Origin of the sequence: Lacinutrix algicola (assembly GCF_001418085.1) — a bacterium.
GTDB classification, from domain to species: Bacteria; Bacteroidota; Bacteroidia; order Flavobacteriales; family Flavobacteriaceae; genus Lacinutrix; species Lacinutrix algicola.
Map to the genome: position 1 here is coordinate 1 of NZ_LIQH01000036.1, position 57,671 is coordinate 57,671.

At 29.7% G+C, this 57,671-nt stretch carries 58 protein-coding genes (1 of these 58 running past the window's edge); 52 read left to right on the top strand and 6 right to left on the bottom strand.

What is annotated here, in order from left to right; translation table 11 throughout:
* Positions 1 to 31 precede the first annotated feature (31 nt).
* A complete protein-coding gene (gene tatA / locus ASC41_RS08440; RefSeq protein ID WP_055436204.1) occupies positions 32 to 217 on the bottom strand; it encodes a twin-arginine translocase TatA/TatE family subunit in 186 nt (61 codons plus the stop codon).
* Positions 218 to 344: 127 nt separating this feature from the next.
* Between tatA and ASC41_RS08445 the strand changes: the two genes are divergently transcribed.
* From ASC41_RS08445 to ASC41_RS08530, 18 genes are all read left to right on the top strand, one after another.
* Positions 345 to 1,217, top strand: coding sequence for a M23 family metallopeptidase (locus tag ASC41_RS08445; RefSeq protein ID WP_055436205.1), 873 nt, complete (start codon positions 345 to 347; stop codon positions 1,215 to 1,217).
* Complete coding sequence (locus ASC41_RS08450) at positions 1,217 to 2,113, top strand: alpha/beta hydrolase family protein (protein WP_055436206.1); 897 nt, start codon at positions 1,217 to 1,219, stop codon at positions 2,111 to 2,113. Before ASC41_RS08445 ends, ASC41_RS08450 begins: the two co-directional genes overlap by 1 nt.
* Positions 2,113 to 3,615 (top strand): GH3 auxin-responsive promoter family protein, encoded by a 1,503-nt coding sequence (locus ASC41_RS08455; RefSeq protein WP_055436207.1) that lies wholly within the window; start codon positions 2,113 to 2,115, stop codon positions 3,613 to 3,615. The genes ASC41_RS08450 and ASC41_RS08455 overlap by 1 nt, the downstream gene beginning before the upstream one ends.
* 28 nt (positions 3,616 to 3,643) lie before the next feature.
* Entirely contained in the window at positions 3,644 to 5,332 is a 1,689-nt protein-coding gene (locus tag ASC41_RS08460) for a DUF6909 family protein (protein WP_055436208.1), read from the top strand.
* A gap of 18 nt (positions 5,333 to 5,350) precedes the next feature.
* Positions 5,351 to 6,406 carry a hypothetical protein gene (locus tag ASC41_RS08465; protein WP_055436209.1) on the top strand — a complete coding sequence of 352 codons (1,056 nt, stop codon included), beginning with the start codon at positions 5,351 to 5,353 and terminating at the stop codon, positions 6,404 to 6,406.
* Positions 6,407 to 6,430: 24 nt separating this feature from the next.
* Positions 6,431 to 7,495, top strand: a complete 1,065-nt coding sequence (locus tag ASC41_RS08470; protein WP_055436210.1) for a hypothetical protein — start codon at positions 6,431 to 6,433, stop codon at positions 7,493 to 7,495.
* Entirely contained in the window at positions 7,485 to 8,501 is a 1,017-nt protein-coding gene (gene rfbB / locus ASC41_RS08475) for a dTDP-glucose 4,6-dehydratase (protein WP_055436211.1), read from the top strand. The genes ASC41_RS08470 and rfbB overlap by 11 nt, the downstream gene beginning before the upstream one ends.
* The gene (gene rfbA / locus ASC41_RS08480; protein ID WP_055436212.1) at positions 8,498 to 9,361 is read left to right on the top strand and encodes a glucose-1-phosphate thymidylyltransferase RfbA; all 864 of its coding nucleotides are present in this window, start codon (positions 8,498 to 8,500) and stop codon (positions 9,359 to 9,361) included. Before rfbB ends, rfbA begins: the two co-directional genes overlap by 4 nt.
* A 12-nt stretch (positions 9,362 to 9,373) precedes the next feature.
* Entirely contained in the window at positions 9,374 to 9,922 is a 549-nt protein-coding gene (rfbC, locus tag ASC41_RS08485; RefSeq protein WP_055436213.1) for a dTDP-4-dehydrorhamnose 3,5-epimerase, read from the top strand.
* The gene (gene rfbD / locus ASC41_RS08490; protein WP_055436214.1) at positions 9,919 to 10,791 is read left to right on the top strand and encodes a dTDP-4-dehydrorhamnose reductase; all 873 of its coding nucleotides are present in this window, start codon (positions 9,919 to 9,921) and stop codon (positions 10,789 to 10,791) included. The genes rfbC and rfbD overlap by 4 nt, the downstream gene beginning before the upstream one ends.
* A 108-nt stretch (positions 10,792 to 10,899) precedes the next feature.
* Entirely contained in the window at positions 10,900 to 12,168 is a 1,269-nt protein-coding gene (locus ASC41_RS08495; RefSeq protein ID WP_055436215.1) for a nucleotide sugar dehydrogenase, read from the top strand.
* On the top strand, positions 12,168 to 13,172 hold the full coding sequence (locus ASC41_RS08500) for an SDR family oxidoreductase (protein WP_055436216.1): 1,005 nt from the start codon (positions 12,168 to 12,170) through the stop codon (positions 13,170 to 13,172). The genes ASC41_RS08495 and ASC41_RS08500 overlap by 1 nt, the downstream gene beginning before the upstream one ends.
* A gap of 6 nt (positions 13,173 to 13,178) precedes the next feature.
* On the top strand, positions 13,179 to 14,513 hold the full coding sequence (locus ASC41_RS08505; RefSeq protein WP_055436217.1) for an O-antigen ligase family protein: 1,335 nt from the start codon (positions 13,179 to 13,181) through the stop codon (positions 14,511 to 14,513).
* Between the two features lie 599 nt (positions 14,514 to 15,112).
* Positions 15,113 to 15,661, top strand: a complete 549-nt coding sequence (locus ASC41_RS16795; protein WP_152971444.1) for a hypothetical protein — start codon at positions 15,113 to 15,115, stop codon at positions 15,659 to 15,661.
* Complete coding sequence (locus tag ASC41_RS08515) at positions 15,651 to 17,111, top strand: lipopolysaccharide biosynthesis protein (protein WP_055436219.1); 1,461 nt, start codon at positions 15,651 to 15,653, stop codon at positions 17,109 to 17,111. Before ASC41_RS16795 ends, ASC41_RS08515 begins: the two co-directional genes overlap by 11 nt.
* Complete coding sequence (locus ASC41_RS08520; RefSeq protein ID WP_055436220.1) at positions 17,102 to 18,070, top strand: glycosyltransferase; 969 nt, start codon at positions 17,102 to 17,104, stop codon at positions 18,068 to 18,070. The genes ASC41_RS08515 and ASC41_RS08520 overlap by 10 nt, the downstream gene beginning before the upstream one ends.
* A gap of 2 nt (positions 18,071 to 18,072) precedes the next feature.
* Positions 18,073 to 19,449, top strand: coding sequence for a phenylacetate--CoA ligase family protein (locus tag ASC41_RS08525; protein ID WP_241489643.1), 1,377 nt, complete (start codon positions 18,073 to 18,075; stop codon positions 19,447 to 19,449).
* A 23-nt stretch (positions 19,450 to 19,472) separates the two neighbouring features.
* Positions 19,473 to 19,982, top strand: a complete 510-nt coding sequence (locus ASC41_RS08530; RefSeq protein WP_055436222.1) for a hypothetical protein — start codon at positions 19,473 to 19,475, stop codon at positions 19,980 to 19,982.
* Positions 19,983 to 20,233: 251 nt separating this feature from the next.
* Here ASC41_RS08530 and ASC41_RS16800 read toward each other — a convergent pair whose 3' ends face one another.
* Positions 20,234 to 20,515 (bottom strand): hypothetical protein, encoded by a 282-nt coding sequence (locus tag ASC41_RS16800; RefSeq protein WP_152971445.1) that lies wholly within the window; start codon positions 20,513 to 20,515, stop codon positions 20,234 to 20,236.
* Between the two features lie 547 nt (positions 20,516 to 21,062).
* Between ASC41_RS16800 and ASC41_RS08535 the strand changes: the two genes are divergently transcribed.
* The 13 genes from ASC41_RS08535 (at position 21,063) to ASC41_RS08595 (ending at position 34,973) form a co-directional block, all read left to right on the top strand.
* A complete protein-coding gene (locus tag ASC41_RS08535; protein ID WP_338034472.1) occupies positions 21,063 to 22,316 on the top strand; it encodes a glycosyltransferase family 4 protein in 1,254 nt (417 codons plus the stop codon).
* Positions 22,309 to 22,920 carry a sugar transferase gene (locus tag ASC41_RS08540; RefSeq protein WP_055436223.1) on the top strand — a complete coding sequence of 204 codons (612 nt, stop codon included), beginning with the start codon at positions 22,309 to 22,311 and terminating at the stop codon, positions 22,918 to 22,920. The genes ASC41_RS08535 and ASC41_RS08540 overlap by 8 nt, the downstream gene beginning before the upstream one ends.
* Before the next feature lies 1 nt (position 22,921).
* Positions 22,922 to 23,929: a 3-oxoacyl-ACP synthase III family protein gene (locus ASC41_RS08545; RefSeq protein ID WP_055436224.1), complete on the top strand. Its 1,008-nt coding sequence runs from the start codon at positions 22,922 to 22,924 to the stop codon at positions 23,927 to 23,929.
* 2 nt (positions 23,930 to 23,931) lie between these two features.
* Positions 23,932 to 24,162 (top strand): acyl carrier protein, encoded by a 231-nt coding sequence (locus tag ASC41_RS08550; RefSeq protein ID WP_055436225.1) that lies wholly within the window; start codon positions 23,932 to 23,934, stop codon positions 24,160 to 24,162.
* A gap of 10 nt (positions 24,163 to 24,172) precedes the next feature.
* Entirely contained in the window at positions 24,173 to 25,222 is a 1,050-nt protein-coding gene (locus ASC41_RS08555) for a 3-oxoacyl-ACP synthase III family protein (protein ID WP_055436226.1), read from the top strand.
* A 12-nt stretch (positions 25,223 to 25,234) separates the two neighbouring features.
* Positions 25,235 to 25,990: an SDR family NAD(P)-dependent oxidoreductase gene (locus tag ASC41_RS08560; RefSeq protein ID WP_055436227.1), complete on the top strand. Its 756-nt coding sequence runs from the start codon at positions 25,235 to 25,237 to the stop codon at positions 25,988 to 25,990.
* Positions 25,968 to 26,618 carry a NeuD/PglB/VioB family sugar acetyltransferase gene (locus ASC41_RS08565; protein ID WP_055436228.1) on the top strand — a complete coding sequence of 217 codons (651 nt, stop codon included), beginning with the start codon at positions 25,968 to 25,970 and terminating at the stop codon, positions 26,616 to 26,618. Before ASC41_RS08560 ends, ASC41_RS08565 begins: the two co-directional genes overlap by 23 nt.
* Position 26,619: 1 nt before the next feature.
* The gene (locus ASC41_RS08570; protein ID WP_083477174.1) at positions 26,620 to 27,750 is read left to right on the top strand and encodes a DegT/DnrJ/EryC1/StrS family aminotransferase; all 1,131 of its coding nucleotides are present in this window, start codon (positions 26,620 to 26,622) and stop codon (positions 27,748 to 27,750) included.
* 612 nt (positions 27,751 to 28,362) lie between these two features.
* The gene (locus ASC41_RS08575; protein WP_055436230.1) at positions 28,363 to 30,327 is read left to right on the top strand and encodes a polysaccharide biosynthesis protein; all 1,965 of its coding nucleotides are present in this window, start codon (positions 28,363 to 28,365) and stop codon (positions 30,325 to 30,327) included.
* Positions 30,328 to 30,400: 73 nt separating this feature from the next.
* The gene (locus ASC41_RS08580; protein WP_055436231.1) at positions 30,401 to 31,699 is read left to right on the top strand and encodes a UDP-glucose dehydrogenase family protein; all 1,299 of its coding nucleotides are present in this window, start codon (positions 30,401 to 30,403) and stop codon (positions 31,697 to 31,699) included.
* The gene (locus ASC41_RS08585) at positions 31,699 to 32,691 is read left to right on the top strand and encodes a UDP-glucuronic acid decarboxylase family protein (protein ID WP_055436232.1); all 993 of its coding nucleotides are present in this window, start codon (positions 31,699 to 31,701) and stop codon (positions 32,689 to 32,691) included. The genes ASC41_RS08580 and ASC41_RS08585 overlap by 1 nt, the downstream gene beginning before the upstream one ends.
* Before the next feature lie 3 nt (positions 32,692 to 32,694).
* Positions 32,695 to 34,104 (top strand): exopolysaccharide biosynthesis polyprenyl glycosylphosphotransferase, encoded by a 1,410-nt coding sequence (locus ASC41_RS08590; RefSeq protein ID WP_055436233.1) that lies wholly within the window; start codon positions 32,695 to 32,697, stop codon positions 34,102 to 34,104.
* Positions 34,105 to 34,193: 89 nt separating this feature from the next.
* Positions 34,194 to 34,973 (top strand): glycosyltransferase family 2 protein, encoded by a 780-nt coding sequence (locus ASC41_RS08595; protein ID WP_055436234.1) that lies wholly within the window; start codon positions 34,194 to 34,196, stop codon positions 34,971 to 34,973.
* Here the strand turns inward: ASC41_RS08595 and ASC41_RS08600 are convergent.
* Positions 34,954 to 36,264, bottom strand: a complete 1,311-nt coding sequence (locus tag ASC41_RS08600) for a phenylacetate--CoA ligase family protein (RefSeq protein WP_055436235.1) — start codon at positions 36,262 to 36,264, stop codon at positions 34,954 to 34,956. The two genes, ASC41_RS08595 and ASC41_RS08600, sit on opposite strands and share 20 nt — an antisense overlap.
* A gap of 151 nt (positions 36,265 to 36,415) precedes the next feature.
* On the opposite strand from ASC41_RS08600, the gene purD reads away from it, so the two are divergent.
* Positions 36,416 to 37,687, top strand: coding sequence for a phosphoribosylamine--glycine ligase (purD, locus tag ASC41_RS08605; protein WP_055436372.1), 1,272 nt, complete (start codon positions 36,416 to 36,418; stop codon positions 37,685 to 37,687).
* A gap of 17 nt (positions 37,688 to 37,704) precedes the next feature.
* Here the strand turns inward: purD and ASC41_RS08610 are convergent, their stop codons facing one another.
* Entirely contained in the window at positions 37,705 to 37,932 is a 228-nt protein-coding gene (locus ASC41_RS08610; RefSeq protein ID WP_055436236.1) for a DUF6341 family protein, read from the bottom strand.
* A 44-nt stretch (positions 37,933 to 37,976) separates the two neighbouring features.
* On the opposite strand from ASC41_RS08610, the gene ASC41_RS08615 reads away from it, so the two are divergent.
* Entirely contained in the window at positions 37,977 to 38,900 is a 924-nt protein-coding gene (locus ASC41_RS08615) for a DUF6427 family protein (RefSeq protein WP_055436237.1), read from the top strand.
* On the opposite strand, the gene upp is transcribed toward ASC41_RS08615, so the two are convergent.
* Positions 38,889 to 39,548 (bottom strand): uracil phosphoribosyltransferase, encoded by a 660-nt coding sequence (gene upp / locus ASC41_RS08620; protein WP_055436238.1) that lies wholly within the window; start codon positions 39,546 to 39,548, stop codon positions 38,889 to 38,891. The two genes, ASC41_RS08615 and upp, sit on opposite strands and share 12 nt — an antisense overlap.
* 74 nt (positions 39,549 to 39,622) lie before the next feature.
* On the opposite strand from upp, the gene ASC41_RS08625 reads away from it, so the two are divergent.
* Together ASC41_RS08625 and ASC41_RS08630 are read left to right on the top strand one after the other, a co-directional pair.
* Positions 39,623 to 40,228 (top strand): DUF4254 domain-containing protein, encoded by a 606-nt coding sequence (locus tag ASC41_RS08625; protein ID WP_055436239.1) that lies wholly within the window; start codon positions 39,623 to 39,625, stop codon positions 40,226 to 40,228.
* Positions 40,229 to 40,333: 105 nt separating this feature from the next.
* Positions 40,334 to 41,350: a glycosyltransferase family 9 protein gene (locus ASC41_RS08630; RefSeq protein ID WP_055436240.1), complete on the top strand. Its 1,017-nt coding sequence runs from the start codon at positions 40,334 to 40,336 to the stop codon at positions 41,348 to 41,350.
* 214 nt (positions 41,351 to 41,564) lie between these two features.
* Here the strand turns inward: ASC41_RS08630 and ASC41_RS08635 are convergent, their stop codons facing one another.
* A complete protein-coding gene (locus ASC41_RS08635) occupies positions 41,565 to 42,620 on the bottom strand; it encodes a ferredoxin--NADP reductase (protein ID WP_055436241.1) in 1,056 nt (351 codons plus the stop codon).
* 107 nt (positions 42,621 to 42,727) lie between these two features.
* On the opposite strand from ASC41_RS08635, the gene ASC41_RS08640 reads away from it, so the two are divergent.
* The 17 genes from ASC41_RS08640 to ASC41_RS08720 form a co-directional block, all read left to right on the top strand.
* Entirely contained in the window at positions 42,728 to 43,066 is a 339-nt protein-coding gene (locus tag ASC41_RS08640; protein WP_055436242.1) for a PadR family transcriptional regulator, read from the top strand.
* A complete protein-coding gene (locus tag ASC41_RS08645) occupies positions 43,066 to 43,701 on the top strand; it encodes a hypothetical protein (RefSeq protein ID WP_055436243.1) in 636 nt (211 codons plus the stop codon). The genes ASC41_RS08640 and ASC41_RS08645 overlap by 1 nt, the downstream gene beginning before the upstream one ends.
* Positions 43,702 to 43,706: 5 nt before the next feature.
* The gene (locus tag ASC41_RS08650; protein ID WP_055436244.1) at positions 43,707 to 44,396 is read left to right on the top strand and encodes a hypothetical protein; all 690 of its coding nucleotides are present in this window, start codon (positions 43,707 to 43,709) and stop codon (positions 44,394 to 44,396) included.
* Between the two features lie 47 nt (positions 44,397 to 44,443).
* A complete protein-coding gene (locus tag ASC41_RS08655; protein WP_055436245.1) occupies positions 44,444 to 45,916 on the top strand; it encodes a DUF5687 family protein in 1,473 nt (490 codons plus the stop codon).
* 24 nt (positions 45,917 to 45,940) lie between these two features.
* Positions 45,941 to 46,648, top strand: coding sequence for an ABC transporter ATP-binding protein (locus ASC41_RS08660; RefSeq protein WP_055436246.1), 708 nt, complete (start codon positions 45,941 to 45,943; stop codon positions 46,646 to 46,648).
* 127 nt (positions 46,649 to 46,775) lie between these two features.
* Positions 46,776 to 49,325, top strand: a complete 2,550-nt coding sequence (gene porW / locus ASC41_RS08665) for a type IX secretion system periplasmic lipoprotein PorW/SprE (RefSeq protein WP_055436247.1) — start codon at positions 46,776 to 46,778, stop codon at positions 49,323 to 49,325.
* A gap of 82 nt (positions 49,326 to 49,407) precedes the next feature.
* The gene (locus ASC41_RS08670; RefSeq protein WP_055436373.1) at positions 49,408 to 49,809 is read left to right on the top strand and encodes a bactofilin family protein; all 402 of its coding nucleotides are present in this window, start codon (positions 49,408 to 49,410) and stop codon (positions 49,807 to 49,809) included.
* Positions 49,781 to 50,023, top strand: coding sequence for an AtpZ/AtpI family protein (locus tag ASC41_RS08675; RefSeq protein ID WP_241489644.1), 243 nt, complete (start codon positions 49,781 to 49,783; stop codon positions 50,021 to 50,023). The genes ASC41_RS08670 and ASC41_RS08675 overlap by 29 nt, the downstream gene beginning before the upstream one ends.
* Positions 50,023 to 50,394, top strand: a complete 372-nt coding sequence (locus ASC41_RS08680) for a DUF6168 family protein (protein WP_055436249.1) — start codon at positions 50,023 to 50,025, stop codon at positions 50,392 to 50,394. Before ASC41_RS08675 ends, ASC41_RS08680 begins: the two co-directional genes overlap by 1 nt.
* A gap of 137 nt (positions 50,395 to 50,531) precedes the next feature.
* The gene (atpB, locus tag ASC41_RS08685; RefSeq protein ID WP_055436250.1) at positions 50,532 to 51,647 is read left to right on the top strand and encodes a F0F1 ATP synthase subunit A; all 1,116 of its coding nucleotides are present in this window, start codon (positions 50,532 to 50,534) and stop codon (positions 51,645 to 51,647) included.
* Between the two features lie 41 nt (positions 51,648 to 51,688).
* Positions 51,689 to 51,877 carry an ATP synthase F0 subunit C gene (gene atpE / locus ASC41_RS08690; protein WP_055436251.1) on the top strand — a complete coding sequence of 63 codons (189 nt, stop codon included), beginning with the start codon at positions 51,689 to 51,691 and terminating at the stop codon, positions 51,875 to 51,877.
* A 92-nt stretch (positions 51,878 to 51,969) separates the two neighbouring features.
* Positions 51,970 to 52,470, top strand: a complete 501-nt coding sequence (locus ASC41_RS08695) for a F0F1 ATP synthase subunit B (protein WP_055436252.1) — start codon at positions 51,970 to 51,972, stop codon at positions 52,468 to 52,470.
* Between the two features lie 5 nt (positions 52,471 to 52,475).
* On the top strand, positions 52,476 to 53,012 hold the full coding sequence (gene atpH, locus ASC41_RS08700; RefSeq protein ID WP_055436253.1) for an ATP synthase F1 subunit delta: 537 nt from the start codon (positions 52,476 to 52,478) through the stop codon (positions 53,010 to 53,012).
* Between the two features lie 29 nt (positions 53,013 to 53,041).
* Positions 53,042 to 54,622 (top strand): F0F1 ATP synthase subunit alpha, encoded by a 1,581-nt coding sequence (gene atpA, locus ASC41_RS08705; protein WP_055436254.1) that lies wholly within the window; start codon positions 53,042 to 53,044, stop codon positions 54,620 to 54,622.
* A 57-nt stretch (positions 54,623 to 54,679) separates the two neighbouring features.
* A complete protein-coding gene (gene atpG, locus ASC41_RS08710; protein WP_055436255.1) occupies positions 54,680 to 55,540 on the top strand; it encodes an ATP synthase F1 subunit gamma in 861 nt (286 codons plus the stop codon).
* A gap of 187 nt (positions 55,541 to 55,727) precedes the next feature.
* Positions 55,728 to 56,264: a hypothetical protein gene (locus ASC41_RS08715; RefSeq protein WP_152971446.1), complete on the top strand. Its 537-nt coding sequence runs from the start codon at positions 55,728 to 55,730 to the stop codon at positions 56,262 to 56,264.
* 63 nt (positions 56,265 to 56,327) lie between these two features.
* Positions 56,328 to 57,671, top strand: partial view of an oligosaccharide flippase family protein gene (locus ASC41_RS08720; protein ID WP_055436257.1) — the 5' portion only. The gene runs 117 nt beyond the window's last position; only the first 1,344 of its 1,461 coding nucleotides appear in the window; its start codon is at positions 56,328 to 56,330; its stop codon lies off the right edge, out of view.

Genomic DNA, 57,671 nt, shown 5'->3' on the forward strand with positions numbered 1-57,671 from the left:
ATGGTTTTTTTATGTTCTATATTATAGAAATTTATTTTTTTTCTTCAGCTTTTCCCTCTTCCTCTTTACTTGCGTCTTTAAACTCTTTAATGCCGCTTCCAAGACCTCTCATCATTTCAGGTATTTTTTTACCTCCAAATAACAACAAGATTAAAACTACTACTAAACCAATTTGCCAAGGGCCAATCGCTCCTAAAAATATGCTTAATGATATCATAATAACTGTATTTAAGGTGCAAAGTTAGTAATTAAAGTTTAATTATAGCGTTTAAAAGCTAATTTTAGCATATTGTTAAAGTGGTGAAGTTAAATTTTTATTTACTTTTGTTTTAAGATGAAATCAAATGCCTAAGAAGAAAAAGAAATCCAAAAAAATATCAAAGAAACTACTTCACAAGTATCGTTTAGTTATATTGAACGAAGAGACTTTTGAAGAAAGACTGGCTTTTAGACTCACACGTTTAAATGTATTTGTATTGCTAGGTGTTTCATCTATAGCATTAGTAGCTTTTACCATTTTGTTAATTGCTTTTACACCTTTAAGGGAATATATACCAGGTTATTCTTCAACAGCTTTAAAAAAGCAAGCAGTAGAGCTTAATTATAAAACCGATTCACTACAGCAAATTATTACGTACAACGATAAATACTACGCTTCTATAAGGAAAGTTTTAAAAGGAGAAGTAAGTGCTGTGCAGTTTAATAGAGATTCTATAATAGAAGCGGCCAAAATAGATGCAAGTGAAATAGATTTATCTGCAAGTAAAGCAGATTCTATTTTAAGAGAAAAAGTAGATAAGGAAGATAAATATAGCCTTTTCGAAACAGCAAAATCTAAAACCAATTTCGTGTTATTTCCACCTGTAAATGGAGAAATTAGCGAAGAATATAATGCAGAAGAGAAACATTTTGCTGTAGATATAGTGGTTGCTAAAAACACTCCTGTTAAAGCCACAGCAGATGGTACTGTCGTTTTTTCAGAATGGACTGCAGAAACAGGCTTTGTTATATTAATAGAGCACAGTTACGGATTATTATCAGTTTATAAGCATAATTCTACACTTACCAAAGAGCAAGGCGATTTAGTAAAAGCAGGCGAAGTAATTGCAACATCAGGAAATACTGGAGATTTTTCTACAGGGCCACATTTGCATTTCGAATTATGGAGTGATGGTTATTCTGTAAACCCAACCAATTTTATAGATTTTAAGAAATAGTGAAAAGAACAACTCAAGTATTAACAAGCGTTGTAATTATTTTAATATTTTTTTCGTGTAAAAGGGAAGAGGTAAATACTTTTAATAGTCAAATTACTTCACAAGAGCTTTTAAATAAAACTGAAGCGTTTAGCAGTGAAACAGTAGATTTATACAAGATTAATTATAAATCTAATGGTTTAAATATAGAAGGATTCATTGCAAAACCAGAACAACACAATACCAACACAAAATTACCTGCAATAATTTTTTGCAGAGGAGGGAATAAAGATTTTAGAGCAATAACCGAAAACAGTTATAAATACTTTAATTTTTTAGCATCGCAAGGTTATGTGGTGTTAGCTTCACAATTAAGAGGAAATAAACCCAGTGAAGGCATTGATGAGTTTGGAGGAAACGATGTAAACGATATTTTAAAACTAATTTCTATTGCAAAAGAATTAAACTTTGTAGAAGCAAAAAATATTCATATTTTAGGTTATTCCAGAGGAGGAATGAATGCTTATCAAGTTTCTAAATTAACAGATGACATTAATAGTATTGCTGTTGTTGGTGCACCAACAAATCTTTTTAAAGGCGCTAAATTTAGAAACGAAATGTATCATAAGGTTATGAAACCATTAATTGGAGATTCTATCCAGTTTCGGGAAGAATACATTAAAAGATCATCTGTATTTTGGCACGATAAAATAAACGAACCCATTTTAATTCTTCATGGAAGTAATGACTCTAAAGTTGTAGTCGATGAAGCACAACAAATTATAGATTCGTTAATAGTATCTAATAAACAAGATTTTAAATTTAAAATATTTGAAGGCGGAAACCACGGCCTATCAAACTATAACCAAGAAAGAAACGACTTGATTTTCAACTGGTTTAAAACACATAATAAATAATGTTATCATTAAAAGCAGCTTTAGCAAAACCGTTTGCAAAACGAGTATATAAAAAGGTTCAAAAATGGGCTAATAATCCGGTAGAAACTCAGGAGAAAGTCTTTAGAGATTTAATTAGTGGCGCCTCTCAAACTGCATTTGGAAAAGATCACGATTTTAATACAATAAAAACTCATAATGATTATGTAAAGCATGTTCCTATTCGGGATTACGAAGCATTAAAACCGTATGTTGAAAGAGTAGTTGCTGGAGAAGAAAATATTCTTTGGAAAGGGAAGCCGTTATATTTTGCAAAAACTTCGGGTACTACTTCTGGTGCAAAATATATTCCAATTACCGCCGAGAGTATGCCTAATCACGTAAACGCGGCAAGAAACGCAATCCTATTATACATTCATGAAACCGGAAACTCTAAGTTTGTAGATGGTAAAATGATTTTTTTACAAGGGAGCCCAATTCTAACAGAACAAAACGGAGTACAATTAGGAAGATTATCTGGTATTGTAGCGCATTATGTACCAAAATATCTTCAAAAAAACAGATTACCGTCATGGGAAACTAATTGTATTGAAGACTGGGAAACAAAAGTAGATGCTGTTGTAGATGAAACATTAAATCAAGACATGACTATTATTTCTGGTATTCCATCTTGGGTGCAAATGTATTTCGAAAAGCTTGAAAAGAGAACAGGTAAAAAAGTTGGTGATATTTTTAAAAACTTCAATTTATTTATTTTTGGAGGTGTTAATTACGAGCCTTATAGAGCAAAGTTCGAAAATTTAATAGGTCGAAAAGTAGATAGCATAGAGTTGTATCCTGCGAGCGAAGGATTCTTTGCTTTTCAAGATAAGCAAGACGAAAAAGGGATGTTGCTTCAGTTAAATTCTGGAATGTTTTACGAATTTATTTTAGCTGAAGAATTCTTTGAAGAAAATCCAAAACGAATTACTATAAAAGATGTTGAACTTGGAAAAAATTACGTTTTAATAATCTCTACAAATGCAGGATTATGGGCTTATAATGTTGGGGATACAGTTATGTTTACAAGTATAAAACCGTATCGCGTTATAGTTTCAGGTCGTATAAAACATTTTATTTCAGCCTTTGGAGAGCACGTTATTGGTAAAGAAGTAGAGCACGCATTAAAGGAAGCAACAGAAGACACATCGGTTAGAATAAACGAGTTTACGGTTGCACCTCAAATAAACCCAGAATCGGGCTTACCATATCACGAATGGTTTATAGAGTTTGAAAACGAACCAGAAAACATTTTTGCTTTAGCAGAAAAAATAGACCATGCTTTACAGAAACAAAACAGCTATTATTTTGATTTAATTGTTGGTAAGGTTCTACAACCTTTAAAAATTTCGGTAATTCAAAAAAATGGATTTCAAAATTACATGAAATCTATTGGTAAGTTAGGCGGACAAAATAAAATTCCACGTCTTGCAAACGATCGTAAAATTGCAGACGCTTTAAAAATAGAAATAATACTTAAATAATACTATCTTTGTAAGCTAAGGAAATTTAATGAGTAAGATAAAAAAACACGAAAGAACAAGAGCGCAGGAAAGCTCGAACGCAATTGAAAGAATGTACATTACGATGAGACATTTATTTAATCGTGGGTTTTATAAACCTATGGGAATTTCTGGTGAAACTTTACGAGAAGCTCTTTTGGTTTTAAGACCAGAAATTTATGGATCGATTGCTGATGAAAAAGCAGAATTAGAAGGTCTTCTATATGTTATAGATAGACTTCCAATAGGTATTGAAGAGTGTCGTTTTATTAACCTTACAAGTGATGAAGGTTATGGAGATTCTCATTTTGAAGCTATAATTCCACCTAAAAGAAGACGTAATTGCTACCGTATAGACGAGGAGCAAATGAATATAGAAATTACTAGAGGACGTAGTGAAATCTATGATATATTAACGCATTTAACATTTCTATTTGTTGAGTCTCATAAAATTCTTAAACGCGTAGTTATAGACGATAAAGGTGCTACAACCAGAGATTGGATTAAGTTAGAGGCTGCTGTTTTAAGTAAAAAGAAGCTTACTAAACAAGAGCGTGAAATAGCAATAACACATACAGCTAATATTTTAGGCCGCACTTTTAAAGAACTAAGTGATGTTTATAATGATTTTGCAACACCTAAGCACCCAGAACGTTTACTTGAAATTGTATACTGGTTAGGTAAATTAGCAATAGACGAGGTTATTAATAATAACAAACGTACCATTACATTTAGTCCGGTTTTACGAGAACGCTTAGGGCATCATATTCATGGAGAACGATGGGCTAATACAATAAAAGAAACACTTAAAGAAAACGGTTTATTATCAAGACCAATACATATTATTAGTGCGAATTTACATAGTGTTATGAACACGTTGTATGCTCCACAAGCTCTAAAAACATTAGCATCTAAAAAAGATATTTTTGATATTTATGAAGATTTAAGTAGCTCTGAAAACGAAAGCTTGCGTAATAAAGTAACACAAAAGGCGTTACAACAAGGCATGATATATATCAAGGATACCTCTGGAACAAATATAAATGTACAGATTTTTGATACAGCAAAACTAGACCTAAGTCTTACAGATTTGGGTATTAAAAAAGCTGATAAAAAAGGAGAGGAACCCGTACTTTTTGTAATGGATTATGCTTTTGGAGAACAAGCATACGAAACAATAGATGAGTTTTTAAAACCTTACGAAGAAGAAGAAGGTAAAACACACTTAAATATTGAATCTATTTCAATAATGGGAAAAGCCGGTATTTTAGAAGGCGGTAAGGGAGATATTATGATTCCTTCGGCACATATTTTTGAAGGTACTGCAGACAATTACCCATTTAAAAATGAGTTAAGTAAAGCCGATTTAGAAGGGCAAGGTGTTGATATTTATGAAGGTAGTATGATTTCTGTATTAGGAACATCGCTTCAAAATAAAGATATTTTAAAGTTCTTTTACAATTCTACATGGAATGTTATTGGCCTCGAAATGGAAGGAGCACATTATCAAAAAGCAATACAAGCAGCATCAAAAGTACGTGGTAGCATAAATCCCGACGTAAAAGTAAGATATGCTTATTATGCTAGTGATAATCCATTAGAAACAGGAGGTACATTAGCATCTGGAGGTTTAGGTACATCAGGTGTTAAGCCCACATACTTAATAACTAGAAAGATATTACAACAAATATTTAATTAATTACAGTAATATAAAAATATGAGTCAAGAATTACCATCGAATAAAAACACCAATGAAGAGGTAGATTTAATAGTGTTTTTTAATTTAATTGGAAACGGGATTAATAAGTTTTTCTTTTTTATAAAGTCTATATTTATTTTTATTTACGGATTATTCATTTCTACACTTAGAGAGATTTTTATAAACATTAAATTAGTAATAAGTATAGCAGTTTTAGCACTAATAGTAGGTTTTGGTTTAGATTCTCAAAAAGAAAAAGTGTTTTACTCTGAAATGTTTGTAGTCCCAAAATTCCAATCTAAATATGAATTAATTAATAATATAAGTTATTATAATTCTTTAATTAGTGTTAAGGATGTTGATGAATTATCCAATCAATTTAATATAAACGAAAAAGAAGCACAATCTCTTATTAATTTTGAAGTTGAAATAGGACCAGAATCTAAAAATGAGCAATTGGAAAGCTTTAATGGATTTTTAAAAACATTAGACAGTGTAACAAAAACAAAAATTACTTTTGAAGACTATTTAGAAAATAGAAACTTATACACGGCTAATATATTTTTATTAAGAGCTCGTTCTAAGAATTATAAGATTTTTAAAAAATTAGAACAAGGGCTTTCAAAGTCTATAAATAATGAGTTTTCTAATTCAGAAAAGAAAAAGAGAGATTCCGTTTTGGTCATAGAAAAAGAAAGTTTAGAGCACACTTTAACAGAAGTAAGAATCATGAAAAATACTTACTTAGATATTTTACAAAAAGAATCTGAGAAAAACACAGTATCTTCTAATTTAGCTAATACATTAGGTTTTCAAGTTGAGAAAACAGAAACAAAAGAAGATCAATTATTGGCTAAAGAGATTGCTATTTTAGATAAATTAAACACTATAAAAAAAGAATTAGTAGTTAACGATGAGATTTTTTCTAAAATATCCTCATTCAAAGAAAAAGGTCTACTAGAAGATATTTGGTATAGAAAATTTAAAATAATAGTACCGTTTTTAGCATTATTGATCTTAGCTTTGACAACTTCAATATTCAAATTCTATAAGCACGTAATTAACTATAAATAGTTATTAAAAACAAGTATTTTATAAATGAAAGAGATTAATAAACCAGAGTTAAAACCAGATAATGAAGAAATAGATTTAATTGTATTTTTTAATCTTATTGGAAACATATTAGATAAAATCTATATGTTTTTTGCTTCTACAGTTAAAATTATTTTTGCATTTATTATTAGTACTATTAAGATTGTAGTAAATGGCTGGAAAATAATTTTAGGAGTATTATTAGTCGCTTACTTAGCTGGTTATTTTTTAGAGAAATCTAAAAAAGACATATATACTTCAGATATGTTGGTAAGACCATATTCAGGTTCTAAATTTCAGTTGGTTACTAATATTGGGTATTATAATGCATTAATCGAAAGTAAAGATTATAAGTCTTTATCAAGGATTTTTAATAAAGGAAACGACAGTGTTGATGTTAGGTCTTTATTAAATTTTAAAATAGAACCAGGACCAGAAACTGAAAATGATAGAATTTTACAGTATCAAGGTTTTGCAAAACAACTAGATTCTTTTTCTCTTAAAAGAACGTCTTATGATGACTTTATTGAAAACAGAAGTATCTTCTCGGGAGATTTATTTTTAATTACAGTTAATTCAACAAAAAAAGATGTTTTTAAAGACTTAGAAGATGGTATTAGTGTTGCTTTTAATACAGATTACTCTAACACTAAGCGTAAAAGAGATTCTACATATTACGAGCTTGAAAAAGAGAATATTTATGCTGCTTTAAGAAGAGTAAACGAGTTGCAAACAATCTATATAGATGTTTTGCAAAAAGACGCAAAAAACACAACATCAAGTTTTAAAGTCGGAGAATTACCATTTACTCAAGAAAAAGCAGATACAAAAGAATATGAACTTTTAACAAAAGAGCTTAATTTAAGAAACGAACTTAGAAGATTAGAAGAAAAGCGAATAACTCAAGATGTTATAGCAGATATAATTTCTAGTTTTCAACAAGTTGGAAATAAAGTTAAGGTTTGGTACAAAAGTTATACAGTTGTTTTCCCTACTTTGGCATTATTGTTACTTGCTTTATTTTATTTAATAATGAGAATAGTAATATTTGTAAATAGATATGAAGAGTAAATATATATTAATTACTGGAGGTGCTGGTTTTATAGGCTCTAATTTTATTCCTTATTTGTTAGAAAATAACAAATTTTTAAAAATCGTTAATTTAGATAAGTTAACTTATGCTGGAGATATTTTAAATTTAGAAGAGGTATCAAATAATAGTAATTACACTTTTGTTCAAGGAGATATTTGCAATAGATCTTTAATAGAGTCACTATTTAAAAAATATAATTTTCAAGGTGTTATACATTTTGCAGCAGAATCTCATGTAGATAACTCAATTAAAAACCCAGGAGCTTTTGTAGATACTAACATTACAGGTACCTTTAATTTAGTTGACGTAGCAAAACAATACTGGATGGATGGACCTAACCAAGTAAAAATAGAATTTAAAGAAGCAAGATTTCATCACATTTCTACAGATGAGGTTTATGGAACACTTGGAGAAGCTGGTTTATTTACAGAGGAAACTCCATATGCACCAAACAGTCCGTATAGCGCATCAAAAGCAGCCTCAGATTTTATTATTCGCAGTTATTTTCATACTTATGGTATGAATGTGGTTACAACTAATTGCTCTAATAATTATGGACCTAAACAACATGATGAAAAATTAATACCTACTATTATTAGAAAAGCTATCTCCGGAGAAAATATACCAATTTATGGAGATGGGAAAAATATTAGAGACTGGTTGTATGTTTTAGACCATTGTAAAGGCATAGAATTAGTATATAAAAATGGTCGTATAGGAGAAACATATAATATTGGTGGTAGAAACGAAAGAGATAATTTACATATTGTAAATACTATTTGTGAAATTTTAGACAAAGTACAACCGTCTAAAAACTCATATAAAAAGCAAATTACTTTCGTGACAGATAGACCTGGACATGATTTTAGATATGCCATAGATGCCAATAAAATAGAAAGAGAACTAAGCTGGAGAGCCGATGAAAATTTTGAGTCTGGCATTAGAAAAACAATAGACTGGTATCTAAATAAATATAACACATGAAAGGAATAATATTGGCAGGAGGATCAGGAACACGTTTACATCCATTAACATTGGCGGTAAGCAAACAGTTGATGCCTATTTATGATAAGCCAATGATCTATTATCCTTTATCTACATTAATGTGGTCTGGAATAAAAGATATTTTAATAATTTCTACTCCACATGACTTACCATTGTTTCAAGCTTTACTAGGAGATGGTAAGAAATTTGGGTGTAATTTTGAATATGCTATACAGGAAGCCCCAAATGGACTAGCAGAAGCATTTATTATAGGATCAGATTTTATAGGAAATGATAAAGTTGCTCTTATTCTTGGAGACAATATATTCTATGGTACAGGTTTAGAAAAGCTACTACAGGAAAATAATAATCCAGAAGGAGGTATTATTTATGCTTACCATGTACACGATCCAGAACGTTATGGTGTGGCAGAGTTTGATAACAATGGGAAAGTAATTTCTATTGAAGAGAAACCAGAGAATCCAAAATCTAATTTTGCAGTTCCTGGCATTTACTTCTATGATAATGAAGTTGTAAGTATTGCTAAAAACATTAAACCTAGTCAAAGAGGAGAGTTAGAAATAACAGACATTAATAAAGAGTATTTAAAGCAAGGAAAATTAAAAGTAAGCGTATTAGATAAAGGAACGGCTTGGTTAGATACAGGTACGTTTAAATCGTTAATGCAAGCATCACAATTTGTCCAAGTAATTGAAGAAAGACAGGGTTTAAAAATAGGAGCTATTGAAGAGGTTGCTTATAGAATGGGTTATATTAATAGATATCAATTAGAAGAGCTTATTAAGCCATTAATTAAAAGTGGTTATGGCAAACATCTACTTAGTATTTTAGAACACTAAATCAAGAGTTAAATGAATGTTTTAGAAACTAAATTAAAAGGCTGTTTTGTAATAGAACCTAAAATTTTTGAAGATAAAAGAGGTTATTTTTTCGAAAGTTTTAATTTGAAGCAATTTCAAAAACTTACGAAATCTAATACTGTTTTTATTCAAGATAACGAATCTTATTCTACTAAAGGAGTTTTAAGAGGCTTACACTACCAAACAGGTAAATACGCACAAGCAAAATTAGTTCGTGTTGTAAAAGGTAAAGTTTTAGATGTTGCCGTAGATTTAAGAAGAAATTCTAAAACATATGGAGAGCACTTTTCGATAGAACTTTCTGAAGAAAATAAAAAGCAATTATTCGTGCCTAGAGGTTTTGCACATGGTTTTATTGTGTTAAGCGACACCGCTATCTTTTCTTATAAATGTGATAATTATTATAATAAAGATTCAGAAGAAGGTGTTATTTATAATGATGTAGATTTAAATATAGATTGGAAACTACCTGAAAATGAACTTATAGTTTCTGAAAAAGATATAATATTACCAACACTTAATAATGCTGTTTTACCATGAAAACTAAAATTCTTGTAACTGGAGCAGATGGACAGTTAGCCAAAACAATAAAAGAGCTTTACGTTAAAAACAGCGATAACCTTCAGTTTGATTTTGTTAATAAAAAGGAATTAGATATCACTAATTTTAAAGAAGTCTCTACTTTTTTTTCTAAAAATGAGTTTGATTATTGCATTAATTGCGCTGCATATACAAATGTAGAGCAAGCGGAAGAATCTACAGAACTGGCTTTCAAAATTAATGCAGAAGCGGTAAAGCACTTAGCAACAGTATGTAATGAAAAGAATATTATACTTTTTCATATTTCTACAGATTATGTCTTTGATGGTAAAAAAAATACACCTTATAGTGAAACCGACATAACTAACCCAATTAATCAATACGGTAAGTCCAAATTAAAAGGAGAACAGTATATAAAAGAGATTCTTAAAGAGCACTATATTATTAGAACTTCTTGGTTATATTCCAGTTTTGGGAAGAATTTTGTAAAAACTATTGCAAATAAAGTTAAGGAGAATGCAGATTTAAAAGTTACGACTTCAGAAACAGGAACACCAACCAGTTGTATTGATTTAGCTAAAGTAATTTATGAGTTAATAACAGTAAAAAAAGTGCCTTATGGAACCTATCATTTTAGTAACGAAGGAGAAGGGTCTTGGTTTGATTTTGCAAAACAAATTGCTATTCAATTTAAAGAGTATAATTTAAATCAATTACAATCAGTTGATTTTTTTAAAACAAAAGCACTTAGACCAAAATATAGTGTTTTGTCTAAAAATAAAATTAAACTTCATTTAAAAGAACCCATTAAAAAATGGGAGAAAAGTGTTGTAGAGATTTTATCAGGTAAGTCATTATTAAACAAATAATATGCTTAAAAGTAAGAACTTTTTTTTATTCTTTTAAAAATAGTACTTTTGCTGCCAAATAGATCTAAGTATTTAATATTTATAGATTTAAATTTAGACCATATATAGATGAATAATAAAATAGCCATTATTGGACTTGGATACGTTGGGTTACCTTTAGCTGTAGAGTTTGCTAAAAAGCATAATGTAGTAGGTTTTGATATTAATAAGAAAAGAGTTGAAGAGTTAAACTCTGGACACGACAGTACATTAGAGGTTTCAGATACAAATTTAAAAGCAGTTTTTAAGAAAGACGAAAAAGGACTTTTAATAAGCTTTGATGCTCATGAAATTGCAGACTGTAATGTTTATATCGTGACTGTTCCAACTCCAGTTGATAAAAACAATAGACCTATTTTAACTCCTTTAGTCAAATCTTCAGAAACAATCGGTAAGGTTTTAAAAAAAGGAGATATCGTTATTTATGAATCTACTGTCTATCCAGGAGTTACGGAAGACGAATGTGTTCCAATTTTAGAGAAAACAAGCGGACTTAAGTTTAATATAGATTTCTTTTGTGGTTATTCTCCAGAGCGTATTAATCCAGGAGATAAAACACATACTGTTGCAAATATTAAAAAAGTAACCTCAGGGTCTACTCCAGAAATAGGTGTGGTTGTTAACAATTTATATGCTTCTATTATTACTGCAGGTACGCATTTAGCACCTACAATTAAAGTAGCCGAGGCTGCTAAAGTAATAGAAAATGCACAAAGAGATATTAATATTGCTTTTGTTAACGAATTAGCTAAAATTTTTAACAAATTAGATATAGATACACACGCCGTCTTAGAAGCAGCTGCTACAAAATGGAATTTCTTACCATTTAAACCGGGTTTGGTTGGAGGACATTGTATTGGTGTTGATCCTTATTATTTAGCTCAAAAGGCGCAAGAAGTTGGGTATCATCCTGAAATTATTTTAGCAGGAAGACGATTAAATGATTCAATGGGAGAATTTGTAGCCACAGAAGTTTTAAAGCTGATGGTTCAAAATTCAATAACAGTAAAAGATGCTAAAGTCTTAATGTTAGGTATTACTTTTAAAGAAAACTGCCCAGACATTAGAAACACTAAAGCTATTGATGTTTATACTGCTTTAGAATCTTTTAATATGAGCGTAGATGTTTACGATCCTTGGGCCAACGAAGCAGAAGTTAAACATGAATATGGTATAGGTACTATTTCTGAAATTACAGAAACTTACGATGCTATAATTCACGTTGTTTCTCACGACAAGTTTGCAAATATAGATCTGCAATCTTTAAAAAATAAAAATTCTATAATTTATGATGTAAAAGGTAACTTATCATCTAAACTAGTTAATAAAAGATTATAATGTACGCAAATAAATATCACGATAAAGAATTAAACAATTACTCCTTTTTAATAACAGGTGGTGCTGGTTTTATAGGATCTAATTTAGTAGAGTACTTACTTAAATATAACGCTAAGAGAGTTGTTATTTTAGATAACTTTTCTAATGGTCATAAAAAAAATATAGAAGCGTTTTTAGAAGACTCAAGATGTGAACTTCTTGAAGGAGATATTAGAGATTTAGAGACGTGTAAAAAAGCAATGATAGATGTTGACTATGTTTTACATCAAGCAGCTTTAGGATCAGTTCCAAGATCTATTGGAGACCCATTAACGTCTAATGAAGTAAATGTAAACGGTTTTTTAAATATTATACATGCAGCAAAAGAGTCTAAAACTGTAAAAAAAATGGTTTATGCTGCCTCTTCTAGTACTTATGGAGATAGTAAAGCATTACCTAAAGTTGAAGATGTTATTGGTAAACCGTTATCGCCCTACGCTATTACAAAATATGTAAATGAATTGTATGCAGATATATACTCTTCAACTTACGATTTTCATACTGTAGGTTTAAGATATTTTAATGTATTTGGGCCTAAACAGGATCCTAACGGAGCTTATGCAGCCGTTATACCTCTTTTTATGGATGCTGCTGTTAAGGGTGGACCTATCAACATTAATGGTGATGGAGGACAAACAAGAGACTTTACTTTTATAGAAAATGTAGTTCAAGCTAACATTAAATCTATATTTTCTAGTTTGGATAAGCATGAAGTATTTAATGTTGCAGTAGGAGACAGAATAAATATTAATGGATTATGTGAGTCTATTAAAAAGTTAGCAAACTCAAGTAATGATGTTAATTATGGTCCAAATCGAGCTGGAGATGTAAGAGATTCATTAGCCGATGTTAGTAAAGCTAAAAAATTAATAGGATACAATCCTAAATATAAATTTCAAGATGGTTTAAAAATCACTTTTGATTGGTTTATAAAAAACAAAGACTTTCTGTCATTGGAAAAGTAATCTTTTATGATTTTTTCTAAAATTAAACAATTAAGAGACCCAGCAAATTTACTTTTTTTGCTGGTTTTTTTTCCTATATTACCTTTTGGTATATCATCTATAACTTTGATGTTATTTGTGTTTTTATCCTTAGTATTTAATTATAAAAATATAAAAGAAAACTATAATAGGGGAGCTTTTAAGCCTTTTATAACACACACACTGTTTTTTATTATATTAGTTTGTTCTTTATTTTACACTACTAATTTTAATAAAGGTGTAGAAGAAATTAAAAGAATACTACCATTGTTCATTTTGCCTTTTATTTTATTTTTTTGTTATAAAGATCAAATTAAAAAGAATATCCCAGTTATATTAAATTTGTTTGTTTTTGCAAATTTTTTATACATTATATATTTATATAATTTCATTGTTTTTAAACTCTCTCCATACAAAGAGTTTGGTTTTAGACATGAAATTTATCCTATTAAGTTTATAAAATCCTTCTTCATCCCTTTTAATAAAATTTTATTGAAGGCTATACATGTTGATTACCAACCACCATATTTAATTTTTCATAAAGCTTACATGTCTATGTTTGTTTTGTTTTCTATATTTATTTTAGTTCATCAGTTCACAAAAACTAATAAAAAAGTAATTAAGCTAATATATACGCTGTTAATAATGCTTTTTTTGATTGTTATTTTTCATTGGTTTTCAATGCCAAATATATTTGTATTAGGACTTGTTTCTTTTTTAGGCATTATAAAAGCTTTAAAGCTATTGAAATATAAAATAATTTTTATTTCAATATTATTAGCTTGTTCGTTCTTTTTTTTAAAGATTCCAGTTGTTAAAAATGTAATAAACACTAATGCTATTGTAAATACCAATTATAAGCAGTTATATCAATTTGTTAAAGGTAGTTTTAGTGACTCTAATACTAATTTAGTAGGTAGAGCAGCAATTAATTATTGTAATGTAAAATTAATTAAAGAAAAACCTTTAACTGGTTATGGTGTAGGTGCTGCTAATAGCAATCTTCTAAAGTGTTATGAAGAAAAGGATTATAAAGCCGAATTTAATGGAAAACTCAATAGTCATAACTACTATTTTCATATATACCTTTCTGCAGGCCTATTAGCGCTTACAGCCTTTTTATTTTTAATTATAGATTCGGTTATTATGTCAATATCCAGAACTAGTCTTTTATATTTGTCTTTTTTAATAATTATAATTGTAAATATGGGATTTGAAAATATTTTATTCCGTTCTCATGGGATTCTATTTTTTTCAATCTTCAATTCATTACTTTATCTTTTCGTTAAAAAAGAAAATTTAAATTATTATAAATGGAAATAGTCTTTTTATTATACAGTTTTATTTTAAAAATAAGTATACTTCTATTTGTTTTTATCTTTGGTTACTTAAAAAGAAGTAGTTATTTAATAAGTAATACAAAATTTATATTCTTATTTGTTTTGCATTTTGCAATGTGTATAATTAGTTGGATGTTATCTAGGGAGTCTAGTGATGCAATAACATATTATAATACTGCTTTGGCTAGCTCTAGTTGGCTCTCTTTGTTTGGTACAGGTGCGAGTTTTATTAAATTTTTAATATACCCTTTTGTAAAATATTTAAAATTTGATTTTCTACTATTATTTATTCTTTTTTCATCTATTTCTTTTTACGGATTCTTAATCTTTAATAAGATTTTAATGAAATTAAAGTCTGATAAGCCTATCTCTATATTTGGTATAAAAGCATCTAACTTAATATTATTTTTACCTGGATTTCATTTATGGACAACTCCAATGGGTAAGGACAGTTTAACTTTGTATTTAACAATGGCACTCTTTTATAGATTTCTGTTTCCGATAAAGCAAAAATTTATAAGTATTATAATTATAATAGTTGGCTTATTTTTTATAAGATTCTATATAATAGTATATTTAATTTTGGGTTTTGCTTTATACCAAACAATCAATGCTTTAAAAAAAACTAAACATTTTTTGTGGTTTTTAGCTTCTTTTGTAGTTGTTTCAAGTATATATCTTATTGCAAAATTTAAGTTTAATATTGATTTATTTGATTACTTAGAAGATAAGCTTAATTTCATAACAAGATACGCGGTAAAAAAGATTGAATTAGGTTCTTATATAAACCCTAAGGAGTATAATATCTTTCAAAAGATAGTTATTTATTTGTTTGGCCCTGATTTAATTTCCGCAGAAAACTCAATTCAAAGGTATGTTGCTTTAGAAAATATAGTATTACTATTAATAATAATTAAAGGAGTTTTTTCTTTTTCTTTCAAGCAAGTTTTTCAAAATGCAACTATAACTGTTTTGTTTTTTTATAGTAGCATATTTTTGTGTGTTAATGCTTATTTTATTTACAACTTAGGTTTGGCAAACAGGCAGAAATTCATGATTATACCGGTAATAATGATTATAATCTTTTACATTAATTTTAAAAAACAAAGTTCTAGGCTTAATGAGCATTAATAAAGATTCAAACCTTATAAAAGATATTAATAATAAAACCAAAAAAGGATTTAAATGGATTTTAATTATTAACATCTTAGCTGCGCCTATACAATTTTTAATTAGTTTAATGTTAGGTAGAGTTTCTCCAGAGCTTTTAGGTAAATATGGTTTTCTAGAAATACTATTAAATTTAGTAATTACGGTAGGGATGTTTGGAGGCCCTAATTTAATGATAAGATATATTCCATCTATTAGTAAGGAGAATGTTGCTTTATTTATTTCAAAATATATTAAATACTCTTTTTTACTTTTAATAAGTATTTTTATATTATTTGGATTACTAAATCAACTTTCTTTCTTTGATTTAGAGTTTTTATTAGGAAAAAGCACACCACCATTACATTTTGTTAAATGGATTGTATTGTGGTCTGTTTTATATTTATTGTATTATATACTAAACAGTAGTCAAAGTGCACTGTTAAGGCTTAAAGACTTTGCTATAGCCTCTAAAATGTACTTTTTTATAATGTTTATAATGCTTATTGTTTTTTACTTCTATGGAGTTAGAAGTTGGGAGTTAATCTTTTTTAGTTCTATTATAGCAATTATTTTTTCTATAGTTTTTATTTTAAAAAAGAATAGTAAGGATTTTATTGTTTTTAAAACAAAGGAATATAAGTTTCCTAAAGGTTTTTGGAGGTACTCGGTTTTAATGTATATATCTACATTTTTAACCTTTTTATACGAGAAATTAGACCAAATTATTATTTTATTTGTTTACGATCTAAAGTATTTAGGTATTTATTTTGGTATAATGAAAATTGCTTTTATTTCTAAAATGATTCCTCAAATAATTAATAGAGGTTTAATATCTAGTCTTTCTAGTTTAATTCAAATAAATGCTTTAGATGAAATTAAGGCATATTATAATAAGATTATAAATGCTAATTATTTAATATGTGCTTTAATTTCTATTGTTACTATTTTATTTAGTGATTTAATTCTAAATCTGTTTGGATCTACATTTAGTGATTACCGCCTTTTGCTATTGTTGTTTGTTATAACAGCATTTATCGATTTTTATGACACATTAAATGTAAATATTTTAATAGTTAAAGGGGAGGATAAAAAAGTATTGACAAATACTATTTTAAAGAATATTACTTTTCTTATTAGTGTATTTATATTACTACCAATATTTGATTTAGAGGGATTAGTTTTAGCAAGAATTATATCTTTAATATTTGGTGTTGTTTATACGAAATATTCATTAAATAGAGTAAATTACTATTTTGTGCTTCCTATAAAAACTTTATTTATTATTTTATTGATTGTACTTGTGTATTACTCAGGTAATTTCAATATTTTTATTGAAACCTTATCCGGTATTATAGCTATTGCAATTATATTAGTTTTTAATAAGGTAGAATTATTAAATATTATCAAAAAAACAAAAATTTGGAAATAAGTGTTGTAATAATCGGTAGAAATTGTGAGAAATTATTAACTAAAAACTACATCAATAGACCACATACAGAGTTGTCTTTTGCAAAAGAAATAATTTATGTAGATTCTAATTCACAAGATAATAGTATTAATATAGCAAAACAATTAAATTGGAAAGTGATAAGTCTATCACCAGCAAGTAGATTGTCTGCTGCAGCTGGTAGAAATATTGGCGCCAAGTATGCTGTTGGAGATTATATCTTGTTTATGGATTGTGACATGGTCTTAAACTTGAAAGAGAATATTACAATTAATGGATTAATAGAAAAGCATATTAAAGGAACCACAGTAGGTATAGGAGGTCTTACATTAGATATTTTTGAAAATGGAGACGAGCGTTTGAGGTTAAAAAGAAATAATGATGGAGAAAAATCAGATACTTTTGGTGGATTTGTACTCCTAAGTAGAAAAGCATTATTAGAAATTGGGAATTGGAACCCAAATGTAATAGCTAACGAAGAAAACGAATTGTACGCACGGTTATTAAAAAACAACTATAATGTAGTTTTATCAAGAGAAATGCATAATGAGCATTATACAGATAATCCAAAATTATCTATTCAATTATTAAACTTATACTTACCATTAACATCTAAAGCAAAAAAATTTTACGGAGCACCAGGTATGGGATTAAAATCAGCTATAAAGCATGGTTCTGCATTTCAATATTTATATTACTTTAATAGCGAAACAATACTAAGTTTTATTATTTTCCTTTTGTCTATTGTTACATTACTTATAAAAGTATCTTTAGTTTTTAAGTTTTTAATAATTTTATTTTTATTGTTTTTTTTAATTTTTTGGACACTTAAAAAACGTAGTATATTTTTTCTTTTACTATGCCCATCATATTTTATGCAATTAGTTATTGGATATTTTAGGTACGAAGACAAAGAAGTAATTTATAAAGTTTTAAATTAATTATGGACAATCTTTTTTTTAAATTACCTAATGTTTTACAAAACATAATAATCTCTTTGTATAACACTTATCTTTATAGTAAGCGCTATGGAGGGAAATATAAACATTATAAAAAAAAGTTTTTAAAGCAACAAAGTTATAGCTTAGAAGAGCTTCAAGATTATCAGAATAATCAGTTTATTAAGTTTTTAAACTATGCAGAAGTGAATTCAGCATATTATAAAAAAGCATATAAAAACATTGATATAAAAAGCTTTAAAGATGTGAAAGACATAGCTAAGCTACCAATATTAAATAAAGAAGATTTAAGAACTCAAATTGATAAAGTTTACACAATAAAACCATCTCAAGGAATAGTATCGAAAACAGGAGGAACAACAGGGAAGCCTCTTAAAGTAGTTTTTACAAAAGATGATGCCAATAGAAGATATGGCTACTTAGACAATTTTAGAAATAATTATGGCTATAATCTTGGAAAAAAAACTGCCTGGTTTAGTGGTAAGAAATTGTTGTCAGAAAGAGATATTAAAAAAAATAGATTTTGGAAACATGATTTTTTAAATAAAGTAAGATATTATTCTACATTTCATATTAACGAGACATATTTAAAGAGCTATTTAATAGACCTTATTAATTATAAACCCGAATTTCTTGTCGGCTTTCCTTCTACTTTATTAGAAATTGCAAATTTTGGTATTCGTAATAATATACAATTCCCTACTAACGTCGTTAGAGCTATATTTCCAACTGCAGAAACAGTCACAGAGGAAACAGCATTAGCTTTATCAGAATATTTTAATACAACAGTATTGGACCAATATGCTTCTTCCGAAGGAGCTCCATTTATTTTTCAGTGTGAAAAAGGAAATTACCATTTAGATATTAGAACAGGTGTCTTTGAGATATTAGATAGTAACGATGTTGAAGCAGAAGAAGGTAGACTAGTTGTAACTTCTTTTACTACGCATGGAACACCTCTTATTAGATACGATATAGGTGACAGTGTTGAAAAATCAAATAGCAGTAAATGCAATTGTAATAACAATAACCCAATTATAAAGAAAATATTAGGTCGCGAAAATGACTATATTTTTTCTCAAGAAACTGGTAAGATTAATTTAGGAAATGTATCAAATACATTAAAAGGTGTTAGTGGTATAAAGAGGTTTCAGGCAATACAAGACGTTTTAGATGAAATAACAATTTTAATAGAAAAAGACAATACGTATAATTCTAAAAACGAAGAGTTTTTTCTTAAAAACTGGAGAGATCGTGTTGGTGCTTCCATGAAAATTAACTTAACTTATGTAGATCATATTCCTACAGAAAAGAGTGGTAAATTTAGAATAGTCAAAAACCTAATGAGCATTCATGATTAATTATTATCTTTGAAAAAAAACAAATGAAAAATATATCAATAATTTTAGTAGCGTTTCTACTTTTAGGTTGTAATAACAAGAAAAAAGACGATAAAGGATCAGAGTCTGTAGCTAAAATTAATTATGATTTTACTGTTTTAGCAAAACTAAAAACAGATAAAGAGGATAGATTTCAATTTGTCTTAAAAGATATTGATAATGAAACAACTATAGAAAAAACAGTTGTAAAAGTATCTGAGGATTTTCAAGATGTTGTAGGTAAAGTTAAGGCTAAATATGATTTTGAATATCCTACAACCTTATACCTTGGATTAGGATATTTACAACCTAAAACTATCATTTTAGAAAGCCTAGAAATATCCTATAAAGGTAAATCACACATATTTACGCCTAATGATTTCGAAGAATACTTTACAATAAATAAATTTGTAGAGTTTGGTGATAATTATGGAGAATTAATTACAAAAACTATAGACGGTCAACATGTACCAATTTTAGGTTTAAATAGAAAAGGAATAGATTTAATTAAATAGCTAACAACTATTTGTTTAGTTGTGTGTTTTTCTTTTAGCAAAGCCTTGATAGTATAAACTAATAATCTATTTGTTTAAATGAATTTAATTCTTGCAATTTTATTATTGGCTGTAATATCATATTATTTCAAATTGATGTTAGATAAAAGCAATAATCTATTACTCTTGTCTTGCATTTATATAATTCATATTTTATCTCTATTTTTTAACTATAAAGTTAATTTAGAAGCTAAATTAGATAGTTATAATTTTTATACAATGGCACTAGATGCCGATTCAGCTTTTATTCTTTTACAACCAGGAAGTCGTTTTATTTCTTTTTTAATATATCCCTTAGTAAAATTAAATATTGAATACCTTACTTTATCTTGTTTATTTGCAACACTTAGTTTAATTGGATTTCTAAAAATTATTAAACTTTTTTTTCCATTAGATACTAAACTAAAAAAAATAGGGATGTGTTTTATGTTTTTTCCTTCACTACACTTTTGGTCTTCAGGTTTATCTAAAGAAGCATTAGTTTTTTTTTTCATGGCACTAATTTTAGAACAGACAGCTAAGGCTAAAACACTAAGTTTGGTAACTGTTATTTCTTTACTTTTAATATTACTTATAAGGCCTTATCTATTTATACTTTTATTATTAAGCTTATGTGTTAAGTTTTTAGTTTTTGAAACTGTTACAAGAAAAAAATTAATCAAAAACTTAGTTTCATTTGTGCTTTTAGGCTTATTTTCAATACCTTTCTTAAAATTTTTTCTAAAAATTAAAGTTTATAGTTTTTCTGAAATCGAAAAAATTTTCAATAAAATTAATTTATATAGTGTTAATACAGGAAATACTAGTATAAATTTAGATAGAACAAATTATTTAGATAGAATAATTATAGTTCTATTTAGACCTTTGTTTTTTGACTCAGTTAACTTTTATCAACTACTAGTTTCTATCGAAAATGCATGTTTCTTGTTGTTTTGTGTTCTTATAACATATTATGGAATAAAAAGAAAAGTTATAATAGATAGTCTTACTTTATATTTAATTTTGTCGAGTGTTTTAATTATATTGTTCTTAAGCACATATATGTATAATTTAGGACTGGCTTCAAGAATGAGAGTAATGTTTTTACCATTTATAGTTTTAGGAATGGTATTAATGTTTAGTTCCAAAAAAACATCTTTACATGAAAAAAAAATAATTAGAGTAACAACCATACCATTATCTTTAGAAAAACTCTTAGGAGGACAAATGTCTTTTATGAAGGAGTTTTATGAAGTAAAAGCGGTATCGTCAGATAATAACTATTTACAAAAAGTAGCACAGCAAGAAGGAGTTGAAGCTTACCATATAAATTTAACAAGAAAAATAACACCGTTTAAAGATCTAGTTGCAGTTTGGAGAATGTATAGATTCTTAAAAAAAGAAAAACCTTTTATTATACATTCTCATACACCCAAAGCAGGTTTGGTATCCATGTTAGCCGCTAAACTAGCAAGAGTTCCAAATCGTTTACACACCGTTGCTGGTTTGCCTCTATTAGAAAGTACAGGTGCTAAAAGAACTCTGTTAGATGTTGTAGAGAAGCTAACTTATAAATGTGCGACTAAAGTTTACCCAAACTCTAATGCTTTAAAAAACATAATTGTAAACAATAAATTAGCAAAAAACACCAAATTAAAAGTTATAGGTCATGGTAGTTCTAATGGTATAAATTTAGATTATTTTAACTCAAAACATTTTTCAATAAAGGAAATCGAAAAATTAAAAAGCAAATTAGAAATTAGTGAAAATGATTTTATATATATATTTGTTGGTAGAATAGTTAAAGACAAAGGAATTAATGAATTAGTAGAAAGTTTTGTTGAGATAAATAAGGATAATCATCATGCTAAACTGTTATTGGTTGGACCTTTCGAGACAGATTTAGATCCTATTAAAGCTCATAATTTTAAAGAAATAAAAGAGAATAATAATATAATAGAAGTAGGATTTGTTAACGATGTAAGACCTTATTTTTTAGCATCCAACGTTTTAGTGTTTCCAAGTTATAGAGAAGGTTTTCCTAATGTTGTTTTACAAGCAGGAGCAATGGGGCTACCAAGTATTGTTAGTAATATCAATGGTTGTAACGAAATAATTGAAGAAAATAAAAACGGAGTTATTGTTCCCGTTAAAAATGTTTTTGAACTAACTAATAAAATGAAAGAGTTTCTTCTAAGCGAAGCTTTTTATTTAAAGCTTAAAAAACAGGCGAGGTCTAGTGTAGAAAATAGATATGACCAAACCTATATTTGGGAAGAAATTTTAAAAGAATATAAAGAATTAGAAAATGTATAAAAACTTTATTAAGCGTACTTTGGATTTTATTTTTGCTTTAATGGGTTTAATAGTGTCTAGTCCAATATTTTTATTTTTAATTGTGATATTAATAATTAGCAATAGAGGCTCTTGCTTTTTTTTTCAGAAGAGACCAGGTAAAAAAGGAGAAATATTTAAAGTCATTAAGTTTAAAACTATGAATGACAAAAAAGACAAAGAAGGGAAGTTACTTTCAGACGATAAGAGGTTAACTAAACTCGGTAAATTTGTTAGAAAAACATCTTTAGACGAGCTACCTCAATTAATAAATGTATTAAAAGGAGATATGAGCCTAATTGGGCCTAGACCATTATTACCAGAATACTTACCTTTGTACAATGTCACTCAAAGCAGGAGGCATAATGTTAAACCTGGAATAACAGGTTGGGCACAAGTAAATGGTCGAAATGCAATAAGTTGGGCTAAAAAATTTGAATATGATGTTTGGTACGTTGACAATTTGTCGTTCGCATTAGATATAAAAATTTTATTAAATACTTTTCTTAAAGTTGTTAAGTCTGAAGATATAAATACTATGGGTCACGCAACAACAGAAGCCTTTAAGGGTAATAACGAAGAATAAAATGGGAGCAGAAATTACAGCCATAGAGTATCATTATCCAGAAAAAGCGATAACTAACGTTGATTTAGCAAAAGAGTTTCCTGATTACGATTTTTCGAAATTTGAAAAAAAAGTTGGTATTAAAACACGTTATGTGGTTAATGAAGATGAAACAGCTTTAGATTTAGCTTGCAAAGCTGTAAATAAGCTCTTCGATAACGGAATAGATAAAAGCAAAATAGATTACCTTCTCTATTGTACACAAAGTCCAGAATATATTTTACCAACTACGGCATGTATTTTGCAAGATAGAGTTGGATTAAATAAAACTATTGGAGCTTTCGATTTTAATTTAGGATGTTCAGGATATACCTATGGATTAAGTTTTGCAAAAGCATTAATAAACTCCAATCAAGCAAAAAAAGTGCTTTTAGTTACTGCAGAAACGTATTCTAAGTTTATACATGAAAAAGATAGAACTAACAGATCTATTTTTGGAGATGCTGCGACAGCAACAATTATAGAAGCTTCAGATCAAGAGTGTGTTGGAGACTTTTTATTTGGCACAGATGGTAATGGGCACGACAAGCTAATTGTTAAAAACGGAGGAAGTAAAAATAAATATAATGCAAATTGCGCTGTAAAAGACTATGGTACTGGTAATCAATATACGGATAACCATATATACATGAATGGGCCTGAGATTTTTAATTTCACTGCAGGTCAGATTCCTAAATTCACTAAAGAGGTATTGCTAAAAAACAATATTGAAAAAGAATATATAGATCAATTTGTCTTTCACCAAGCAAATGCATATATGTTAAATTTTATGCGTAAAAGAATAAAAGTAGAACCAGATAAATTTTATATTAATTTAGAAAATGGTGGTAATACGGTTTCGAATACTATTCCAATAGCATTAAAAAACTATTCTCAAAATATTACAAAACAAGAAAGTATAATTGTACTTGGTTTTGGCGTAGGGCTTTCGTGGTCTGGAGGATTAATTAAATTAAATAATAAATTATAATTATGAAAAAACAAGATTTTATAAACGAATTAGCAGAAGAATTAGAAGTAGAATCTCAAGTAACTGCTGAAACAGTACTTAAAGATTTAGACGAGTGGGATTCTATGGGAGCAATGATTTTAATTGGTTACGTATCAGATAATTTCGACGTTACTTTAAACGCAGACGATATTGAAGCATTAACGACATTTCAATCGCTAGTTGATAAAATTGGCGTAGAGAAATTTTCATAATTAAACTACAATGACTCAAAAATTTGAAAATATATTTATCGAATCTATTGCAGCCTGTGTTCCAAAAAACAAAGTTGGAAATGATAATTTCTCAAACCTATTAGGTCCAAAAGAAATTAGAAAGTTTGAAAGAACAACAGGTATAAAAGAAAGACGATATGCTAGTATTGATACTACGGCTTCAGATTTAGGATATAAAGCAGCAAAGCAAATATTAGAAGATAAAAAATGCGAATCTCAAATTACAGCATTAATTTTTGTTAGTCAAACAGCAGATTATAAAATACCTTTTACCTCAAATATTCTACAAAGTAGATTAGGATTACCTCAAAACATATTATGCCTAGATATTAATGCAGGTTGTGCCGGTTTTGTTCAAGGATTAAGTACAGCTTATGCTTTAGCAGCTACAACATCTGGTAAAGTTTTGTTAATTGTTGCCGAAACCTTATCTAAAATACTTTCGAGTGAAGATAGAAGTACTTCTATGTTATTTGGTGATGGGGCTTCTGCTATTTTAATTAGCAAGAGTAAAGAGTTTAGTGGAGAATCAAATTTTAATTTCTTTTCAGATGGAGATAATGCTGATGCTATTATGATTCCAGAGGGAGGATACCGTAATCCCATTAACGATAAAACTTTAAACTGGAAGGTGGACGACAAAGGGAATAAAAATCAAGGCATTCATCTTACAATGGATGGACCAAAAGTATTTGATTTTACATTAAGGGAAATCCCATCAAGTGTTGATAAGCTTATTAGTGAGTTTAATTTAAATAAAGACGAAATAGATTTATTCTTGTTTCATCAATCAAATAAATTTATAATTAATCAAATAGCTTCTAGGTTAGGATTACCAAAAGAAAAGGTGCTTATAAATATAGATCGGTTTGGTAATACAAGTGGAGTTACAATTCCTCTGCTAATAGTAAGTGATTTCGATAAAGAAAACATGCCTAAAAAAATACTAATTAGTGGTTACGGATCTGGTTTAAATTGGGGATGTGGCTGTATTGCAATGCATCCAAAAATGACCATTTATAATTTATTAGAATATTAAATACTTAAATACATGGACCTTTTATATCCAAGCTTAAAGAATAAATTAATTTTAGTAACAGGAGCTACTTCTGGTATAGGTAATGCTTTATGCAAACATCTATTGAGCCAGAAAGCCAATGTTATAGGAATTGGTAGAGATATTAGTAAACTTGACGAACACCTTAAGAATAATAAAAATTTTACTTTTAAAGTAATCGACCTAGCTCAAATAGAAGCAATAGAGAGTACTTTAAAAGAAGTTAATCAAGAATTAGGTAAATTAGATGGTTTAGTACACTGTGCAGGTAAAGAAGAAACAATACCTCTAAGTGTCTATAAAAGTGAGAAAATTAAATCTATTTTCGAGATTAATGTATTGTCAGGAATTGAGTTATTAAGAGTTTTTTCTAAGAAAAAATTTAGTAATGATAGTTCTAGTGTTATTTTATTATCTTCTGTAATGGGAGAATTAGGACAACCCGGAAAAGTTGGTTATTGTGCAACAAAAGCTGCGGTTTTAGGTGTTGTGAAAGCTGCGTCTTTAGAATTAGCTAAAAGAAAGATTAGAATTAATGCTATATCACCTGGTGTGGTAAAAACACCAATGACTCAGCAACTTTTTAATCAACTTTCTGAAGAAAATATTAAAGAAATAGAAAATATGCACCCTTTAGGAACTGGTAGTGTAGAAGATATAACACCTTTAATGTTATTCTTGTTGTCTCAACAATCTAAATGGATTACTGGTCAAAATATAAAAATAGATGGAGGATACTCAATTCAATAAAACGTTAGCTATTGTCGGGGCTGGTGGTTTTGGAAGAGAAATGGAAAGCTGGATGTTTCAGTCAGATTTAGTAAAAAATTATGATATTATTGGTTACCTTGATGATAACCTAAATTCTTTAGACGGTTTCGAAACAGATCTTACGATTATCGATAAAATATCTCTTGAGACACTTAGAAAAGCAAAAAACATCATAATTGCTATTTCTAATAAAGACGTGAAAAGTGTTATTTTAAACTACTACAAAAAAGATGGAGGATTTAATATTTTAAATTTTCAGCATTCATCAGCAGTTGTAGGTAAATATGCAAAACAAGGTTTAGGTTTTATAGCCACTCCAAACACAGTAATCTCATGTAACACCCAGATTGGAGATGGCGTTTTTATTAATTCAGGATCTCAAGTAGGTCATGATGTTCAAATTGGAGATTATGTCTCAATTATGGCAAATGTAGATCTTGGAGGCGGAGCAATTATAGGGGACAATGTATTTATAGGCACAGGTGCAGTTATTCTTCCTGGTGTTAAAGTGTGTGCTAATGTTAAAATTGGAGCAGGAGCAGTAGTACTGCGTAATATTAAAAAAGAAGGAACCTACTTTGGTAATCCTGCAAAAAAAATATTCTAATATGAATTCAAAAATATGGCTATCCTCACCACACATGGGAGGAACAGAGCAAAATTATATAAAAGAAGCTTTCGATACCAACTGGATAGCGCCATTAGGACCAAATGTAACAGGTTTTGAAAAAGATCTAGAATCATATTTAAAAGAAGATACGCATGCGGCATGTTTATCGTCAGGAACAGCAGCAATTCATTTAGCATTAGTTCAATTAGGAGTAACTTTAAATGATGAAGTATTATGTCAAAGCATGACATTTTCAGCATCAGCAAATCCAATAATGTATCAAGGAGCAACTCCTATATTTATTGACAGTGAGTCTGAAACATGGAACATGTGTCCTGTACATTTGGAAACTGCAATAAAAGATAGAATAGTAAAAGGTAAAACGCCTAAAGCTATAATAATCGTACATTTATATGGTATGCCTGCAAAAGTAGACGAACTGTTATCGGTTGCTTTAAAATACAATATTCCTGTTGTTGAAGATGCAGCAGAAGCTTTAGGTTCAACTTACAAAGGAAGAAAATGTGGAACCTTTGGAGATTATTCTATTCTGTCCTTTAATGGTAATAAAATAATTACTACTTCAGGAGGAGGAGCAATGATTTGTAATACTGAGAAGAAAAAACTAAACACAATATTTTTAGCAACTCAAGCAAGGGACCAAGCACCGCATTACGAGCATACACAAGTTGGATATAACTACAGAATGAGTAATATTTGTGCAGGTATTGGTCGTGGGCAAATGGAAGTCTTAGATAAACATATAGGCTTTAGAAGAGATAATAATACATTTTATAAAGAATTATTTAAAGATATTAAAGGTGTAACCGTTTTTAGTGAGCCGTCAGATAATTACTATTCAAATCATTGGTTAAGCTCTATTACCATTGATGAGTCATCAAAAATAACATCAGAACAATTACGTTTATTACTAGATGAACACAACATAGAATCTAGACCATTATGGAAACCAATGCATTTACAGCCTGTTTTTAGTAAATACCCATATTATGGAAATAAAGTTTCTGAAAATTTATTTTTAAATGGATTATGCTTGCCATCGGGTTCTAATCTTACCAATGAAGATAGACAAAGAATAAAGAAAGCTATTACATTAGCATTTAGTTAAAGTAAATATTAATTCTGATTTTTATATGTATAGTGTCCTGCAATACTATGTTTAAAAAAAACAGATAAGTAGTGTGTTTCTATTTTACTAATAGGAATAATACTTATTCTTTTTCATACATTTTAATTTAGATTTAAAGGGTAATGTTGACTCTAAGTGTTTTTTTATATAGAGACAGAATCAACTAGTTGGTTTAAGATGTTTGGTGCTAATAATAATAATAATAACTCAATCGGTTTACTAGATTCTTATTACATTAAGAGAGTATTATTGGTTTTGTTTAGTCCATTCCTTTTTGATGCTAAAACCCAAAAGCAATACTATGCATCTATTTAAAATGTATTATGGTTTATACTTTTCTTCTTATTTATCTTATTATAATTATCTCCTTTTATGGTATATATATGTATAATTTAGGGTTAGCAAGTAGAATGAGAGTGTTGTTTATTCCATACTCTATCTTGTTGTTATTAATACTAATTAAATACGAATTCAAGATTATAAAGCATTAATAAATAAATATTTAGGTATTAATGCAAGGGAATAGCTTTATATATTTCTATATTGTAATTATAATTAGGATATTTGTAAGAAAATATTATATCACTTTAAATGTTTAGAAAACTTAAACAAGCGCTATTTCAAGTTTTAGAATCTAGTCGTAAAAAGATAGATTTTAAAAATATAAGTTATTTGCCTAGATGGGCAATACTATGTTTCGATAGTGCTATATTATTAATTGCTCTATTTGTTACAAAAATAATTATTGGAAATTTACAAAATGAGAATATATTTTTTTCATATTTTCCTACAAGCCAAGAATTAATTGTAATAATAGTAAATGTTCTATTTTTTATATTTTTTAGAACATATGCAGGTTTAATTAGGCATTCAACATTTATAGATGCGGTAAAATTCTTTTTAGCATCTGCTGCAACATTAGTTACAACTTTAGGAATACATTATGTATACTTTTTAGTTACTAAGAGAAGTGTTTTTTTAGTTCCAGAGATTTTGGTTTACGCAATCATTTCGTTTTGTGGATTATTCCTTTTTAGAATACTAGTAAAATATGTTTTCGAAGCCTATGTAAGCTATCAAGAAGAAGAAGAGCGATTAAATGTTCTCGTTTTTGGAACAGGCGAAAATGCAATAGCAATTGCATCTGCTTTAAAATCAGAAAAACCTTCACGTTATAAAGTTTTAGGTTTTATCGATAAAGCAGGTAAAAATAAAAGTAAAGAAATATTAGGTCTTCCAATTGTTCACTTACATAGAAAAGCAGCTGTTACTTTAAGAGCTAACAGTGCACAAGCTTTAATTCTTGCAGATAGTAGTCTAACAAAAGAAGAAAGTATTGCAATTGTAGATAATTGTCTTGAGTATAATTTTAAAGTATTTAGGGCGCCTTTAATTTCAGATATAGAAAACAATAAAAGCTTATCTACTCAAATTGAGAAAATTCAGATTGAGGATATTCTAGAAAGAGACCCAATAAAATTGGACAATAAACTGGTTGCTAAAGAAATTTATAACAAATGTATTTTGGTAACTGGAGGAGCAGGGTCAATAGGTAGTGAAATTGTAAGACAAGTTGCAAATTATAAACCTAAAAAACTGCTTATTTTAGATAATGCAGAAACACCTTTATATAAAATTCAACACGAAATAAATCAAAATTTTCCAAATTTAAATTTTGAAGCTATCATTTCAGATGTAAGAAACAGAGAAACTATAGATACTGTTTTTAAAACACACAATCCAGATGTTGTGTACCATGCAGCAGCATATAAGCATGTACCTTTAATGGAAAAACATCCATCTCAAGCGGTATTTGCAAATGTAATAGGATCAAAAAACGTTGCAGATATGGCGCATAAATATAGTGCCGAAAAATTTGTTATGGTGTCTACAGATAAAGCTGTAAATCCAAGTAACGTTATGGGAGCATCTAAACGTATTGCAGAGATTTATATTCAAGCACTTCAAGGAAAACTAAAAACAGATAATAAATCTACAACTCAATATGTAACTACAAGGTTTGGTAACGTTTTAGGATCAAATGGATCTGTGGTACCATTATTTAAAAAGCAAATTGAAGAAGGAGGTCCTTTAACAATAACACATCCAGATATTATTAGATATTTCATGACCATTCCGGAAGCCTGCCAACTAGTAATAGAAGCAGGAGCAATGGGAAATGGAGGAGAGGTTTTTATCTTTGATATGGGAGAAGCTGTAAAAATTATAGACTTAGCCAAAAAGATAATACGTTTAGCTGGGTTTACACCTTATAAAGAAATAGACATTAAAGTTATAGGATTAAGACCTGGTGAGAAATTGTACGAAGAGTTACTTAACGATAAATCGGAAACCTTGCCAACATACAATGAAAAAATAATGATAGCTAAAATTAAAAGCCATGATTATGAGTTTGTAAACAACTTAATTCTTGACCTTGCAGCTATTGCAGAAGATGGTAGTAAAAATGAAATAGTACTTAAAATGAAAGACATTGTGCCAGAGTTTTTAAGTATGAATTCCGACTTTGAGAGATTGGATAAAAAAATAGTTTAATAATTAATAATACATTTTTAAACGTTTCATTCACATGAAGCGTTTTTTTTAATATTATAGAATAAGTCTTTAAATGAAAATAGCAGTAATTGGTACAGGATACGTAGGTTTAGTTACAGGAACATGCCTTGCAGAAACAGGAAACGATGTCCTTTGTATAGATATAGATGAGAATAAAGTAAAGCAAATGCAGCAAGGTCAAGTACCTATATACGAGCCGCATTTAGATGTTTTATTCGAAAGAAATATAAAAGCCAATCGTTTAAGGTTTTCAACAGATTTAGCTGAAGGTTTAGAACACGGTGATATTATATTTCTAGCCTTGCCAACACCAGAAGATGATGATGGCTCTGCCGATTTAAAATATATTTTAGGAGTAGCCGATGATATTGGAAAACTAATTAAAGATTATAAAGTTATAGTCGATAAAAGTACCGTTCCTGTAGGTACATCAGAAAAAGTGGAAGCTGCAATTGCTAAAAATGCAACAGTAGATTTTGATGTAGTTTCAAATCCGGAATTTTTAAGAGAAGGTTTTGCAGTAGACGATTTCTTAAAACCAGAACGTATTGTTGTTGGAGCTAGTAGCGATAAGGCAATAAAGCTTATGGAAAAACTTTACAAACCCTATGTACGTTCAGGGAATCCAATAATTGTAATGGACGAGAAGTCTGCAGAGCTAACTAAGTACGCTTCAAATGCTTTTTTAGCAGCTAAAATCACTTTCATGAATGAGATTGCCAACTTTTGCGAAAAAGTAGGAGCAGATGTCGATAAAGTTAGAATAGGTATGGGAACCGATTCTAGAATTGGAAAACGTTTCCTTTTTCCTGGAATAGGTTATGGAGGTTCATGCTTTCCAAAAGATGTAAAAGCACTTCATAAATCTGGATTAGAGAATAATTATAATTTTCAAATTCTTGATGCGGTTATCAATGTAAATGCAAGACAGAAATTAGTTTTGATTCCTAAGATTGAAGCACATTTTAATAATGACTTAAAAGGAAAAAACATTGCTATTTGGGGATTAGCTTTTAAACCTGAAACTGATGATATTCGTGAGGCACCAGCGCTTTATATGATAGATAGTTTACTAGAATCTGGAGCAAACATTACGGCTTTCGATCCAGAAGCGATGCCAAATGTAAAAAGAAGACTCGGAGATAAAATAACCTACAAAGAAAGCATGTACGAGGCTTTAGAAAATGCAGATGCTTTAGTGATTTGTACAGAGTGGAGTATTTTTAGAACTCCAGATATAGATAAAATGAAGGAGGCTATGAATGGCAGTATAATTTTTGATGGCAGGAACTTATACGATGTGAAAGATATTGAAAACGAAGGATTTAAATATATATCAATAGGAAGGTAATGGGTTTAAAAACAGTATTAATAACAGGAGCAGCAGGTTTTTTAGGATCTCATTTATGCGATCGCTTTATTAAAGAAGGTTATAAGGTTATAGGTATGGATAATTATATAACTGGAGATAAAAAAAACCTAGCTCATCTTCAAGAGCATGCTAATTTTAGTTTTATCGAACATGATATCACCGAATTTATAGAGATTGAAGGGAGTGTGGATTATATATTACATTTTGCATCACCAGCAAGCCCTATAGACTATCTTAAAATACCAATTCAAACACTAAAAGTAGGTTCTTTAGGGACGCATAACTTATTAGGTTTAGCAAAAGCAAAAGGTTCTAGGTTGCTTATCGCATCGACATCAGAAGTCTATGGAGATCCTTTAGTGCATCCTCAAACCGAAGACTATTATGGTAATGTTAATACTATTGGACCAAGAGGCGTTTATGATGAAGCTAAACGTTTTCAAGAATCTATTACCATGGCTTACCATAGATTTCACGGAATAGAAACAAGAATTGTTCGCATTTTTAATACTTATGGACCAAGAATGAGACTTAACGATGGTCGTGTTATACCTGCTTTTATGGGTCAAGCACTACGTGGTGAAGATTTAACGATTTTTGGAAAAGGTTTGCAAACGCGTTCTTTTTGCTATGTAGATGATCAAGTGGAGGGTATTTACAGATTGCTTCTAAGTGATTATAGCTATCCTGTTAATATTGGGAATCCACATGAAATTACAATAAAAGACTTTGCCGAAGAGATTATTAAACTTACAGGTACAACTCAAAAAGTAATTTATAAAGATTTGCCAGTAGACGATCCTATGCAAAGACAACCAGATATTTCTTTAGCTAAAAAAATATTAAATTGGGAGCCAAAAGTAGGAAGGGGAGAAGGAATGAGAATTACTTTCGATTATTTTAAAAACCTGAGTGATGATGAGCTTTATAAAAGTGAACATAAAGACTTTTCAGGCTATAATAGCAAATAGTAAATGGAATATATACGCGGAAGATATTCGTGGTTAATAAGACCTATTTTGGTGTCTTTCGATATCTTTATTGTTAATCTTCTGGCGTATTATTTTTTAAACCTTAACGTTGAAAATCTTCATTTTTTTTCTTCTGCGGTTTTTAACAACAAGCACTTATTATATATAGTATATAGTATTGTGTTTTGGCTTTTATCTACTTCTTTTATTAGCTTCTATAATGTTTATAGATATACATCTGTACTAAATATATTATCACTACTAATTAAGCAATTTTTAATATTTTCATTTTTAGTTTATGCTTTTATTGGTGCTTTTAGAAGTGTTAATATTCAGGCTTTTGTGACCTTTAAATATTTAATATCTATTTTTTTAATAATTGGTTTTGTAAAACTTTTAAGCTATTACCTACTTAAAGCTTATCGATTAAAATTAAAAGGAAACGTTCGACGTGTTATTATTATTGGTGACACCGATGGTGCAAATGAATTGAAGTCGATTTTTAATCAAAAAAAGGAATTAGGATACAGGTTACTAGCACGTTTTAGTAACGTTAAATCAAAAGGTGTCAATGGAGATATAAAAGAAAGTTTTAAATTTCTAGAAGAGAATAGTGGTATCGACGAGATTTATTGTGCAATGGATGAGCTTTCAGAAAATCAAGTAAACGATTTTGTAAAATATGCTAACATTCATCACTGTAATATTAAATTTATTCCAGAAACAAAAAAGCTGTTTTCTAAGCGTCTAAAGACAGATTTTTATAATTATCTTCCTGTATTATCAATAGATGAAGTAGCTTTAAATCATGATTTTAATAAGTTAGTTAAAAGAACTTTCGATATTTTATTTTCAGTATTTATTATTGTTTTTATACTATCTTGGGTTTCTGTTATTTTGTTTGTTTTAATAAAACTGGAGTCTAAAGGACCATTATTTTATAAGCATAAACGTAATGGTATTAACTATAAGGAGTTTAACTGTTATAAATTTAGATCTTTAAAAACAATTAAAGAAGTAAAAGGAACTTATGTACAGCAAAATGATACACGCGTTACCAAAATAGGTAAGTTTTTACGTAAAACAAGTATAGACGAGTTACCTCAATTTATTAATGTACTATTTGGAGATATGTCTGTTGTTGGGCCAAGACCACATATGTTATCTTATACCGAAGAATACTCAAAAAAAATAGACAAGTATAATTTTATTTTTCGTCATCATGTTAAACCAGGTGTTACAGGTCTTGCTCAAATAAAAGGCTATAGAGGAGAAATTAAGAACGATGAAGACATAATAAATAGGATTAAATTCGATAATTTTTATATTGAAAATTGGTCTATACTATTAGATTTCAAAATTATTATTCAAACCACTTTAAATATATTTAAAGGCGAAAAAAAAGCTTATTAATTTGAAATGAGCATGTTAAAAATGTTATCATTAAAAGAAATGATTAATAGTAAATAGCATGTGATAATCAAAAAGTAAAAAAGAAGTACATGAAAGCACTCGTCTCAATAGTCACTCCTCTTTATAATTCCGAAGCGTTTATCGGCGAAACCATTAAGTCTATATTTAACCAAACTTATACAAATTGGGAGTTGCTTTTAATAGACGATTTTTCTAACGACGATACCATTGGTGTTGTTAATGATTTCATCTTAAAAAACAAGAATATTAAGCTTATTAAAAACGAAACAAACCAAGGAGCAGCAATATCTAGAAATAAAGGAATAATAGCGGCAAAAGGCGATTACATCGCTTTTTTAGATGCAGATGACCTTTGGAAGCCAGAAAAACTAGACAAGCAGATAGCCTTCATGCAAAATCAAGATTGCGACGTTTGTTTTTGCAGTTATGAGCAAATAGACGAATCTGGAAAACCTCTCAATAAACTAGTAAAGGCGTTACCGGTTTTAACATACAAAAAATACTTAAAAAGCAATTATATTGGTAATTTAACAGGAATATATAACGCAAAGAAACTAGGTAAAATAACATCTGCTAACTTGCGTAAGCGCCAAGATTGGGTGTTATGGTTAAATGCTTTAAAAGCTTCTGGAAAACCGGCTAAAAGTCTACAAGAATCGTTAGCTTTTTACCGTGTTCACAAAAACTCGATGTCTTCAAATAAGATTGCCTTATTAAAGCATAATTATTGGGTTTATAAAAAAGGTTTGGGTTTTTCTACATTAAAAGCAACGTACAGCATGCTTATATTTCTTTGGGAGCACTTTTTTGTAAAAAAGAAGCAAACAATTACTTTACGTAAGAAATAAACTGTTTCACTTTTCCGCTTTTTGCACGTTCTAAGCTATCTTTTCTTTCAAAAGAGACCTTTAAACCAGGTTCTAAATAATTGTCTAAAGCTTTTTTTATCGTTACTTTTTGAGCTTCTGTAAGTGCTTCTTCGGCAACATAACTTACTTTAAACGTATCGAGTTTAAATTGCTCTAGCATAAATTCTTTTATTTTAGAAGCATCTTCAATAACGGTTTTCGTTACGTAATACATAGTAAATCCAGCAGCAGTTTTCCCGCTAGGTAAGTTTAAAGTATCGTTAGTTCTACCAGCTAAAGATGCTAAAATAGGTTTACTTAAAGTGCTTTGTTTAGATAATGTGCCAATATCACCTAAATCGTAGCGAATAAAAGGATGCGCTTTATTGTAGAGCGATGTTATTACTATACGGCCTTGCTCTCCAAAAGGCAAAATGTTATTGTCTTGGTCTAAAATCTCAACATATAAATCATCACTATTTATTAACCATTCATCTTTTTTATTTTGAAATGCTATTAAGCCTAATTCAGCACAGCCATACTCGTTAATTACAGGAACTCCAAATTGTTTTTCTAATAGCTTTTTGTCATTTACAAATAAGGTTTCAGAAGTAGCAATACAGGCTTTTAAACTTTCACATTTGTCTTTTAAAACAATATTTTCTCTTTCTAGATATTTTCCAAAAAGAGTTAACGCATTTGAGTAGCCATATAGATATTCATAATTAGATTCGTTAAATAGTTTAACATTTTTAGAAAGTTGTTTGTCGCTCATATCAAAAACTGAAAATCGAAACCTATTACTAAGTTTGTCTTTTAAGCGTTCTTTAAAATAACTTATTTTATTTAGAGGAATTCCATAAAAACGAGCTTGTTTAGAGCTGTTTAAATCTAAATTATGCCAACTGTACCTATCCATGAATATAGACCAAGATAAAGCATGACAAAATTGATCTTTAGCAAAAGATAGTGGATAACCTGAAGAACCTGAAGTATTATTAATCTGGCAATTCTTTTTTGAATAGCCTTTGGAAATTCTATTTTTTAAAGGCTGTTGTAAATCACGTTTAGTTAAAGTAGGAATACTATTCCAATCTTTAACGTTAGCATTACCAATAAACGATTTGTAAAACGGATTATGCTCTAAGTGATATTCTATAATTTCAGCTCTTTTATCAAGAATATATTGTTCTTTCTTTGTGGCGTTTAAAGCTTTAATATTGTATAAAGCCAGCTTCGCTTTTTTAATTGGAAAGCCTTTTAGTTTTAAAGAAAGATCAAATAAATTCAATTGTAATAGTTTCAAATAATAGAAATGTAAATTAAAGAAATATTATTTAATATACGCGCCTTTTTAAAGGAAGGTAGATTTCAATTGAAAAACTAAATTTGAGATGCTTTTTTTAATTCAAAACAGTATTTTTGTGGAAACAACTACAACTATGAATATTTTAATACTAGGTTCTGGAGGAAGAGAACATACAATCGCTTGGAAACTTGCACAAAGTAACAAATGTCGCAATTTATACGTAGCACCAGGAAACTCGGGTACAGCTGCAATTGCAACTAACGTTCCTATAGGTGTAACAGATTTTCAAGCCATTAAAGAAGTAGTGTTAAATAACCATATTACTATGGTAATTGTTGGTCCAGAAGATCCTTTGGTATTAGGTATTCATGATTTCTTTTTAGAAGACGAAGCGCTTAAAAACGTTGCAGTTATTGGACCTCAAAAAGCTGCTGCAGAATTAGAAGGTAGTAAAGAGTTTGCTAAAGAATTTTTGTTTAGACACAATATTCCAACTGCTGCATACCAAAGCTTTAATGCAAGTACTGTAGAAGAAGGTTATGCTTTTTTAGAAACACTAAATCCTCCATACGTGTTAAAAGCCGATGGGTTGGCTGCAGGAAAAGGAGTTGTAATATTAGAAGATATAAACGAAGCTAAAGCGGAATTAAAAGCCATGCTTGTAGATGCAAAATTTGGTAATGCAAGTACCAAAGTTGTTATCGAAGAATTTTTAGATGGTATAGAATTAAGTTGTTTTGTACTAACAGATGGTAAAAACTATAAAATTTTACCAACTGCTAAAGATTATAAGCGCATTGGAGAAGGTGATACTGGTTTAAATACTGGTGGAATGGGAGCAATTTCTCCTGTGCCTTTTGCAGACGATGTTTTTATGTCTAAGATAAAAGAACGTGTTGTTATTCCAACAATTAATGGTTTTCAAAAAGACAACTTACCTTATAAAGGTTTTGTATTTATTGGTTTAATAAAAGTTGGCGACGATCCTTTTGTAATAGAATACAATGTACGTTTAGGAGATCCAGAAACGGAAGTAGTATTACCACGTTTAAAAAATGATTTAGTTGAAGTTTTTCAGGCTGTTGCCAATCAAACTTTAGATAAAATTAACATTGAAATAGACGAGCGTGCTGCTACAACAGTTATGCTTGTATCTGGCGGTTATCCTGAAGCTTACGAAAAAGGAAAAGAAATTTCTGGTATAGAAAACATAGAAGGTTCTATTGCTTTTCATGCAGGAGCGCAACTTAAAGATAATAAGGTTGTAACCTCTGGAGGACGTGTTATGGCAATTACTAGTTACGGTGAAACGTACCAAGAGGCCATAAAAAAATCTTATCAAAATATAGAAAAACTACACTTTGATAAGATTAATTATCGAAAAGATATTGGTTTCGATTTATAAACTAAATAAATTAGTTTCTATAAAAAAGAATGCGAAGAGATACTTTTATCTTCTTCGTTGTTGCTGTCAAATTTCTTTAGTTGTAACATCCAGTAAACCATTGCTACTGCACATATAATCATAAAGAACCAGTTAATACCATTTGCAAGAAACCAGTTTTCTAGCTCTAGTGCTCTAAGTGCGTCTAAAGGTGCAAAAGCAACATTTACAAAAAAGTCCTGTAGAGCGTAAAATAAATCTTTCATAAGAATAGTAGTATATTTAAGAGACAAAAATACAAAAACCGATAATGATAACAAGTTTTTTTAGTAAATCTAAACCAATTAATTTTTTAATTGTTTTTTTACTGTCCTTATTAGCTTTATTTGTAGCGATATATAAGTACTCTATTTTTACTTTTACTGTAGTCTCGGTTTCTAAATTAGCAGCTATTTTTTTATGCTGTTTTTTGTCCGTTTTATTAGTAGATTTTATAGTTGCTAAAAACTCCTTATCTCAAAAAGGAAATGCCGAACTGTTATTGTTTAGCCTGTTTTTACTAGCTGTTCCACAAGTTTTTTTAAATTGGAAAATTATATTATCTAATTTTTTAATACTTCTAGCCTTTAGGAGAATTATTAGTTTAAGAACACAAAACGAACACATAAAAAAACTATTTGATGCTAGCTTTTTAATTGGGTTTGCAAGTCTATTTTACTTTTGGTCACTCCTCTTTTTTATACTAATTTTTATTGCATTATTATTTTATGCAGAGTCTGAAGTCAAAAAATGGATAGTACCATTTGTTGGTTTACTTACAATAACTATGATGTCTATAGGTCTTTCTATAGTTGTAAACGACGATTTTGGTTCTTTGTTAAATATTAATCCATCGGTTGGATTTAACTTTAATGCCTATAATTCTTTACAATTTATTGTAGTTATAACCATGTTTTCGTCTTTTGGTTTATGGGCTTCAATTTTTTATTTAAAAGACATTAATAAGAAAATGAAAAGCTTTAGAGCAGCATACAAAATTGTGTTTGTAGCTTTTTTAATTGCTACAGTTTTAGTCATTATTGCACCAAAAAAGAACGGAAGCGAATTTTTATTCTTGTTCGCTCCATTAGCTATTATTATATCAAACTATATAGAAACCATTGAGGAAAAATGGTTTAAAACGTTGTTTGTGATTCTACTTTTGGCTATTCCGGTGGTGTTATTAATGCTGTAATTTTGCACCAAAAGCTAAATCTCCTGCATCACCTAATCCTGGTACAATATATCCTTTGTCATTAAGCTCTTTGTCTATGGTTGCTATCCATAAATGTGTGTTTTCTGGAAAATTTTCAGCAATAAAATCTATGCCTTCTTGCGCGCCAATTACCGCTGCTAAATGTACTTCTTTGGGAGTGCCAAATGGTTTTAAGGCTTCAAAAGTGGCAAGTAAAGATTGTCCTGTTGCTACCATTGGATCTGCAAGAATTAGTGTTTTACCTTCTAAGTCTGGACAAGCAAGATATTCTACAACAATTTCAAATGATTCTGGGTTTTCTAAATGGTGTCTGTAAGCAGAAATAAAAGCATTTTCGGCTTTATCAAAATAGTTTAGTAAACCATTATGTAAAGGAACTCCTGCTCTTAAAATAGAGCACAATACTATTTCATTTTCAATAGCTTGTACTTCAGTTTTAGCTAAAGGAGTGGTTACTTGCTGTGTTTTATAGCTTAAAGATTTACTTATTTCGTAGCTTAAAACTTCACCTATACGTTCTATATTTCGTCTAAAGCGCATACTGTCCTTTTGAACGTCTACGTCTCGTAATTCGGAAATAAAAGTATTTAAAATTGAATTTTCGTCAGATAAATTGTGAATATGCATTGTTGTGAATGTAAGTATTGAATGGTAAAGTTAAATATTTATGCGTAATTTTACACTTATAAAAATAAATCAATATGTTTTCAACTAAAGCGAATGCTATTTTTCAAGATGTAATAGCAACTTACCATAAAATAAATACTGTAGACCAGCCGTTTACTAATAAATATGATAAATCAGATTTATTAGAGCATTTGCTATACAGAAAATGTTGGATAGATACTGTACAATGGCATTATGAAGACATTATTCGTGATCCACAAATAGATCCAGTTGCTGCCTTAACGTTAAAGCGTAAAATTGATGCTTCTAACCAAGACAGAACAGATATGGTAGAATATATTGATAGCTATTTTTTAGAAAAATATAGTGACGTTACTTCAAAAGAGAATGCAACTATTAATACAGAAAGCCCAGCTTGGGGAGTCGATAGACTTTCTATTTTAGCGCTTAAAGTATACCACATGGAAGAGGAGGCAAATAGAAAAGATGCAACCGATGCGCATAGAGCTGCATGCCAAACAAAATTTGATATTTTATTAGAGCAACGTGTAGATTTATCTACAGCTATAGATACATTATTAGAAGACATTAGTAATGGTGATAAATACATGAAAGTGTACAAGCAAATGAAAATGTATAATGACGATGAGCTTAATCCTGTACTAAGAGGATTAAAGTAATCTTATTATTTTCACTAACTTTATAAAATACTCCTTTCCTTTAATTTAAAGAAAGGAGTATTTTAATTTTACAGCATAAATTTTAAATAAAAAGACAGTAAGATAATGCCAAAACCAAAACATATTTTAGTAATTAGGCTTTCTGCAATGGGTGATGTTGCAATGTCTGTTCCTGTTTTACGTGCTTTTTCTCAACAACATCCTAATATCAAACTTACCGTTTTAACACGAGAATTCTTTAAACCTTTTTTTAGAGATTTAGAAAACGTTACTGTTTTCTCTGCAGATTTAAAAGGAAGGCATAAAGGCTTTTTAGGATTATATAAATTGTCTAAAGAGTTAAAAATCTTAGGTATTGATCAAGTTGCAGATTTGCACAACGTTTTAAGAACAAAGGTTCTTAAGGTTTTTTTCTTCGGAAAAACTTTTAAACAAGTTAATAAAGGAAGAGAAGAAAAGAAAGCTTTAGTTGAAGGACATAAATTTGAACAACTTAAAACTACACACGAACGTTATGCAGATGTTTTTAGAAAATTAGGTTATACAATCAATCTTTCTTACCTAAGTTTTCCTGAACAAGCTAAATTAGACCAAAGCATACAAGAGCTTTTAGGGAAAGATATTAAAAACTGGATTGGCATTGCACCTTTTGCTCAATATCAGTCTAAAATGTATCCTTTAGATTTGTTAGAACGTGTTATAGCAACATTATCTAAAACGCATAAAGTTCTATTATTTGGAGGAGGCGAAAAAGAGGTTAGAGCTTTAGATGTTATCCAAAATAAATATGAGAATGTTATTAATCTAGCAGGAAAACTCTCTTTAGATCAAGAACTAAATGTTATTTCTAATCTAGATGTTATGTTGTGTATGGATTCTGGTAATGCACATATTGCAGCAATGCTGGGTAGAAAGGTAATAACAATATGGAATGTTACACATCCTTATGCTGGATTTGCACCATTTAACCAAGTAGAAGGTAATAGTTTATTGGCAAATAGAAATCAATTCCCATTAATTCCAACGTCTATTTATGGTAACAAATATCCAGAAAATTATAAAGAAGCTGCAAGAACAATTGCTCCAGAAACTGTAATAAAGAAGATAGAATCTGTATTGTAAAAAAAAAGCCTCACTTAAAAAGTGAGACTTATCGGTTTATAACGTTTTAAATATATCTACTGTTTTATCCCTTAAACTAACAAATTTTAGCGTTACAACCTGTTACAAATCTATGTAGTTTGTCGGGATAATTTTACTATAACAATCTTATTATTCGGTGTTTCGACAAAAAGAGAAAAAAACAAGTTAAAGCGCCTTTTTTAACGTTTTTCTATTAAACGTCATCATAATCTACAACAATTTTAGAGCTTACAGGTTGTGCTTGGCAAGTTAAAATTAAGCCTTCTGCAACTTCATTATCTGTTAAAATATTGTTTTGTCTCATAGTTGCTTCTCCTCCTGTAACTCTAGCGATACAACTACTACAAATACCACCTTGGCAAGAGTAAGGAGCATCTAAATCCTTGTCTAATGCAGCTTCTAAAATAGTTTGAGACTGAGACATTATAAAGGTAGCCTCTTCATCGTCTACTATTACTTTAATTTCAGTTTCTCCAGTATTTATAGCATTTTCTATTGCTTGCTCAGTTTTTGCAACTTTAAAAAGCTCGAATAATACTTTGTCTTTAGACACATTATTTTCAGTTAAAACATCTTTTACTGTATGTATCATGGCTTCTGGGCCACAAAGGTAAAAAGCATCTATAGTAGTGTGCTTGTATTTGTTTTTTACAATAAGATTAACTGTACTCTTTTCTATTCGACCAAATAAGGCATCTTCTTCTTGAGACTGGCTAAATACAAATTTAGTATCAAAACGTTCCTTGTATTCGTGATGAAGTTTTAATATTTCATCAAAAAAGATAGTGTCTTTAGTTGTTTTGTTACCATAAACCAATACAAATGTACTGTTTGGTTCTTCTTCTAAAACAGCTTTAGCAATACTTAATACAGGAGTAATACCGCTACCAGCTGCAAATGCGGCTACTGTTCTGGTTTTAGAACTATCTGGAGTAAAAGTAAAGCGACCTTGTGGTGCAGCAACTTCTAAAACATCTCCTTCTTTTAAAGTGTTATTTACGTATTTAGAGAATGTACCGTTTTCAACTTCTTTAACCGCTACGGTAATGTCTCCGCTTTTTGGCGATGAGCATAAAGAGTAGTCTCTACGCACTTCTTTTCCATCTATAGTAGATTTTAAAGTAATGTATTGTCCAGCAGTAAAGTTAAAGGTCTGCTTTAAATCTTCAGGAATATTAAAACTTAACGTCACGCATTGATCTGTTTGACGTGTTATATTCTTTATTGATAATTTATGAAAATGTGACATGTGTTTATTTTTTGTAAAAATAGTGAAGCTTGAAACGAATTAAAATCAATTATGAAAAAAATAATACCTAAGTTTTACATGCATAAGAAAATTATGTATATTTGATTATGAGTAATTCTAAATTATACAAAGGCAGTTTAACTACTATTATTTTAAAACTTTTAACCGAAAGTGATAAAATGTATGGGTACGAAATCACTCAAAAAGTTAAGGAGTTAACTAAAGGTGAATTAAAAATAACCGAAGGTGCATTGTATCCTGCGTTACATAAACTGGAAGCCGGAGGCTTACTAGATGTTGAGGTGAAAAAAGTAGATAACCGTTTAAGAAAATATTATAAATTAACAGAAAACGGAACCAAAGAAACAGCGAGCAAATTAGAAGAGTTAGCAAGCTATATTGCTACTATGCAAGCGTTGGTTAATCCTAAGTTTAATTTAGAATAATGGTGGAATTACGCAAAGAAGATATAAAGAAAATTGACGAATTTTTAATTCGTCATAAAGTTAAGTTCATAGATGTTCGTTTAGAATTGATAGATCACTTAGCTTCAAAATATGAATTAGAGAACCAAAACGAAAAACTGCATGCTTTTTTAATTAGAAATCGTGATTTTATTAAAACCTTTACTAAAGAAAGGCAGAACAAAATTCATTGGGCCTATCAAAAACAAATAATTAAACAGACAGCTTTGTTTTTTTATAAACCAAAGTTTCTAGTTTTCACTGCGTTAATAACTCTTATTTTGCTTAACATAAGAGAGTTAAATACTGATAAAATTACACTTTGGCTGTTTTTAGGTTCTGTCATTACACCACTTGCAATTACACTTTATAAACAAATTAGGGCTTCTTCAAAATTAAAAAAGATTCAATCTTATCAAACAGTTTGTAGTATAATGTCTTTACCAAGTTTGTTTTTGTATATGTTTACTCCTATTGAAAATCACTTACCGTTTGATAACGATTTATTCTATATCTATTGGTTTATAGCTTTAATTATAGGCATATCTGGACTAATTGTTTTTAATAAGCTTCTTAAAAAGACTTACGAAAACTACAGTAAAATTGTAATCGCATAATTAATATGAAATTAAACGAAGTTCAAATACAAGATTTATATAGATTTACAAGAAGTCATTTTGTAGTATATTATGATTTGCAAACAGAACTTGTAGATCATTTAGCAAACGATATCGAAGCCATGTGGGAAGAACAGCCGCAATTATCTTTTGAAGACGCCAAAACTAAGGCCTTTAAAAAATTCGGCATTTTTGGTTTTATGGAACCCATAGAGCAAAAGCAAAAAGCTATGAATAAAAGGTATATGCGTTATTTGTGGACAGAACTTAAAAAATGGTTTGCACTACCTCAAATTGTAATAACAATTACCATGTTTTTAGCGTTTTATTTAGCTTTTACAACAAGTTATGCTAAATACTTTGTTTTTGGATTCTATATTTTAATTGCTATTTGGAGTGGTTATAAGGGTGTTTGTTTAAAAAGACAATTTAAAAAAAGAAAAGAAGCTTCCGATAAAAAATGGATGTTAGAAGAAATGATTTTTAGACAAGCCAGTGGTTCATCTTTCTTTTTACTATTGCAGCTTCATAATGTCTTTAATATCTCTGATGGTTTTTCAGATAATAATTATATAGTATTGGCATTTGCAAGTATTTTTACTTTCTTAATTTTAATAAGCTATATAAGCTTAGAGTTACTGCCAGGAAAAGCAGAGGAGCTAATAAATGAAACCTATCCAGAATTTTCTTTGTAACAATTTCTATATTTTTGATACTTATCTATTAAACCAAACCATAAACTATGTTTAAAAAATTTCTAAGTTTAGAGTGGAAGCAATTTCGTCGTGCTTCTTACTTTAAAAAAGGTCTTGCTATTAAAATTTTAATGGCCTTTATAGTGCTTTATTTTGGAGGTATAGCTTTAGCATTTGGAGCAGGTGTCTTTTTTATTGCTAAAAAAGCAATACCAGATGTAGATCCAATAGAAACGGTTAATAAGTTTCTTGTGTTTTGGTTTTTGTTCGATTTGCTCTTCCGTTATTTTATGCAACAATTACCGGTAATGAACGTAAAACCGTTAATGGTAATCCCTATAAAAAGAAGTACTGTTATTCATTTTTTACTTGGTAAAACGAGTATTTCATTCTTTAATATTTTACCACTCTTTATTTTTATACCATTTAGTATTGTTATGTTATTTCATGGCTATCCTGTGCTTAATGTTTTAGGCTGGTTTATTTCGGTTGTGGCTATAACGCTATGTTTAAATTTTACTAATTTTTTAGTGAATAAAAACAATGTCGTATTCTATAGTATACTAACTGTGTTAGCAGTGTTTGTAGGATTAGAATATTACAATGTTTTTAAAATATCAGAGCCTATTGGTAACGCGTTTAATTTCTTATATAACAACCCATACATTGCACTTTTACCAATAGGAATTTTAGTATTACTTTATAAAGCAACATTTAATTTTATTAAAAAAGGATTTTATTTAGACGATGCAGTTTCTAAAAAAGTAAAAGAAGTAAATGCAACAGATTTATCTTGGCTTAACCGTTTTGGAAGTGTTGCACCTTTTATAAAAAATGATGTGAAGCTAATTTGGAGAAATGTAAGACCAAAACAAGTAATGATGATGTCGTTTATGTTTTTATTCTACGGCTTATTTTTCTTCACACAAGATACTTATAAAGAAATGCCTGCGCTTTTAGCCTTTGCATCTATGTTTATAACCGGCGGATTTTTAATTTCATTTGGCCAATTAGTACCATCTTGGGATAGCGAATATTATAAAATGCTAATGAGCCAAAATATACCATACAAGCAATATTTAGAATCTAAATGGTATTTAATGGTTTTTGCAGTAATTATCTCTTTTATTTTAGCAACACCTTATATTTATTTTGGGTGGGATATTTATGCCATGATTGCTGCTGGAGCAGTGTTTAATGTTGGTTTAAATTCATTTATTACACTATTTGGAGGTGCGCTTAATAGAGTACCAATAGAGCTTAATGTTAAAGCGAAGGCATTTAGTAATACTAATGGGTTTAATCCTGTTCAGTTATTAATTAGTTTGCCAAAAGTGTTTTTACCAATGATTTTGTTCTATATCCCATACAAGCTTATTGGCTTTAATGCAGGGCTTATTACTATTGCTTTAAGTGGCGTTTTAGGTATTGTATTTAGAAAGTATATTTTCAATTTTATTGTTAATGTCTATAAAAAAGGAAAGTATAAAACCATTGCCGCTTTTTCAGAAAAAAAATAACCAACAGTTAAACGTATTACAATCATGATAAAAACATCAAACCTTACAAAAACATACAACGAAGTAACCGTTTTAAACATAGAAAATTTAGAAATTCCTAAAGGTCAAAGTTTCGGATTAGTAGGAAATAATGGAGCTGGTAAAACAACCTATTTTAGTTTACTATTAGACCTTATTCAACCAACAACTGGATTTATAAAAAGTAAAGACGTGTTAGTTAGTGAGAGTGAAGATTGGAAACCATTTACTTCTGCTTTTATAGATGAAAGCTTTTTAATTGGTTATTTAACCGCCGAAGAGTATTTTTATTTTATTGGTGAACTTAGAGGTCAAAATAAGCAGGATGTAGATGCCCTTTTAGCTCAATTTGAAGATTTCTTTCATGACGAAATTCTAAACAAAAAGAAATATCTAAGAGATTTAAGTAAAGGAAACCAAAAGAAAGCTGGTATAGTTGCTGCACTTATTGGTAATCCAGAAGTAATAATTTTAGACGAACCTTTTGCTAACTTAGATCCAACAACACAAATTAGATTAAAGGGGATTATTAAAGATTTAGCACAAACAAAAGGTGTTACTGTTTTAGTTTCTAGTCACGATTTATTACACGTTACAGATGTTTGTGAGCGTATTGTAGTTTTAGAAAAAGGAGAAGTAATAAAAGACTTAGCTACCAATCCTGAAACTTTAAAAGAGTTGGAAGCACATTTTTCGGGAGTAGCTGAGGTTTAATTTTCTTATTGGATTGTTGCTAATAATTAGTAAATTCAAAAAAGATGCTTATTTTTACGTGCTTATCTAAGGGTTAACAATATTCGATTAAGTTTAAAGTTATCTAATTAGACTAAATACAACACCGTTGAAAACAGTAAAAAAATCCATATTACTTCTAGCAGTTTCTGCCTTAATAATAACTAGTTGTTCGCGTAAAAACGACAGTTTTATTAGTAGAAACTACCATGCTGTAACTACAGAATATAACACATTATATAATGGTTTTATTGCCTTAGAGAAAGGGAGTGAAACTCTTAATGAGGCTTATAGAGATAACTATTGGGATATTTTACCTGTAGAGCGTATGCAAATTCTCGATGAAATTGTAATGCCTGGTCAGTCTAAAAACGCAAACTTTACTACTGCAGAAGAGAAAGCAGTAAAAGCCATTCAAAAACACGGCATGAATATTCAAGGAAAAGAATATAATCCACAAATAGACGAAGCTTATCTTCTTTTGGGTAAATCGCGTTATTTCGATCAGCGTTTTGTTCCAGCCTTAGAAGCTTTTAACTATATTTTATATAAATATCCTGCGAGTAGTAATATCAATCAAGCACGAATTTGGAGAGAAAAAACCAACATGCGTCTTGAAAATGATGAGTTGGCTATTAAAAATATTAAAACACTTTTAGAGCAAGAAGAACTAGAAGGTCAAGATTTAGCAGATGCAACTTCTACAATTGCGCAAGCATACATAAACACAAAATCTTTAGATAGTGCTTTAACACAAATTGTAATTGCTGCAGAGTCTACAAAAAAACGTAATGAAGAAGGTCGATATTACTTTATTCAAGGTCAGTTGTATAATGCGCTTCAAGATAAAGATAGTGCAAATATTGCTTTTGATAAAGTAATAGATTTAAACCGAAAAATTCCTCGTAAATACTTAGTAAGTGCTCACGTAGAAAAAGCTAAAAACTTTGATTACGAAAAAGGTAACAAACTTGAGTTTATAGAGCATTTAACAAAGCTCGAAGAAGATAGAGAAAATAGACCTTTTTTAGATCAAATCTATCACCAAATAGCGCAGTACCATGTTAAGCAAAATGTAGATTCTTTAGGTATTGCTTATTACAACAAGTCCATTCGTACCAATTCTCAAGATAAAATTCTAATGGCAAGAAATTACGAGATTCTTGGAGATATGAGTTTCGATGTTAACAATTATAAAGTCGCAGGAGCTTATTACGATAGTACTATGACTAAAATGGTACAAAACAGTAAGCCATATAGAACCATTAAGCGTAAAAGAGAAAACTTAGACGATGTTATTTATTATGAAGGAGTCGCTGAGGTAAACGATAGTATTTTGCGTTTGGTTAAAATGAACGATAATGCAAGAAAAAGTTATTTTAAAAATTATGTTGCCAAACTAAGAGAAGAGAAAGTAGCAGAAGCAGAGCGTTTAGCTATAGAGGAACAGAAAAAAGGATTGGCACAAAATAATGCTGGTCAAACACAAAGTAATTCCTTTAAGCCAAAAGGAGGATTACCATCAGCATCAAGTTTTTATTTCTATAACGATCAAACGGTTGCATACGGTAAAAATGAATTTCAACGTATTTGGGGAGATAGAGAAAATACTGATAATTGGAGATGGTCAGACGGTTCTAGGGCTGCTCAAATCATAACAAGTTCTAATGCATCTGTTGAAAACACAGAAGACGATCAATTACTAGATATAGATTATTATATAGCACAGATTCCTTCGGAAGAAAAAGCAATAGATAGCATCTCTAAAGAACGTAATTTCGCATATTACCAATTAGGATTAATATACAAGGAGAAGTTTAAAGAGTACGACTTGGCAAAATCTAAGTTTACCGATTTGTTAAACAATAATCCAGAAGAGCGTTTAATACTTCCTGCAAAGTACAATTTGCTAAAAATGTATGAAACTTTAGGTAGAACTGCAGAAAAGGATATCCTTAAAAATGAAATCATTACTAATTATCCAGATTCTCGTTATGCTAAAATATTGAGCAATCCAGAAGCAGCATTAGCAAAAGACGATAGTAGCCCAGAAAGTATTTACGAAGATACCTATAAGCAGTTTGAAGCTCAAGAATTTGAAGCTGTTATAAAAAAGTGTGTAAAGTATGTTGGAGCCTTCGAAGGAGATGATATAGTACCAAAGTTCGAGTTGCTTAAAGCTTTTGCAAAAGGAAGATTACATGGTTTCGAAGCTTATAAGCAAGCAATTAATGAGGTTGCTGTAAATTATGCTAATACTCAAGAAGGAATTCAAGCACAAGCGATTTTAGATACGTCTATAAGAGGATTAGAAAAATCATCTTTTGAGGAGGATGCATCAGCGACAAAATGCAAAGTAGTTTATCAATTTTCTAGTTTAGAAAAAACGGAGATAGATATTTTTAAAAAGACTTTAGACGAAACATTAAGTGAAGCAAAATACAATAGCATGTCTACATCTATAGATGTTTACAGTAAAGATAAAACCTTTGTTGTTGTGCATGGATTAAGAAGTATAGAAACAGCAAAAGGATTTTTAGACTTATTTCCTTCAGAATTAAAGGATAAAATTGATCGTTCTTTTTTTGGAATTTCAACTAATAATTACAGAACGCTTCAAATTCATAAAAATTTACAAGCTTACTTAACTAACCAATAATACCAAATAAAAAATAACCTATTTAGGGTTCTTTTAAAGTTTGTATGGTAAAGTATCGCATAACCTTAAAAATATAATAGCAATGTTTTCTGAGAATAAAAAAGGCAAACAAAACGAAAATTCTTCAATTCAAAATTTAATAGCCAAAGGCACAAAAATAGTTGGCACGTTTTCAAGTGAAGGTGATATTAGAGTAGATGGTGTTATAGAAGGAGATGTTATAACGCCAGGAAAAGTTGTTGTAGGTAAAACAGGAGAAATTCATGGCTCTTTAGAAAGTAGTAATGCGCATTTTGAGGGTAAGTTTACGGGTAAGCTAAAGCTTACAGGAACTTTAACCTTAAAAGCATCTGCGCATATAGAAGGAGAAGTAATAACAGAGAAGTTGGCAGTAGAGCCTGGAGCAACATTTAATGTAACATGTGTTATGAAATCTACAGTAAAAGACATTAAAGGTGAGCAAAAAACCAAAAAAACAGCTTAATCAATATTTAAAGTTTACGTCTATAGCTATTCAAATGGGTTTAACTATTTATTTAGGAAGTAAGCTTGGAGAATGGTTAGATGTAAAGTTTGATAACAATAATCAGCTTTACTACAAAATAGTAACCTTAATAGCTGTTTTTGTAGCGGTAGCTTCCGTCATATTTCAAGTGTTAAAAATAACCAACAAAGATCAAAAAACTAATAAAAAATAATGGTAAAACGTATTCTTTATGTTGCCGTATCTCTAGCCGTTTTACTGCTGTTAACATATAATCTTCACAATTATTTAAATACATCTATATTATCCTTTTCATTATTAAAAGTATATTGTTATCATGCTATAGCAGCAATAATTGTTTATGCTTCTGTAGATTTTGTAGCGAGTAAATTGCCAAATCAAGCAGGCTATGCTTATTTAACACTTATGTTCTTTAAAATAGGAATATTTGTTCTAATGTTTCAAACAACGGTGTTCGAAAAGGAGAGTTTAACACAGCCAGAACGTATAGGTTTGGTGGTGCCTTTATTCATTTTTTTAATAGTTGAAGCAATAGCTGTTGGTAAGCTATTAAACAGTAAATAGTTGTAAAGAAGTATTTGGTTTATTTTAAGAAAAAATTCTAGTAGAAAAAACTGAAATAAAAAGAGTTTGCGATTTGAAATTATTCCGTACATTTGCACAAAATTTGAAGGACGTAAATTTCATTATTTAAAAAAAGTATGGCGGTAGCAACAAAAACTATCAAGTTTATAGCGGTATTAGTTTTGGCATTATCATCGTTTTCGGTATTTGCCGAAGGTGGAGATCAAGATGAAAAAGGTAATTTAATAGATTCACCTGAAGAAATTAAAGAATACATCGCTCATCACTTAAAAGATTCTCACGATTTTCATCTATACACAGACAATGCGTCTGGTAAGCATTGGGGATTCTCATTACCAGTAATTGTATGGACTAAAGATGGTTTAAAAACATTTATGTCTTCAGCATTTCATCATGACGACCAAGGGAAAGTTGTGGTAGAAAAAGGAAATGCGCGTTTAGTAAAACTTCACAGTAAAATATACGAATTAGAAGCAGGAGCAGCAACTGTTAACTTTGATGAGTCTCATCATGCAACAAATGCACATAAAGTATTAGATTTTTCTATTACTAAGTCTGTATTTGGAATGTTATTAGCAGGATTGTTAATGTTATTAGGTTTTGGTGCTTTAGCTAGAAGTTATAAAAACGGTAAATCAATTCCAACAGGATTTGGTCGTGTATTAGAGCCGTTAGTAATTTATGTTAGAGACGATATTGCAAAGCCAAATATTGGAGAGAAAAAGTACCGTAAGTTTATGGGCTTTTTATTAACAGTATTCTTTTTTATATGGATATTAAACTTACTAGGTTTAACACCATTAGGATTTAACGTTACAGGACAAATAGCAGTAACAGCTTGTTTAGCTATTTTTACTATGGTTATTTATATGTTTAGTGGAAGTAAAGATTTCTGGGCACACACATTATGGATGCCAGGTGTTCCAGTAATATTACGTCCAGTATTAGCAGTAATAGAGCTAGTTGGTTTTGTTTTAATTAAGCCTTTCTCTTTATTAGTACGTTTATTTGCAAACATGACGGCAGGACACTTTGTTGTAATGAGCTTAATAGCATTAATGATTACAATGAAAAAATCATTTGGTGTTGTAGGATCTACAGGTATGTCTTTAGTGTTAGCATTATTTATAACAGTTATTGAGCTTTTAGTAGCATTTTTACAAGCGTTTATTTTCACGATGTTATCATCGTTATTTATAGGTATGGCAGTTGAAGAACATGACCATCATTAAGAAGAATTTGTTTAATTAATATTTATAAAAATCAAATTAGTATGTACAATTTAATTGGAGCAGGATTAGTAGTAATCGGAGGAGGAATCGGATTAGGTCAAATTGGTGGAAAAGCAATGGAAGGTATTGCACGTCAGCCAGAAGCAGCAGGGAAAATTCAAACTGCAATGATCATTATCGGAGCCTTATTAGAAGGTTTAGCCTTTGGTGCATTAATCTTAGGAGCATAATCCTAAAAAGAAAAGAACAGCTTTCTGCAACGGTTGGTTGCAGAAACTGTTTTTAAAAATTAAACAAAAAGAATTTAAGTAATCTATATAGTATGGAAACTTTAATAAATGATTTTTCAGTAGGCTTATTTTTTATGCAAGCCTTTATCTTATTAATATTAATTTTATTAATGAGAAAATTTGCATGGAAACCAATTTTAGACGCTTTACAAACGAGAGAAGATGGAATCAAAAATGCATTAGATTCAGCTGAAAAAGCTAAATTAGAAATGCAAAATCTTCAAGCAGATAACTTAAAGTTATTAAATGATGCTCGTGCAGAACGTGAAGCAATGCTTAAAGAAGCTCGCGACATGAAGAATAAAATGATTGACGATGCTAAAGTAGAAGCACAAACGCAAGCAAATAGTATAATTGCTCAAGCGCAAGCAGCTATCGAAAGCGAAAAGAAATCGGCAATGGCAGAACTTAAAAATCACGTTGCAGGTTTATCTGTAGATATCGCAGAGAAAGTAGTACGTGAAGAATTAGCAAACAAAGACAAGCAATTAGCATTAGTTGATTCTCTATTAGCAGAAGCAACACTTAACTAGTAGTTATGGCAGGAACAAGAGCAGCAATACGTTACGCAAAAGCAGTGTTAAGCTTAGCAACAGATCAAAAAGCAACAGATGTTGTTAATAATGATATGAAGCTAATAACAAACACTATTGCAGCAAGTAAAGATTTAAGCGATATGCTTAATAGTCCTGTGGTTAGTGCAGCAATAAAAAAATCTGCTTTATTAGAGATTTTTAAAGGCATTAATTCTTTAACAGTAAATGCTATAGATTCATTAATTGCAAATAAAAGGATTGTATTACTTAGTGAAGTTGCTAAGCAATATTCCTTATTATTCGATAAATTAAATGGAACTGAAGTTGCAACTGTAACAACAGCATTACCATTAACAGACGATTTAAAAGTAAAAGTTTTAGCAAAAGTTAAAGAACTTACTGGAAAAGAAGTAGCTGTAGAAAATATTATAGATGAAACTATCCTAGGAGGTTTTATATTACGTGTAGGAGATTTACAATACGACGCAAGTATTACAAATCAACTAAACAAACTAAGAAGAGAATTTACATTAAACTAAGATATTTATATATCTAAATAAATAATAAGATGGCAGAAGTAAAACCAGCTGAAGTATCAGCAATCTTAAAACAACAACTTGCAGGATTTGAAGCTAGTGCTTCATTGGACGAAGTTGGAACAGTATTAACTGTAGGTGATGGTATCGTTCGTGCATACGGATTAGCTAACGCTCAATATGGAGAATTAGTAGAATTCGATGGTGGATTAGAAGGTATTGTACTTAATCTTGAAGAAGATAACGTTGGTATTGTACTTTTAGGAACATCAGTAGGAGTTAGAGAAGGTTCTACAGTAAAACGTACTAATCGTATTGCATCTATTAAAGTAGGTGAAGGTATTGTTGGTCGTGTTGTAGATACATTAGGTAACCCTATCGATGGTAAAGGACCAATTGCAGGAACAACTTATGAGATGCCTTTAGAGCGTAAAGCTCCTGGAGTTATCTATAGAGAACCAGTAACAGAGCCATTACAAACAGGTATTAAAGCAATTGATGCTATGATCCCAGTTGGTAGAGGACAACGTGAGTTAGTTATTGGTGACAGACAAACAGGTAAGACTGCAGTTTGTATTGATGCTATCTTAAACCAAAAAGAATTTTTCGATGCAGGTGAGCCTGTATATTGTATATATGTTGCTGTAGGTCAAAAGGCTTCAACAGTAGCACTTATTGCTAAAACTCTAGAAGAAAAAGGAGCTTTAGCTTACACAACAATAGTAGCTGCAAATGCATCAGATCCTGCTGCAATGCAAGTATATGCACCTTTTACAGGAGCATCTATTGGTGAGTACTTTAGAGATACTGGTAGACCAGCTTTAATTGTTTTTGATGATTTATCAAAACAAGCAGTTGCTTACCGTGAGGTATCTTTATTATTAAGACGTCCACCGGGACGTGAAGCGTATCCTGGAGATGTATTTTATTTACACTCAAGATTATTAGAGCGTTCTGCAAAGATCATTAATAATGATGCTATTGCTAAAGAAATGAATGATTTACCAGATTCATTAAAGCCAATCGTAAAAGGTGGTGGTTCTTTAACAGCATTACCAATTATTGAAACTCAAGCAGGTGACGTTTCAGCATATATTCCAACAAACGTAATTTCGATTACAGATGGACAAATTTTCTTAGATGGAGATTTATTTAACTCTGGTGTTCGTCCAGCAATTAACGTAGGTATTTCTGTATCTCGTGTTGGTGGTAATGCACAGATTAAGTCTATGAAAAAAGTATCTGGTACTTTAAAATTAGATCAAGCACAATACCGTGAGCTAGAAGCTTTCGCTAAGTTTGGTTCAGACTTAGATGCTGTTACTTTAAACGTAATTAATAAAGGTAAACGTAACGTAGAGATCTTAAAGCAAGGTCAAAACGATCCATTTACTGTAGAAGATCAAGTAGCTATTATTTATGCTGGATCTAAAAACTTATTAAAAGACGTTCCTGTAAATAAAATTAAAGAATTCGAAAGAGATTATCTTGAATTCTTAAATGCTAAGCACAGAGGTGTTTTAGATACTTTAAAAGCAGGAAAATTAACTGACGAGGTTACAGATACATTAATAACTGTATGTAAAGACCTTTCAGCTAAATACAGATCATAATTAACATTCCTACTTTCATGTTTGTGGAAGTAGGAGTTTAATATTCATATTTTCAATATGGCTAATTTAAAAGAAATACGTAATAGAATATCTTCAGTATCTTCAACGATGCAGATTACTAGTGCCATGAAAATGGTATCTGCTGCAAAGTTAAAGAAAGCACAAGATGCTATTACAGCAATGCGTCCTTATTCAGATAAGTTAACAGAACTTTTACAAAGTTTAAGTGCTACTCTTGACGCAGATACTGGAAGTCAGTATTCTGAAGTAAGAGAAGTTAAAAATGTGCTTATTGTTTCAATTTCTTCAAACAGAGGTTTAGCAGGAGCTTTTAACTCGAACATTATCAAGCAAACTAATAATTTAATTGAGAATGTTTATGCAGGTAAAAACGTTTCTGTAATTGCTGTAGGAAAGAAAGTAAACGATGCTTTTGCTAAAAAAGGTAATGTAATTGCAAATCACAGTGAGTTATACGATGATTTAACTTTCGATAATGTTGCGACCCTAGCAGAAATGTTAATGGATAAATTTGTTACTGGTGAATTCGATAAAATCGAAATCATTTATAACAAGTTTAAAAATGCTGCAACTCAAATTATAATGACAGAGCAGTTTTTACCAATTGTTCCAGTTGAAGGAGAAGTAGTTGTTAATACAGATTATGTTTTCGAACCATCTAAATTGGAAATCGTAGAGCAATTAATTCCAAAGTCACTTAAAACTCAATTATACAAAGGTATTAGAGATAGTTTTGCAAGTGAGCATGGTGCACGTATGACAGCAATGCATAAAGCAACAGATAATGCAACTGAACTTAGAGATCAGTTAAAATTAACTTATAACAAAGCACGTCAGGCATCTATTACTAACGAAATATTAGAGATTGTTGGTGGAGCAGAAGCTTTAAATAATTAATACTTGTTATTCTACACTTGAAGTAGAATTTAAAATAATAAAAACCTTGTTCTTTTTGAGCAAGGTTTTTTTGTATTTAAAACCTTTTGAATTAATTTATAGATTAAGAGCGCGCATTTTGCTCTAAGAGGTCTTAATTAAAAATGGAATGGAAATTATTTAATATATTTAGAATCAATTAATAATTATGAAATACCTTAAAACGTTTACAGTTCTAACTATGTTTTTTGTAATGCTAACGAGTTTTACGCAGTGCTCAAGCTCAAAAACGATAAATGATTTAAAGCATGATCAGCAAGTCTTAAAGCTTGAAGAGGATGCCTCATTCACCTTGTCTGATACCTATTTTCAAAGTTGGGTTTCAGGTGTAAAAGGAGGAGGTTCTGGAATTCATATGTATATAAACGTTATAACTATTAGCAATAATGTATTATTCGATAGCGTTTACTTTAGAGGCTTAAAAGCTAAAGTTGAAATTAGCAAAATGGGTTACATAGCTAGTTTTACAACAAAGGCAAATCAAAAACAAGATATTGTTATGAGTAACAATAAAAATGCTGAGTATGGAAATCAAATACCAACTAAACAAGACTTTCCTTTCGAATTAAAAGATAATGAAGCTGTTATTAGTTATTGGGAGAACGCTACATCAAAATATTTATTAATAAAGAATATTAAAGAAAAAAGTAAAATTGAGTATCCAAGTGCTCCTCCAAGACGTTAATGCAATTAACATTGTAATTCTTCATTATTTACAGTACATTTAAGCTAATTATTACAAATAAATTTGAGCGGATTTAAATCTCTTTTTAAACAAACATTTATATACGGTTTAGCAACTGTGTTACCACGAATGTTAAGTTTTATTCTGGTACCACTTTATACAGACCCAAACGTATTGTCTACTGCAGAATATGGACGTGTATCTTTTATATTCGCCTACTTTGTGCTTTTTAATGTGGTTCTGGCCTATGGTATGGAAACTGCTTTTTTTAGGTTTTTTAATAAAGACGAAAATCAAGACAAAGTAACAAGCACATCTGCAATTTCATTAATAATAAGCTCCTTTGCTTTACTAGGTATTGCTTTTCTTTTTAGACATCAAATTTCTGCACTTATAGATATTGAGCTTAAGTATTTAAATTTAATTTTCATTATTCTGTTGTTAGATGCTTTGGTAATTATCCCATTTTCATGGTTACGCGCAACTGCAAAGCCTATGCGTTATGCTATTATTAAAATATTAAACGTTGCTATTAATCTAGGTTTAAATATTTTCTTGCTACTCTATTTAAAAGACCTAGCATTAGAGAGTTCTCTTTTTAATAGTATTTATATACAAGATTTCGAAATCAGTTATATTTTTATTTCAAATTTAATAGCAAGTGGTGTTACACTACTTTTATTACTTCCTTTTTACGCAAAAATTAAACTTAATTTTGATGTTGTATTATGGAAAAAAATGATGCGATATGCAATGCCTGTTTTAATAGCAGGAATAGCCTATTCTGTTAATGAAACTTTCGACCGTATACTATTAGAAAAATTATTGCCAGCTAACATTGCCGACGAGCAAATAGGTATGTACTCTGCATGTTACAAACTAGCATTGTTTATGACCTTGTTTGCAACAGCGTTTCGTTTAGGTATAGAGCCTTACTTTTTTAGTCACTCTAAAACAGAAAATCCTCAAAAAAATTACGCAAAAATATTAGAGTACTTTGTTGCCTTTGGTTCTATAATTTTATTAGGTGTTGTTGTCTTTGCTGATGTATTAAAACCTTACATTATTAGAAGTGAAACGTATTACGAAGCTATGTGGATTGTTCCATTTATTCTTTTAGCTAATTTTTGTTTAGGCATATATCATAACCTTTCGGTTTGGTATAAAATTACAGACCGCACTAAGTTTGGTGCTTATATTTCAATATTTGGAGCTATAATTACATTAGCTTTAAATTATATTTTAATTCCTATTATAGGTTTTAAAGGTTCTGCAATAGCAACACTTTCTGCTTATGGAATGATGATGTTGTCATCTTTTTTCTTCGGAAGAAAATACTATCCTATTCCGTACAATTTAAATAAGATTGTATTGTATTTCGGACTTTCAACATTACTTTCTATGGTG

Bases quoted from the DNA above. Each gene is read 5' to 3' on its own strand.
- tatA (WP_055436204.1), bottom strand. From the start codon at position 217: ATGATATCATTAAGCATATTTTTAGGAGCGATTGGCCCTTGGCAAATT.
- ASC41_RS08445 (WP_055436205.1), top strand. From the start codon at position 345: ATGCCTAAGAAGAAAAAGAAATCCAAAAAAATATCAAAGAAACTACTT.
- ASC41_RS08455 (WP_055436207.1), top strand. From the start codon at position 2,113: ATGTTATCATTAAAAGCAGCTTTAGCAAAACCGTTTGCAAAACGAGTA.
- ASC41_RS08460 (WP_055436208.1), top strand. From the start codon at position 3,644: ATGAGTAAGATAAAAAAACACGAAAGAACAAGAGCGCAGGAAAGCTCG.
- ASC41_RS08465 (WP_055436209.1), top strand. From the start codon at position 5,351: ATGAGTCAAGAATTACCATCGAATAAAAACACCAATGAAGAGGTAGAT.
- ASC41_RS08470 (WP_055436210.1), top strand. From the start codon at position 6,431: ATGAAAGAGATTAATAAACCAGAGTTAAAACCAGATAATGAAGAAATA.
- rfbB (WP_055436211.1), top strand. From the start codon at position 7,485: ATGAAGAGTAAATATATATTAATTACTGGAGGTGCTGGTTTTATAGGC.
- rfbA (WP_055436212.1), top strand. From the start codon at position 8,498: ATGAAAGGAATAATATTGGCAGGAGGATCAGGAACACGTTTACATCCA.
- rfbC (WP_055436213.1), top strand. From the start codon at position 9,374: ATGAATGTTTTAGAAACTAAATTAAAAGGCTGTTTTGTAATAGAACCT.
- rfbD (WP_055436214.1), top strand. From the start codon at position 9,919: ATGAAAACTAAAATTCTTGTAACTGGAGCAGATGGACAGTTAGCCAAA.
- ASC41_RS08495 (WP_055436215.1), top strand. From the start codon at position 10,900: ATGAATAATAAAATAGCCATTATTGGACTTGGATACGTTGGGTTACCT.
- ASC41_RS08500 (WP_055436216.1), top strand. From the start codon at position 12,168: ATGTACGCAAATAAATATCACGATAAAGAATTAAACAATTACTCCTTT.
- ASC41_RS08505 (WP_055436217.1), top strand. From the start codon at position 13,179: ATGATTTTTTCTAAAATTAAACAATTAAGAGACCCAGCAAATTTACTT.
- ASC41_RS08515 (WP_055436219.1), top strand. From the start codon at position 15,651: ATGAGCATTAATAAAGATTCAAACCTTATAAAAGATATTAATAATAAA.
- ASC41_RS08525 (WP_241489643.1), top strand. From the start codon at position 18,073: ATGGACAATCTTTTTTTTAAATTACCTAATGTTTTACAAAACATAATA.
- ASC41_RS08530 (WP_055436222.1), top strand. From the start codon at position 19,473: ATGAAAAATATATCAATAATTTTAGTAGCGTTTCTACTTTTAGGTTGT.
- ASC41_RS16800 (WP_152971445.1), bottom strand. From the start codon at position 20,515: ATGAAAAAAAAAACTAATGCTTCTTTAGATAAACCTGAAGACCAAAAG.
- ASC41_RS08535 (WP_338034472.1), top strand. From the start codon at position 21,063: ATGTATAATTTAGGACTGGCTTCAAGAATGAGAGTAATGTTTTTACCA.
- ASC41_RS08540 (WP_055436223.1), top strand. From the start codon at position 22,309: ATGTATAAAAACTTTATTAAGCGTACTTTGGATTTTATTTTTGCTTTA.
- ASC41_RS08545 (WP_055436224.1), top strand. From the start codon at position 22,922: ATGGGAGCAGAAATTACAGCCATAGAGTATCATTATCCAGAAAAAGCG.
- ASC41_RS08550 (WP_055436225.1), top strand. From the start codon at position 23,932: ATGAAAAAACAAGATTTTATAAACGAATTAGCAGAAGAATTAGAAGTA.
- ASC41_RS08555 (WP_055436226.1), top strand. From the start codon at position 24,173: ATGACTCAAAAATTTGAAAATATATTTATCGAATCTATTGCAGCCTGT.
- ASC41_RS08560 (WP_055436227.1), top strand. From the start codon at position 25,235: ATGGACCTTTTATATCCAAGCTTAAAGAATAAATTAATTTTAGTAACA.
- ASC41_RS08565 (WP_055436228.1), top strand. From the start codon at position 25,968: ATGGAGGATACTCAATTCAATAAAACGTTAGCTATTGTCGGGGCTGGT.
- ASC41_RS08570 (WP_083477174.1), top strand. From the start codon at position 26,620: ATGAATTCAAAAATATGGCTATCCTCACCACACATGGGAGGAACAGAG.
- ASC41_RS08575 (WP_055436230.1), top strand. From the start codon at position 28,363: ATGTTTAGAAAACTTAAACAAGCGCTATTTCAAGTTTTAGAATCTAGT.
- ASC41_RS08580 (WP_055436231.1), top strand. From the start codon at position 30,401: ATGAAAATAGCAGTAATTGGTACAGGATACGTAGGTTTAGTTACAGGA.
- ASC41_RS08585 (WP_055436232.1), top strand. From the start codon at position 31,699: ATGGGTTTAAAAACAGTATTAATAACAGGAGCAGCAGGTTTTTTAGGA.
- ASC41_RS08590 (WP_055436233.1), top strand. From the start codon at position 32,695: ATGGAATATATACGCGGAAGATATTCGTGGTTAATAAGACCTATTTTG.
- ASC41_RS08595 (WP_055436234.1), top strand. From the start codon at position 34,194: ATGAAAGCACTCGTCTCAATAGTCACTCCTCTTTATAATTCCGAAGCG.
- purD (WP_055436372.1), top strand. From the start codon at position 36,416: ATGAATATTTTAATACTAGGTTCTGGAGGAAGAGAACATACAATCGCT.
- ASC41_RS08610 (WP_055436236.1), bottom strand. From the start codon at position 37,932: ATGAAAGATTTATTTTACGCTCTACAGGACTTTTTTGTAAATGTTGCT.
- ASC41_RS08615 (WP_055436237.1), top strand. From the start codon at position 37,977: ATGATAACAAGTTTTTTTAGTAAATCTAAACCAATTAATTTTTTAATT.
- upp (WP_055436238.1), bottom strand. From the start codon at position 39,548: ATGCATATTCACAATTTATCTGACGAAAATTCAATTTTAAATACTTTT.
- ASC41_RS08625 (WP_055436239.1), top strand. From the start codon at position 39,623: ATGTTTTCAACTAAAGCGAATGCTATTTTTCAAGATGTAATAGCAACT.
- ASC41_RS08630 (WP_055436240.1), top strand. From the start codon at position 40,334: ATGCCAAAACCAAAACATATTTTAGTAATTAGGCTTTCTGCAATGGGT.
- ASC41_RS08635 (WP_055436241.1), bottom strand. From the start codon at position 42,620: ATGTCACATTTTCATAAATTATCAATAAAGAATATAACACGTCAAACA.
- ASC41_RS08640 (WP_055436242.1), top strand. From the start codon at position 42,728: ATGAGTAATTCTAAATTATACAAAGGCAGTTTAACTACTATTATTTTA.
- ASC41_RS08645 (WP_055436243.1), top strand. From the start codon at position 43,066: ATGGTGGAATTACGCAAAGAAGATATAAAGAAAATTGACGAATTTTTA.
- ASC41_RS08650 (WP_055436244.1), top strand. From the start codon at position 43,707: ATGAAATTAAACGAAGTTCAAATACAAGATTTATATAGATTTACAAGA.
- ASC41_RS08655 (WP_055436245.1), top strand. From the start codon at position 44,444: ATGTTTAAAAAATTTCTAAGTTTAGAGTGGAAGCAATTTCGTCGTGCT.
- ASC41_RS08660 (WP_055436246.1), top strand. From the start codon at position 45,941: ATGATAAAAACATCAAACCTTACAAAAACATACAACGAAGTAACCGTT.
- ASC41_RS08670 (WP_055436373.1), top strand. From the start codon at position 49,408: ATGTTTTCTGAGAATAAAAAAGGCAAACAAAACGAAAATTCTTCAATT.
- ASC41_RS08680 (WP_055436249.1), top strand. From the start codon at position 50,023: ATGGTAAAACGTATTCTTTATGTTGCCGTATCTCTAGCCGTTTTACTG.
- atpB (WP_055436250.1), top strand. From the start codon at position 50,532: ATGGCGGTAGCAACAAAAACTATCAAGTTTATAGCGGTATTAGTTTTG.
- atpE (WP_055436251.1), top strand. From the start codon at position 51,689: ATGTACAATTTAATTGGAGCAGGATTAGTAGTAATCGGAGGAGGAATC.
- ASC41_RS08695 (WP_055436252.1), top strand. From the start codon at position 51,970: ATGGAAACTTTAATAAATGATTTTTCAGTAGGCTTATTTTTTATGCAA.
- atpH (WP_055436253.1), top strand. From the start codon at position 52,476: ATGGCAGGAACAAGAGCAGCAATACGTTACGCAAAAGCAGTGTTAAGC.
- atpA (WP_055436254.1), top strand. From the start codon at position 53,042: ATGGCAGAAGTAAAACCAGCTGAAGTATCAGCAATCTTAAAACAACAA.
- atpG (WP_055436255.1), top strand. From the start codon at position 54,680: ATGGCTAATTTAAAAGAAATACGTAATAGAATATCTTCAGTATCTTCA.
- ASC41_RS08715 (WP_152971446.1), top strand. From the start codon at position 55,728: ATGAAATACCTTAAAACGTTTACAGTTCTAACTATGTTTTTTGTAATG.